We start from the raw sequence: 57671 nt of genomic DNA on the forward strand, positions 1-57671 counted from the left end.
GGAAGAGATTTCTCTGAAGGGTCAGGCAGCAGTTGACATAAAAAATCAGCAGCGGGAGACCCCCCGCTGCTGATTTTTGCAAATATAAGATTTATTTAGTGAGTGCTTCTGCTGATAGCGGGTAGCTTTGGACAAGCTTCCATTTACCGTCCGCCGACTTTTTCAGCGTAGTGACCATGGTGGTGCGGTTGTCCTGGAATTGTGGTCCTTTAAGCTTCTTGGTCGTCTGCACTGAATATATGGCGGCTTCATTACCTGTATAGTCGATAATCTTCGAGGATTCAATCACGGTTTGAAGATCGTAAGCCTGGAAAACCTGGCCGGCCATTACTTTGTTCTGCTCGTACGCGGGGGAGGACTCGTCAATGGTAGACTGCACACCCTCAAGATCCTCTTTGTTGGTGAAGTCTATATTTGCGGCAAATACAGCTTTGATCGCTGCCTCATCCGTCTGCGGCACAGTAACGGCTGCATTCAGAACCCCTTCCGGAAGGCTATATTTCATAGCTTGAACCTGCACATTGCTGATTTTCCAGCCGGAATCCTTGGAACTGCGGGTTAGGGAATAGACATTCTCGGACTGACTGTTCGGCATGAACGGCCCGCTGACTTTTTCAGAGGACTCAATGGTATGTACAGTCACTTCATTTGTTTTTACATCGATAATGTTCATCTGATCTACCGTATTTTTGAGCTCGTAGGTTGCGTATTGTTCCTTGAGCTGCGGGCCAATCTGAGCCAGAGGGGATTTGGAATCAATGAGGCTCATGAATCCGTCATAGTTCTCTTCATTAGAATAGGATACAAACTTTTTGAAGAAATCAGCAATCTCAGCAGTGTCCACAGAGCTCTGGAGGCTGGTGATCTCAACGGTTCTGGTAGTAGCATTCCAGACCACGTTGTTGCCTGTGGCTTCACTTACAAACCGGACGGGTACATAAGTGACGTTATTAACCATTTTAGGAGCAGTCTGCAGCGGTTTGATGATCCCGTTAATGCTCGCATTTTTGCTGCCGATCTGCAGCTTGATGGTCAGGCCTTCCTTGGTAGCGGTTATCGTGCTTGTCTTGGCATCAAATACCAGTTTCAAGCCCAGCTTCTCGAAAATTGGCCGCATGGGAACGAGGATGGAGTGCCCGTCATTCAGGGGGGCATTGGTCGTCGTCAGGTTAAGCTTTTGCTGGTCAATCTGGACTGAGATGGGTTTCTCTGCTGCCGATGCGGACAAGCTGATAGCGCTGGATAAGGTGAGTACAGCAATAAATCCGGGTAGTATTTTCATTTGCGGAAAATCTCCTTTTTAAATAGTAGTTTTGGTTGGAAAATGTCTGCCACCTGATATTATAACCGAGAAATACATCTTGGGTATATATCCCATTTTGGATATGGCCTGCCAGAAAATTAGGGAGTAGCCGCCGTACGATAAAAAAATTATTGCTGCTCTACTGCATATATGCTACTATAGCTGTAAATTAAAGGATTAACAGCGGAAGCACCGTTCAATGACCGTATCTCACGGTTATTGGCGGTGCTTTTTTTGTTGTCTCAATTACAAGAAAGGAGAGTGGCTTCATGGCGGCGAGAATTGTACTGGCCGTGCGCGAGAGTCAATACATTGAACCGTTGCTGCATTATATCCATCACAGTGATTACGGTGAGCTGTTGCGGGTATCAGCGTTCAGCAGGCCGGAAACCTTTATGGAATTTATGAAAAGCGAAGAGACGGTGGATGCGGTCGTCGGAGATCCCTTCTTCATTGAGGCCTGGCTGGTGGAAGGGAAGAATACGGTTCCGTGGGCAGTCCTTAGTGAGGATGGCCGGACATTAGGCAAGAGTGCTAATCTGGCTGGCGGCGTGGTCATTGCGAAATACCAGTCGCTTCCCGCACTTCTCGAATCCATACTCCAGCTGTGTGATGTGGTGCGATCGAGGCCATCCTCCGCGGATAGAGAACAGACCCTCATACTCGGAGTGGTCTCGGCGACGGGCAGCAGCGGCAAAACAACTCTTGCACTCAATATGTCCAAACAGCTTACGGATTTAGGGTTGTCTGTCTTCTATTTGAATCTGGAAAGTGTGGACAGCAGCGGATTATTTGTGCCGATGCCGGCGGGGAACACACCCGGACTTGAACGGTTGCTCTATGAGCTCAAGGCAGGCCGGGGGGAAGGGGGCAAGGACAGCGCAGGGAATATTGAGCTGGGAAGATATGTAGCCAGGTATGACCGCCTGCGCTGTGATGCATTCAGACCTGTAGAGAACTTCAAAGAAATGCTCCAGATGACCCGGCAGGATACGCTGGATTTATTGGAACTGCTGGATGCAGCCGGAAGCTATGACATCGTGATTGTTGATGCCGGCAGTATTGAAGAGGAACGGACTCTGGCTGTATTGCAGCGGTGCGGGATCCTGCTATGGATGCTCAGAAACGATGAGGCAAGCATGTACAAAACCCTAAGGTGGCTGGAGCATGGCAGCCATCCGCATTCCGGCTGGCCGCCGGATATTCAGGAGAGGAGCCGGTTTGTACTCAACTTTGCTACGGATTCAGTGCAGAACACGCCAGTTCCTGAAGAAATTAAGCTGGATGCTCTGCTTCCTTATATCCCGTCCTGGGGCTTACGGCATCATGTTGAGCTCAGCCTCAGTTCTCCGCAGTTTATGGCTGGCGTTCAGCAGCTCTGCGAAGGAATCATAGAGCCGGTATTACCTCTCGTATTTACAGGTAATCTGCATGAATGAAGAGCTGTTCAGGAAGCTCAGGCGTGACATCCGCGCAGGACTTGATGTTACATCGGCTGCAGGCAACCATGAGCTCAGCGCATATATAGAACGAACCATTCTGGAAATGCAGAGCCTGCGGTATTTAACCGCCCAGGAGAAGCATGAGCTGGTGAAGAAGCTGTTCGATTCCTTCCGGGGGCTGGATGTGCTGCAGCCGCTGGTTGATAATCCGGCGATCACTGAGATTATGATCAACAGCCATGATGAGATTTTTGTGGAGGAGGAAGGTCAGATCCGGCGTCTGCCGCTGGCCTTCGAGTCTAGAAGCAGACTGGAGGATATTATCCAGTCGGTGGTATCCGGGGTGAACCGGGTAGTCAATGATTCCTCGCCGATCGTGGATGCACGGCTGCGGGATGGCTCACGCGTCAATGTTGTGCTGCCGCCGGTAGCGCTGAAGGGGCCGGCCATGACCATCCGCAAATTTCCCGAATCGCCGATGACAATGGGCGAACTGGTACAGCGCGGTGCGCTAAGCGGAGAGGCGGCGGAGTTTCTGCAAATTCTGGTTGCTGCCGGATACAACATTTTTATCAGCGGCGGTACTGGCTCCGGCAAGACTACATTTTTAAACGCCCTTTCCCAGTTCATTCCGCCGCAGGAACGGGTCATTACGATCGAGGACTCCGCCGAGCTGCAAATTGTCACCGTGCCTAACCTTGTCTCCCTGGAGACGAGGAACGCCAATACGGAGGGACGCGGGGAGATTACAATTCGTGATCTGATCCGCTCATCCCTGCGGATGCGGCCGAACCGCATCGTGGTCGGTGAGGTCCGGGGAGCCGAATGCTTGGATATGCTGCAGGCGATGAACACCGGCCATGCGGGAAGCTTGTCCACAGGGCACTCGAACAGCGCGCGGGATATGGTCAGCCGCCTGGAGACGATGGTGCTTAGCGCAGCTAATCTCCCTGTAGCCGTAGTCCGGCAGCAGATCGGCTCGGCGATCGATATCTTCGTACATCTCTCCAGGCTGCGGGACCGTTCACGAAGAGTGCTGGAAATTTGCGAGGTCATTGGAATACAAGATGGGGAGGTGGTGCTGAACCCATTGTATGAGTTCCGGGAGACAGGGGAAAGTGACGGAAGGGTAGACGGCGCCCTTGTTGCCTGCGGCAATCCTCTGCAGCATTCCGGCAAGCTGAAGATGGCCGGAGTGAGTAACTATCCCCTGGCGCAATTTGAGTCTGGGATTTCGAAGGGGGTACTGATATGAAGCAATCACATAGGATGCCAGTCCGCTTACCGGTTCGGCGAAGCAGATTCGGTGTTGTAAGCGAGAATGGAGTGAATGAAAAGGAAAAGCAAAGGAGGCCTCAACTGCCGGACTATACGGTGTACATATTGTCCCCCGGATTAAAAATGCTGGCGGTGCTGGCAGGCGGGCTGCTGCTTTTTGGCCTCGGCTATCTGTTCTATCACCAGGTGCTGCTCTCCTTGCTGCTGGTTCCGGGAGGAGCCTATGCGCCGCGGATCCTGCGTGATTATCTTAGAGACCGGCGGCGCTCGGCGCTCAATCTGCAGTTTAAGAAGACCTTGTTTTCACTCTCTTCTTCGCTTTCCGCCGGACGTTCGGTCGAGAATGCTTTTCGTGAAGCAGTTGCGGATCTGCAAATGCTCGATCCAGAGGGAAGCAGCGATATGCTCTCAGAGCTGACGATTATCTGCGCCCGGATGGAATATAACCAGCCGGTGGAGGAGGCGTTGCATGACTTCAGCCTGCGGGCCGGGATGGAGGATGTCGAGCGGTTTGCCGATGTGTTCTCCGTCTGCAAGCGCACTGGCGGCGATCTGGTCGAAGTGGTGCGCCGCACGTCCACGATTATTGGGGAGAAGCTTGATATCCAGCAGGATATTGCCGTCAGTATTGCCCAGAAGAAATTCGAGGCCAAAGCGCTGCTGGCCGCTCCGTTAATGATGGTTCTATTTATGAGCCTGACCGCAGGCGACTATATGGAGCCGATGTATACAGGTGCTGGAATGGCCATTTCGACCTTAGCGCTGGCTGGTTTGTTTCTGTGTTATCTCTGGACTTCCAAGATCATGAATATTCCGCTGTAAGGAGGCGAGGTAATGCTGCAGTGGTTGTGCGGCGGGGCCGCGATAGCTTTGGGACTGTGCTGGATGCTTCTGCGGCTGAAATGCGGCCGCCGGTATGCCGTGCTGCGCAGCCTGCCGATGGAGGGACTGCGGCTGCGTGGAATTGGAGAACCCTTTCTGCTGCTGATCGAGCGATGGAGAATTGGCAGTCATCTGCCTTCGGTCATGTTCAGAATCCAGCGGTCGCTGCAGCAGAGCTATGGCATGCGCTACAGCTCAGAGCGGACATTAATCTTTATGGCAGAAATGTTCAGCTACAGTTGGCTGTTTATGCTTGGGGGCAGCCTGCTGACCGCCTTCAGCGGTGAGCAGGCCGGAATCATAATCGGCGCGGTCCTGGCGCTGATATTACCGGTTGCGCTGGTTAGTGATCTGCATAAGAAAGTACGGCTGCGTGAACAGAATATTATGCTGGAACTGCCAGAGCTGCTGAACAGCATTGTACTGCTGGTTGGCGCCGGAGAGACTGTGCAGCGGGCGATTATCCGCTGTGTTGAGAGCCGCAAGGGCAACTATAGTCATCCGCTTTATAAAGAATTATTTATTATGACTACGGAATGGGAAGGCGGCTATTCATTCCAGCAGGCTTTCGAGAATTTCAGCAAACGCTGCGCGGTACAGGAGGTGTCACTGTTTACAACGACGGTGCTGCTGAATTACCGCAGAGGCGGTGCAGACTTTGTTCTATCGCTGCGGGATCTTTCCCGGATGTTATGGGAGAAACGGAAGGCGGTCAGCCGGACGCGCGGGGAACAGGCTTCCTCGAAGCTGGTTTTCCCGATGGTGTTAATTTTTTTGATTGTAATTGTGCTGGTGGGAACACCGGCGATCATGATGCTGAAAATGTAGGAGGATGAGGATAATGATGACGACGTTAGCGGAGGCTGCAAAAGGCTTGTGGAAGGATGAAGAGGGGCTGGGCACGCTGGAGATGATTATGATTATTGCGGTTTTGATTGCGGTGGTTCTGGTGTTCCGCACAGAAATTGTGAAGGTGGTCAAGGATTTGATTAGTACAGCCGGAAGTAAGAGCCAGGAAGTTTTTGATTGATGAACCTGAAGAATGACGAAGGCAGCTTCACCATTGAAGCGTCTATGCTGCTGCCAATCATCATGGGGATTACGATGCTGCTGTTGTTTTTTTGCCTGTATACCTACCAAAGGACTATGCTGCTGCAGGTAGCCTCTGTTACGGCAGAACGGGCGGCTTTCAATTGGGATAACAGTCATAAAGGTGCGGAGGGGGCCTTCGCGATTGGGTATTACGATTCGTTGTATTGGCGCATTGGAGAGGATGGATTGCTCACCTCACTTTTTGGCGCAGAAGCCGGTGATGGCGGAGTTCAGCTGACCCTGCCTGCTGCGGGAGGCTCTGGGACATTGCCAGTTGTCAAACTTCAGCAATCGGCAGCGAAGGTTCCGGCTAATATAACTGGTGAACTGGCCTACACCTACAGTCTGACTAGCCGCAAAGTAAGTGCAGAGTTGAAGCGCGTGCTTCATCTGCCGGTGCTGGATGAAATCCTCGAGGATAACGCTGAACCGGAAGTGCAGGTGCAATCGGTTGTTGCAGATCCTGTGGAGTTTATCCGCACCGTGGACCTGATGCGTTATTATGGAGCGAAGTTCAAGGGAAAGGGACAGGACAGCGGTTCCGGGACAAGCATGGAGAAGCAGGACGCAGGCAAGATGCTGACTAAGCTGAAAAAGTAGGCAGCTAGATAAAGTAGGAGATTTTGAGTCTTAAGGAGCGATGGCTCAGGATAACACGCCAGGGGAGGAGGCTTGGTTGAGGATGCTAAAGGCTTTGACTACCGGTCAGCGAAAAGGGCAGACATCCAGACGGAACAACCGGACCGAAGGCTCAGTCTCGATTTTTCTGATCATGGTGCTGGCATTTGTATTTCTGTTCACAGCTGTATTGATTGATTACGCAAGGATTGCCGCGGCGAATGTACAGCAGGAGCGTCTGGCAAGGGCAGCGGTCCGCTCGGTGATGTCCTCATATGATATCAGCCTGCGGGAGAATTACGGCTTGTTCACCTTCGGGGGCGATGACGGAGATCAGCTGCTGTCCGGTGTGCTGAATGATAATTTATACGAGAGCGGTCGGGGGGATGCCTTTAATCTGCTGCCTGTCAAGCTGGATACTTCTTCCTTAACCTGGAGCCGCCCCATTGGGAGCTACGATATCTTCCGCAGGCAGATTGCCGAGGAGATGAAATATAAGGCACCGGTTGACTTCACGCTGGAGCTGGCCGGAAAGTTCAGGCCGCTGTCGGCGGCGATGGGGGAAGCTTCACGTTCAACGAAAGTGCTCGGTAAGCTGCAGCCTTTATATGATGCGCGCGAAGCAGCACTGGATCTCATGATGAAGCGGCGGCGGCAGGCAGCGGAGAGCGGGAGAGTACTGCAGCAGATGATTATGAATCCTCCTCAGGAAAATGTGAACACTCTTTCTCTTGGGAATATTGCATCTGCGGCTGACATTGTGGCCATGTACAGAGATTATGTCGGAAAATACTATGCTGACCTATACCGTGACCGGGAAACGCAGTCTGAAAAGTATCAGCAGGCTCTTGCCCGCTATATAGAGCAAGCTGCCGCTCTGATTTCAGATCTCCCTGGCACTTTGTCCGCTTACAAGCTGGAGCATAACTCTCTGATGGCTGAGGCGAAAGAGGCGCTTAAGCAGGCCGGAGAACTAAATGAGCAAATGAGAAGTGTGCTGGAGCAATCCAGAAACAGCGGGGCTGAGAGCGGTGAAGCTTCGGCAAGTGGATGGGATATTCCAGGCAGCAGCAGTACTGAACTGAGTGCCGAGCCGCTGGCAAAGCTGCGTGAGCAGGAAGACGCGCTGATTCTTACGCCTGCCGAAATCAGCGGGATGGAACAAAACTTGCATGCACAGGAGTTAGCTTCGCAGGCGGTAGAACCGCCGGTTTCCGTCCTGCCGGCCGTGCTGTCCGAAGTCTCCGGGCTGTATGCTGATTTTACCCAAATGAGTACTGCCGTAATAGACGCTTCACATGCCAGCAGTAATTATCTGAACAATTACGGAGATAACGGGGCCGTTATTACAGCCGAAGCAGCCCGGATCGAAGCGCATCGGACCTCGGATGGTGAGCGTAAGCAGCTGGAACGGCAGGTCAAAACCAAGCTTGGAGATGCCATGGAGCTGCTGGAGCAGATACGTGGTCTGGGAGATAGCGCGGAGGCAGCTATGGGGCGGTACGGCACACTCAGGCAATATTATGAGGAGAATATTAAGCTTAATCAGGCGCAGGATCAGGAGACAACAGGGGAATCCGGTAGCGGTACGGATATTTATTCTGCGGGCAGCTCAGCAATGGGGAAGGTGGATGGTCTATATGCCTCCATAGGCAGCATTATGGAGGGCGCGCGGGATAGGTTATTCCAAACAGAATACTCAGCGCTATATTTTCCGTACTTTGATCTTTCTTTGCTGGCACCGGCAGTCTCTGGCCCTGCCGGTGATACAGCCTCTGTGCTGGCAGATCAGCTAGATCCGCATGCCCAGGAGCTGGAGTACATTTTATACGGCTTTCATAATCCGGCAGGAAATGTGGCGGCAGCCTTTGGGGAGATCTTTGCACTCAGGCTGGCTATCCGGACGATGGAGGGTTTTATCGAAAGTGCCCGGCTCAGCAATCCGCTGGCCATTCTGGCTGCGGCACTGCTGTACGGAGTGGAGCAGGCGGTTCAAGATATGCTGCTCCTATGCAAGACTGGAGAGGTTCCGTTGTCCAAATACTTGCCTGCAAAGCTGAATTACCGCGATTACTTGCGCCTGTTTATGCTGCTGCACGGGACGGGGAATGTACAGCTGTCCCGGATGCTGGCCCTGATCAGGCTTGATACAGGAATCAACCCGGCGGAAAGGTTCACTTACGCTTCAGCAGAGATCCGTATGGGCCTGCGGCTGTGGTTTTTGCCGGGTGTGGTGAAGCTGCTGGATTACAGCTCGGCTCTGCCCGGTGATGTGGAAGATAAAGTGTACTACCGGGCAGTGCAGGCTGATTTTTCTTATTAGCAGGAGGTTGGCAGAATGAAGCACTGGTACCAGCAGAGACGATGCAAGCACCAGGATGAAGGCAGTATGGTTGTTGAAGCGGCTATGGTCCTCCCTATGTTTCTTCTGTTCGTCTTATTCCTGATCTTTATCGTTCAGATGACGTTGTATTCGACGGCTCTGCAGAGCACCGCCTCCGACACGGTCAAGATGATCTCAACCCATATCTATCCTGCGGCTTTGGCCGCGCAGAAGTGGGGGGAGCAGGGTAGCGGTACAGCTGATCCGGCAGGTGCCGGCAGCAATAGCGGGAAGGCAGGCGGAGCAGCGGATGGAACAACTGCAGGAGCAGCTGCCGGTTCAACACTGTCTTCCGGCAAGTGGGGTATTCCCCGTCTGTCACTTACGGAATGGAGCGACAGCTATGCAGCTGATCTGCCGGCACCTGTTGATGAGTGGGTCAGATCTGCCGTGCAGCGCGCAGAGGGGCCGCTGCAGGAGCTTCAGGCTGAGGCGTCGCAGTCTGTGCTTGACCTTGCACTTAAGCCTCTGGTCAAGCCGTATCTGGCTACAGATTGGCTGGAATATGACCGGCTTCATGTCTCCAATGTCACCGTTCCGGAGCTGAAGAACGGCACACGCCCCTACTTCGGACTTGTCGTCAGCTACGAGCTGCCGATGAAAGTGCCTTTTTTGAATCGGAGTATCGTTCTTGAAGCCAGCGCGGTAGAACGGCTCTGGATAGGGAATACCGATGCTGCAGGGCAGAGCGGGAATGCCGGAGAGGGCGGGGAGCATGGCTCGATCGTAATACTGGACAAGCCGAATCCCGGAGTTGCCAATCATCAAGGCAGGATCCGGGTCAAGGTTCCGCCGGGAGCATCGGCTAACTTGTCCATTTTCTATAAGAGCGGCCAGAGTACGGCGAAATATTTGGGCTGGAAGCAGGCAGACGAAGCCGGATATATCGAATGGGAGTGGAAAATCGGGGTAAATACGACGCCGGGTTCCTGGCCCTTTGTAATCACTCTGGACGATGGGACCAGCCTGGAAGCAACTTTTACAGTAGTGAAATGATACAGCGGAAGAAGGCGAATTGCAGATGGCGGAGTGGGCTTTTTGGGGCTGCCTGTTCTTTCTGGGGGCGGCATTCATCACGGATTTGCGGCGGATGCGGATACCGAACTGGATCTCCGTGCTTGCTTTGATGACAGGGCTATGTTCAAGGGGATTCATTTACGGCTGGCATGGATTGCTGTTTGCACTTTGTGGTGCATCCGCGGGTTTTGCCGTCCTGCTGCTCATGTATTTCATGGGAGCGGTGGGTGCTGGGGATGTGAAGCTTTTTGCTGGAATTGGGGCCTGGCTGGGGGTATGGTTCTCACTGCAGGTAATTATGTATTCCGTTTTGTTCGGCGCAGTGATCGGTTGGATCATTTTGCTGGCCCGAAGAGAGACAGGCAGGCGCATGCGCAACGTTATCAGCAGGACCGCCGGATTTCTGCTGCTGCGTAATCCCGCATTATTAAGAAGCGGAAAGGACAGCGAGATGCTAAGGTTTCCTTTTATGCTGGCTGTTCTTCCGGGATATTTATGCGCCTATGTCTACCTTTAGATTAGGAGGTGATGCTTGTTGTTCGGACTAAAGCGTGATTTTATACAACAGGATGGTATATCGATGCAGTTGGGGAGCCCTGACGGATTGTCGGCTGCAGAGCTTAACATGGTTCAGGCCAGGATGCTGATGAATACGGTTATTCCCCATCATCTGCGTTTGCTGCTAAGGGAGGTTGATCTGCAGGTTACCCTGGAATATGCTGTCTCCCGCCGTAAAATGCTCAGTCATCTGCTGAAAAGTGAAAGACTGGGTATGGCCGATTTCTTTGGACTGCTGCTGCAGATTACCCGGGGGATTGAAGAGGGCAGGCTGTATATGCTGCGGGCGGAGCAGTACGCACTGCATGAGGACTATATTTTTGTAGATGGGTCACTAAGCAGCGGCAAGGTATATCTAACTTACATACCCTTGCAGTCTGAAAGGCTGCAGGCACCACCTGGAGAGAGCATGAAGTCTCTGATCATGGTGCTTATGGCATCGGTCACAGAGCTTTCCGGAAGCGGGGTCCAAAGACTGCTGCAGTACTGCGGCAGTGAGGATTTCACCATGGCAGGACTCAAAGCGCTTCTGGCAGAGCTGCTGGCTGACGGAATTCCTGTGAGTAGACCCTCCGGAAATACAGATTCTGCTCCGCCGGCTGCAGAGACAATGATAAATCATAACCCACAGGTGATTGCAGCGGTGGAACCAGCTGTGCCGCAGAGATGGTCGTTCACTCAGCCGCAGGTGGACGCAACCATGGCTGGGCAGATTGAAGCTCCATGGAGCAATTCTTTGCCTAAACTCAGATTAAAGGAAGACTCGGACTCGCTTGGTCCTGCAGATACCGTGAATGACGGGAACTTACCTTCCTCCAATAGAACTTATGCTGCATTAGGCGCTGTTTTGGTAGATGCGTTGTTGTGGAAGTTTCTTTATTTGGATCATGCGCTCATGATCTGGTTAATTGTTTGCCTTACAGCGACCTTAATACTGGGAATTCTGTGCTGGATGGTATGGAGTGAAAGATTGACGTTCGGGCGGAATAAGGTGGAGGCTGATAACGAGGAAGAACCTGAGCCGGAAGAGGGAAGGTTAGATAAACACAGGCAGAGCCGCAAGCCGAAGAAGGAGCTGGAGTGGGATTTTGGCAGAAATCCGCAAGTGCCTGTTCGTCCCCTGGCTCCATTCAGGACCGGACGGGAGCCGGCTGCACCGGTTTACCCGGATATTGAGGATATGCGGCACAGGACGGCAGCGGAGGGCAAACATCAACCTGCTCCGGAAGCGGCAACAGCGCTGCTGACGCGAAGCGATGCTCCAGGTAAGGAATGGGAGAAGGCAGAGCGGGCACACGCAGCTCCTTATCTTGAACGAATCCAGACAGATGAAGGCGATATCCGTGAGAGGATTGAACTGAACCGTGCCAGCTTTATTATCGGCCGCTCCCCGGAGGTTGCCCAATATGTAGAGAAGTCCGAGGGAGCCTCAAGGGTGCATGCCGAGATATCAAGGGGCCCGGCAGGGTATATCCTGAAGGATCTGGATTCGAGAAACGGAACGCTGTATCAGGGAGCTCCGATGATCCCCTACAAAGAATATCCGCTGACTGAAGGGAGTGTGTTTACAATCGTAAAAGGCTGTTACACCTTCCGTTCAGCCTGAGAACAGGCCGGGGAGAACGGGCATGCCTCACTCTGATTTAAGCTGCTCCAGTGCTGGCTGCAAGGTTGGATAAGTGAAGGTGAAGCCATGATTCACCGCTTTGGCCGGAAGCACCCGCTGGCCCTCCAGCAGGATTTCCGAGAGTTCACCGACAGCTGCCTTTAATAACACGGCAGGAACCGGAAACCAATGCGGACGATGATATACTTTGCCGATCATTTTGCCGAACTGCCCGTTAGTTACGGGATTAGGGGCCGTGGCATTGACCGGGCCTGTAATTTCCGGGGTGCGGATACAGAAATCGATCAGACGGGCGATATCCTCAAGGTGGATCCAGGAGAGCCATTGCTTCCCGTTGCCGATCCTGCCGCCGAAACCAAGGGAATAGGGTAGCTTCATTTTGGGGAAAGCTCCGCTTTCGTTACCCAGAACTACACCAGTACGCAGTTTGATCAGCCGTACCCCCTGATAAGCTTCATCCGCAGCGGCTTCCCAGGTCTTTACGACTTCTGAAGGAAAGTCCATGACCCGGGCTGGTGAATCTTCGTCAAAGGTATCATTCAGTGATGTACCGTAAATGGCGACAGCAGAGGCTTGGAGGATAACGGGCGGTTTATGCACGAGGGCATGAAGCAGTTTACCGGCGGCGCTAACGGTTTCAAGCCGGGACTGCATAATTGCTTTCTTCCCGCTTGGACTCCAGCGCTGGCTGAGTGAGGCTCCGGCAAGATTAACTAGAGCATCCGCCTTTTCAGCAATTTCGGGAGTGACAGCAAGGTCATCCCAAGTTGTGTAGCTGAGGGCCGGATGAGCCGGTTTACTCTTCGGCGGTTTTCGTCCGACTACAATGATTTGATGTCCGGCAGCAAGCCAGTATTCCGTGAGCTCACGGCCGATGAATCCGCTGCCGCCGCAGATGATATATTTCATGAATGAATCCTCCCGTCAGGATACGTCTTACTTGATAAGGTGCCGGTAGGGAGTGTAGTCGATGCCGTTCTTCTCAAGAAAGGTAACGAGAAACCGGTTGTCCCTTCGCGGAGTGGCAACGATGTAGCCCTTGATGCAGTGCTCACGGGTCACGGCCGGAGCATCGCTTTCTACAGCGATCTTACCGATCTCGGCAGCGATCGAATGTTTGGCGATATCGCGGAATGGCCCTGGAACCGGTTGCACCAGCTGATCCAGAAACGCCTTCATTTCATCGCTCCATAGCGGACGGCTGCGTTCGACCCAATAGTTCTGCCAGTCAAGCTTGGATTTGCCGTCAGCTTTGGGCAGCACCTTCAGGAATTTGCGGAACATAAAGAAGCCGCCGATGCACATGCAGCCCAGCAGTAGAAAGGTCCAAAATGCGATAGAGTTCATAAACCAATTGCTTGGTGTCGACGATAATAAACTGAAATCAGACATGTATACACCGCCTTTGACAATGATGATTGTCACAAATCTTCATCTTACCTAAAGTATAGCGTATTTCTAAAGTTTTGCGAAGCCAAAGCACTGCACAGGAGCTTGCCTAGATTTATTTTCCCGATCACGGTAGAATAAGGGTTAATTCGTGAAGGAAAGAGGGAATAAAGGCATGCTGAAAATAGGTTCACATGTGTCCTGCGCGGACAAGGGGCTCTTAAGCGCGGCTAATGAAGCAAATGAGTATGGTTCCAGCTCGTTCATGATATATACGGGAGCGCCGCAAAATACACGCCGTAAGCCGATTGAAGCGATGTATCCTGCCGAAGGGAAACTGGCAATGAAGGCTAACGGCGTTGAAGAGATCGTCGTGCACGCTCCATATATTATTAATCTGGGCTCTTATAAGGACAACACATATCAGCTTGCTGTTGACTTCCTGCAGGAGGAGATCCGTCGTACTCATGAGCTTGAGGTCAAGCATATTGTACTTCATCCGGGAGCTTACACAGACAAGGACGCGGAATACGGAATCCAGCGGATTGCTGACGGTCTGAACGAGGTGCTTGGCGGTACAAACGAGACAGAAGTGCATATTGCCCTGGAGACGATGGCAGGGAAAGGGACAGAAATCGGCCGCAGCTTCGAGGAGATTGCCTCCATTATTGACAAGGTCGTACATAATGAGCGGCTGTCCATCTGTCTGGATACCTGTCACATCCATGATGCGGGTTACGATATTGTGGGTGATCTGGACGGCGTCCTGCGTCAGTTTGACGAGATTATCGGTCTCAAGCGGCTGGGTGTTGTCCATATCAATGACAGCAAAAATCCGCGCGGAGCAGGCAAGGACCGCCATACTCCCATTGGTTCAGGCTGGATAGGCTTCGAGACGATCAACAAGGTTGTCCACCACGAAGCGCTTTCAGGTCTGCCGTTTATTCTGGAGACGCCATGGATCGGGAAGGATGCGAAAAAGCTGCGCCCGATGTACGAGATCGAAATCGCCCTGCTGCGCGGTAATGTGGCTGAACGGTTCGGAGCAGATTTTCTGCAGGAAGTGGAAGAGCTGCATTCTTTCTTTGCCAAGCAGGAGATGGATTCCCGTCAGTATGTACTTGATGTATGGGATCTGCTCAAAAATGATGCCAAGGCCAAAAAGGCTGATCCGCGTGAGCCGCTGGAACGGCTTTACGATAATGTTGCTGCAGCCGGACTCTTTCCGCAGCTTAGCGAGGAAGCCGTCAATCAGCGCTTAATCGCCTGGCTGGCAGGTAAACAGGTGCTCGTGAACGCTTAAACTAGACATACGTTAGATTGCGCAAGTAGATGAGAGGATGGACAGCGGACTATGGAATTACATGTGAAAAGAGATCATTCTACAGGCGGACAATATCCGAACCGGGCACGCATGCTCATTTCTTGTCCTGACGGGCCGGGAATCGTAGCGGCCGTGTCGCATTTTTTATACCAGCAAGGTGCCAACATCGTGCAGTCTGACCAATATACCATGGATCCGGACGGCGGTATGTTTTTCATGAGAGTGGAGTTTGATCTGCCCAAGCTTGATGAGCGGCTGGATGAGGTGCGCTCCATCTTCGGGGGTGTCGCCGAGCGTTTTAAGATGGACTGGCAGATTTTCAATGTGAGCTATAAGAAGAAGCTTGCGATCTTTGTATCCAAAGAGGATCACTGTCTGGTCGAACTGCTCTGGCAATGGCAGGCCGGTGATCTGGATGCGGATATTGCTCTTGTAGTCAGCAACCACACAGATATGCAGGCCTATGTTGAATCCTTTGGCATACCGTTCCACCATATTCCGGTTACAGCGGATACGAAGGCGGAAGCGGAGCAGCGCCAGCTGGAGGTCATTGGAGACAATATTGATGTGATCATTCTGGCCCGGTACATGCAGATTATCTCCCCTTCGTTCATCGAGCATTACCGGCACCGGATTATCAATATCCACCACTCGTTCCTGCCAGCATTCGTAGGCGGTAAACCTTACGCCCAGGCGTATCAGCGCGGAGTGAAGATTATCGGAGCTACCGCCCACTATGTCACGGAAGAGCTGGATGGCGGTCCAATCATTGAGCAGGACGTGCAGCGGGTCAGCCACAGCGACGATGTGAGCGAGCTGAAACGAATCGGACGTACCATCGAGCGGGTAGTATTGGCCCGTGCTGTGAAATGGCATATCGAGGACAGAATTCTGGTACACCACAATAAGACAGTAGTATTCAATTAACTGTAATTCCCACACATTACAATCTAATATTTTTGTTTGTTTAATTAGGTGAAAAAGCATTTTACCGGCATTTTGGCTACGTCTGCCAAAGTGCCTTTTTTCGTGGGCAAAAACCGGTTTTCAAAGGAGGTAAGAGGCTTGGCTTCACAACGAGGAACTCTGTTAAAACGTAATTATTTCTTTGCCTTTCTAATCTTGCTTGCCGGTTTCGGTGGGCTGCTCGGCTACGATCTATATTTCAAGCCTTATGTGTTGTCGCAGACGGTAGTCAAGATTAAGGTGGCTGACGGCGGCTTTTTACCCAAAAACTATGAACTGAAGCAAAGTGATCTTTACCTCGACTCGGTTCAGACGAAAGATGTCCCATCAGGCGTAATCACAGAAATTACCCAGGTGGAGCACAAGATTACCAATGTGAATCTGATGGATGGCAGCATTCTGACGGCATCGCTGGTAGATGTCAGTGATCTGGAGCCGCAGCAGGATGAGGGGATATTTCCGATCCCCAAGGAAGCCATCTATGCCATCAACGGTTCGCTGCGCAGCAGGGATAAGGTGGATATTTACCTGGTTGAGGGCGATTCACCGAATAAAGAACGGAGTGGCGGCACAACAGCTGAGACAGGCGCTCCGGGAGCGGTAACAGGGGGATCTGAACCGATAAGACCTGCCCGAAAGGTGTTCCTGAGCGGTGTCACCGTAAACTATGTGCGTTCAGAGGATAACAATGATGTACTGGACTCGGAGAATGGCAATACCAATAACCGTGTCACTTCAACCGGCAAGGTTGCGGCACCGGAATTGAAGCTGAAGAAAAGCGATGGTGAGCTGCTCGGGCAATATCTGGAGCAGGGCAAGAAGCTGTGGATTGTACGCGTTGAATAGAAGGGAGGGAGCGGCCTTGAAAATATTCAGTCTGGGCATGGATCAACTGACGATTAATGAGATTAAGCTGGCCGGTTTTACAGTTGTAACGCAAAATGTACTGCCTGAACCCGCCCATGCCGAAGGGCACCTGCTGATGGTTACAAGCGAACAGGTGCCGGTTAGTGCCTTAAGTGAGCTGAGCCGGAAGTTTCCGCGCTCCACGATCCTGTATGTATATCTGCAAAAAGGAGTACGCGGCTACCAGGCTATTCATATGCTGTGCGAAAGCCTCGGGATATGCTTTATTCCGCCGCGCTCCACATCCTCGGCAATGATCGAAAAGCTGCGGTACATCATAGAGGAGGAGCATGAGGAACGCGGAAATCTGGTCGGTTTTTTCGGCTCGGGTCCAGGGATCGGCTGCACTAGTGTAGCTAAGCTGTTCGCCAGACGGATTGCTGCAGCAGGTCTAAGGGTGATTTTGCTGGGAATGGATCTGTATGATCCCGGATATGACCGTAAACCAGCTATAAGCTTGGATAGACTGCGTCCCAGGATTACAGGGAAGATGCTCCATGGCGAGGATTTTGAAGGGCTAGTCAAGCAGGACGGATATTCCTATTTACCTGGCAATTTCGATTTCCTAAGTGTCCACGATTATCAGGAGGAGGAGATTGAATATCTGCTGGCGGAAGCAGGTGCGAACGCAGACGTGGTTGTTGCTGATTTTGGCTCCATTCCTGAGAGTTCTGCATGGTACGTGGGTATGCAGAAATCAGCACTGCGTATGATGGTCACGCACCCCAGGCATGAATACCGGCTTCAAGCGCTACTGGAGCTGACCGGGCATATGGATCTGCATCCTCAGGATTTCCAGTGGATCATTAACCGCAGCAATGTGGACGAAATGACCTCACCCAAAAGTCTGGCGCTGCGCTTGGGCAGTGAGATTCTGCTCGAGCTGCCATACTACCAGCCGCTTACTGACAGTATGCCCCTTGGCAAAAAAGAACTCCAGCATGTAGATGACAAGGTTCACGCACTGTTAGTGTCGCTGGGTCTTGCGCTGGAAGTGCGGAAGAAGGGGATTTTCCAATGATCGAATACCGTGAAGAAATCTGGCAGGAACAGCCGCGGGAGAAGGGGCAATATTCTAAACGGGAACCGCTATGGCCACCCAATGAGCTTAGGGATAATACGTTTCCTATTCCGGCAGCCCGCCGTCCTTTCTCCCTGAAACAGAGTGTTTTGCGTACCAGTAAGCCAGGGAAAGAGGATTTTTACGGCTTCCTGCACAAGATGAAAAGCGACATGAACGCCGGGCTGGAGCGGGAAGATGACGGTTATTTTGAACTGAATGCCAAGGCGCTGATTGGCGATCCGCAGGCGGTCAGCTTTTTTATGAACGAAATTGAAAAGTATTTGCGCAAAACACCATTTACCGGCGTGGTACCTGAGGCATACCGGACTGCAGCAGAGGCGCTATTTCATGAATGGAAAGGTTTTGGCCCGGCTTACCGCTGGTTCACAGACCGTGCGTACAGCGAATCTACCGGACTGCAGATGATCGGACGGCAAATCTTTTACAACCATCGCGGCAGGTTTGTCGCCTATCCCTATGACATGCCCTCGCTGGACCGGGTGGAGCAGCTGAAACGTTCCCTCCTCAAAAGCGACCCTAACAAAAAACTGAACAAGGACAACCCTTCGGTAGAGTTCAAAATGGATGATCCGCTGTGGCCCGGAAGGTTCATCCGGCTTGCCATCTGGGTGTCGCCCAGGGTGTGGGAAGGATTTACGACGATTTCGATGCGGCGCCAGGTGGTGGAGTTTCTTGATCTGGAGGATCAGGCCGGTACAGAGTGTATTCCTGCGGAGGCCATAGAGCTGATCCGTGCACTGTCCGGAACGTTCCGCAATACGATCATTGCCGGCGCAGTCGGTTCAGGCAAAACCACCTTCGCCAATACGATTGTCGGTGAGCAGCTTCTGGGTTCTGCCTCCTGCATGGGGGTAGTGATGATTGAGAAGCATCCAGAGTCGATTCTGCCGTACCAGATCAAGGGGCACCGGATTATTCCGATACAGGCGGCCAATGAAGAGCTGATGGAGGTCGGGGTGGAGTCGCTGCGCCACGATCCGAACATCCTTTATATGACGGAAATGCGCTACAACGAGTGGGAGTTCTATCTATGGAGCGGCGAGAAAGGCTACGACGGGATCACCGGAACTTTTCATACTGTTGACTCGGAGGATATTCCTTATCAGGGGGCTTTTGCAGTGTCCACGAGGATTGGTGGCAGCCTAAAGGGGCATCTGATCTCAGCATTGAAGTCCTGCGAGCTGGTCTTTATTCTTGAAAGCGTACCGGACGGGAAAAAGCGGCTGGCGCGGATTTCCGAGGTGTTCTATGACGAAGAGCTCAACTCGGTATTCGCAAATGATCTGATACGCTGGGAGGAGGAGCAGTCGGCCTGGAGCTATAATGACAAGCTGACGGAGAAGCTGATGACGAAGATGCGGAAGAAAAATGCGCGTGCCATGCGTGTGCTGATGCAGGAACTGGGACACCTGGCTGCGATGAAGCCTATGGAGCACCCGCTGAAGGAGAGCCTTAAATCCAGGATTGTACTCAACGAATGAGGAGGCATGGAGCGTGGACTTTATCTTATATCTGATTCGCTTTGCTCTTCATTTGCTGGTCGCCTGGGGGCTATGGCAGATGGTGAAGCCGCTGGTTGAACGTCACTTGAGGCAGCTTGGGCTGAATATAGATCAGCATATGAAGCTTAGAAGGAGCCTTCTCCGCAAAAGAATCAGCAAGGTTAAAAAAAGGCTGTGGCTGTACAGGCATTTAGACGACCTGCTCTATTTTGCCCACCGGAGGTATGAGCCGGGCATCAGTGTTATGCGTTTTGTCATGCGTACGGCTTTTCTGTTTATAGCAGTGTTTCTGTCTACCTTGCTTACATTGCGTGAGCTGCCGGGACATATGAGCTTTAACAATCCGTTTCTGGAGGGGATCAGCTTTGGGGAACGGCAGCCGGTTCATGAGGTTTGGCGGCTTCCGCTGTTTGTGGCAGTGATTGCGGGGAGCATTCCTTATCTACGGATGAGATACAACTATGCGCAGAGAAAGGTGCGCGGCAGCTACGATCTGCTTGACGTGATCAAGATTGCGACCAAATTCACACATTTATCGGCGGATTCTATTTTGGCCAGAACGGCAGATTTATTGACTGAGGAGAATGTCTTGAAGACGCCCTTGAGGCTGCTGAGTGCAGCATTTGCCAATTACTGCAATGAATTTGAGCTTAATGAACAGGCAGCTAGATTCTCGGATGCGATAGGCACGACTTTTGCCGTAGAGTTTGTGTCTGATCTGCTGTACTGCGAGAAGGAAGGGACACGTTATCTGAAAAGCTCGCTCATGATGCTCAACCGTTCCATGGAACAGCAGCGCGACACTATTCTGACGGTAAAAGCAGGCAGCAGGGATGCGATCAGTCTGGGCCTGTACGGAAATCTGGTAGTGCTGGTTTCTTCAGTCGGGACGTTTATGTATATGCTGAAGCCGGATGTCTACTTTAAGCTGCAGTTTCAGACTACCGTAGGTCTTACCTTTCTGATGGTTATCATCTCCGGGCTGTTTATTTCTTTCATTATCAGTACGATACTCGCCAGACCCAAACTGGACTACCACTAGAGGTGATGAATGATGGATCGGTTATTGCTTTTGATTGCGGTGTGCGGAGTGGTCTATCTTGCATTGCTGGTTTTTGTGAGCAGCAGCACTAAGCAGGAGCGTTATGCTCTTAGGCTTGGAGTAAAGTGGAAAGCACTTGGGGAAAAAGTGCACAACGAACGGCTGCAGCAGCTGCTGCAATCCGCCGGCCTTTCCATATCCGCAGGCAAAATCACACTTTTTCGCTATTCAGCAGCATTAATTTATGTAGCAGTTCAGGCGGCGGGCGATTTCATTCGTGGGGTGCCTTTTTCCATGATGGATTTGCTGATCGCTATGCTTATTGTAATAATTAGCAGTCCTAAACGGTATTTGCCGTTTGGCTGGCTGCTGTCCTGGCTGCATCAGAAGACACTGATTCAAAAAGACGGCGAGCTCATCTCCTTCATCCGGCTATATGAAAACAACCGGCTGCGTAAGCGCGGGTATGTACAGTTTGGCTCTTTTTGTGCAGGAACAGCCAGCCATTTTCATTATATCCGCCAGGATTTGTATGAGCTCTCCGAGCGGGCGGTGGATGAAGGCACGGAGCGGGCAATCGAATGGTTTTGCGGGAATTTTCCGGCCGGTCATGTCTTTATTAACGATATCCGTTCGATTTTGCTGGCAACCGAAGGGATGGATGACGACACCGAAGCGGCCAATTATTTGCGGGAGCAGGGCAAGATTATCACCAAAATCTCCAGCGACCAATATCTGAAGAAGTGGTCCTTCATCGGCGATATCTCGACCATCATTAACGTAATCCCGTCCATCGCCACCTTTCTGATGATTGTTTCGCTGGCCATGCAGTACATCATGCTGATTAAAGGGAACTTTAATGGGGTTGGGATGTTTCAGTGAATTACAGCAGTAGGGATTTTGTGAATGCTGCAAAAAAATGAAGTGTTAAGATTTTTGTTATATTCAAGCATCGATTAAAAATATAAAATTAAAAGGGAGATATTAACAATGAAAAAAGACGCTATTTCTACGGGTTTGTTTATCGCTATCGGATTCCTCTGTGTTGCTATTGTCATCGCCATCCTGATTCCTGTAGTACGTGATGTGATCAATGATGCAGATGACAACAGACCAGATATTCCAGGTGTAAGTGTAACTATGATCCAGCCCACAGAGCTCGGTCAAACCCCGGCAGTACAAGCTTCTACCAGTCCTATGGTCTAAGCGGTATGAAAAAAGACTCGATCTCTATCGCTATGTTTTTGGCTATCGGGTTTGTGATTGCCGGGATTTTTATCGGGGCGGCCACAAATATCATTGGCGGAAGTCAGGATGACATTATCGCGCATACCAAGCAAGTAGAGCAGTACTAAGGAGGAGTTTGGGTGAAGGAAACCGTCCTCCGGGCATTATTTATGTGGCTTGTTTTGTTCATTATTCTGCAGCCCATCTTTACGTATATCGATTATTTACTTGATTTGCAGGTCAAAGCCAACACATCCTACATTACGCAAAAGGCCGCTACAGAAGGGATTGTGACAGCTTCGATGAAAAGTGAGGTGATTGCTAACCTGAAGGCGGTGGGTTTTCCTGAAGCTTCTATTGTAATCTCAAGCAGTACGGAAACCGTGCAGGAGCGTAAGCAGCGGATTGATGTATACATCACCGCGCCCCGGTTAAATCTGTTTCCCTATAATTTCTCCGGTATGTCTCAGCCGACAAGTTATTACGGACACGGTTCAATAATGAGCGAGTATCTCGATTAATTGAGGGATGATCTAAACTATGGATTATGTTATCAAACTCGCTTTTGTCCTCCTGATCTTTGTCTACTCCTGGTTTTTTCAAATTCAAAATCAGGAGTGGGACATGCTGCGCAGCATGTTAAAGGATGCCAATAACATTGCTGTCCATGATGCATCGCAGGAACTAAACGAAAGCGCAAGAGCGCAAGGCAGGCTTATCATCGATCCCGCTGAAGCATACGCCACCTTCCTGGAGTCACTTCAGCGTAATCTGGGACTTGACGACGGTCTGTCCCCCCTGGAGGGGAGCAGGCTGCAAACCCGGGTGAAGATTGTGAAGTTCGATATCGTAGACGATTCCACCGGCGTAACTTTTCCGCTCCTCTATGAGGATAGTACATACGGCATCACCAAATACATACAAGGTCCTTCCGTCATTGCAGTGATTGAGACGCAGCATCCCGTCCTGATCTCGCGTGCAAAGGTCCAAGAGGCTATTATCGTACCGGCAGTTCAGGAGTACAAGCTGAATGATTAATTTATAATTTTTTCGGTTGGAAGGTACCAAGCAAAGTGATCTTAAATATCCGCTCATAAACAATCTATAACACTATTAAGGGGAGAAACAATAATGAATAAAATGATTCTTAGAGTATCTGTTGCTGCAATGCTAGTTGGACAGCTTTTAACACTAGGTGGTATTACTCAAAAAAATCATGTTGCAGCAGCAGCGGCTACTACAAAAACACCTGCAATGACCGACAACTTTTTTAAGTATGGTATGGAAAAAACGCAAGATTTGCCGGCTACGATCGATGCCGATGGACTTTCTTACACTCTGCACAAGGTAATGATATATGATGTTAACTCGAAAGATGCGCAAACTATTTGGAAAACATATAAGTTTCTTCCCCTCAATTTGTATCCAAAAGCGAAGTATTTGATATGGACGAAAATTACTATAACTAATAAAACTTCCCGGACTATTCGAAGAGATATGCAAGATCTTAGTCAAAAGTGGAGAGTGTCTGTAGACCATGCTTTGAATAATGGCGAAGGATATTTCCTATCTCCAGGAGATCCGAATTATCCAATCAATAGCAAAGAAGCCTTAGGTAATTTTGTAATTAAACCAAATCAATCAATTACCTCTTACGAAGCCTACTACGTAAAGGTCAAGCCAAGATATTTTTTTGTTACGCTTATAAATCAAAGTAATTTGAAGACTCTTTATCTTGTGGATCCGGACGGTGTAGGGAAATGAGGAGATTAGGATCACTTCTGCTCACTGGTATTCTCATTGTATCCAGTCTGTTTTCGCAGACTGGATCAGCTTCTGGATCAGGAAATCAAACAGGAGCAATTTCTGTTCCTGTTTCTACAGGACTTGTTGGTGATGATAACAGTGCAAAAGCATTTACACTTGATTTACCGTCAGGTGTAAATGCATCATCCATAAACCTAAGTAGTCTAAAGTATAATGGCACGAACGCTGTGAATTCGTTACAGATCAGTAATGGTAAGATTTCACTTAACTTAAAAGGTGTTTCAGCGAGCAAAACAATTCAAGTAAAAGGGCTACTTAGTGGGCAAGACAAATTTTATACACAGATCGGCAATAGCATTTGGCGTTATGCCGATGGTCGCACATGGCAAATTAATGATTACAGCCCTAGTACCGATACCATGACTAAAAAGGATCTACCAGCACCAGATTCCACCTATCCATCAGAAAGAGTCCCAAAAGTTACAGTAAATGCTGCATCTAATCAGACCACAGTGGGTCGTTTTTGGAAAACGTTAGATATGGTACCCGTTGCAGAAAAATATGTCGATCAAAACACTATTGGTATTACAATTTCTGATGTAGATGCTTGGATAACAAATGCGTACCCAAGGGGGAATAAAATTATTATTGCCTATCAAATCCCCATCTCAGCGGATGATAAAGGTGGATGGGACAATGTAACCGGCACGGCCAATCCTCCTGTAGTCTATCCAGCAATGGGAAGATTTTATAAGGCTGGCGTTTATTATTACTATACTGCAACTGCCAATATTCCAACATATTCCTATAATGGTACTGTAACCTTCGACTATTCTTTACCCACCGAGCCCATTCTCATTGGAGAAGTGAATCTCATCAAACCAAATCCTAACCCGACTGAAGCAACAGGAAGCGATATACCTGTAGTAATTTCATTAAAAGGGACCTTGGAAGCCTATACGGACACTTCCAATATTCAGGAATGGGTATTCTACGCGAAGGAGTCGAATAATGACGCCTCGCTGTTAGTGAAGAAAGACTATGTAAAAAAACTAAGCAGTACACAAGAATTCACATTCTACATTAAAAAGGAAAAGGCCGCTGCTACAACCTTTAAACAGGAGTATGCCCTAACGGTAACTGTTCGTTTTACCAAACCGATTATTACTCCCGATGGACCCATAAGCAGCTTAACGCAATCACTGACCTCAAGCGCCAGTACATATAATGGACCCAAGCCATCGAGTGGGCCAAATCCCACGCCGCTGCCTTCAACTGGTAAACCACCGGAAGCCAGAATAACTATGCCGGACCAGGTTGTAGCCGGTGAGAAGTTTATCGTATCCGGAGCAGATTCCTTTGATCCGGATGGAACGATCGTGAAATATACCTGGCAGCATCCTAATGTGGAGGATGCTTTATACGGCAAATCGAGTGACACCGGGTATGGTTTGGATTCCATTAACACGACCCAAACCATCACACTCACTGTGGTGGATAATGACGGTCTTACAGCAACGACATCTCGCGATATTAAGGTTGTGGCCCCAGCGCCGGCTGCTAAGTTACAAGTCCTTGGGACGTTAAAAGAAAATCGTAAAATAACACTGCACAATGCCAGTAAGAATGCTGCAGATGATTTTCCGATGATTCCAGGCAAAACAAAGTTTACGATTTCTGCAGTTTCCGGAGGGACAAATGCAGATATAAAGTACAGTGGAAGCCTGACTGGGACGGATAATGCAGACATATTGATTAAAGTCGCAGGACAGTATAAAGCCACTTTGTATGTAGAAAATACTGCGGGCTATTCGGCAACGAAATCGATCAACTTCAACGTCCAGCCCGACCAAGCCCCTGCCCCCTATATCTCCATGCCGAATACTGTTTACCGGGACCCAACAAACGGGAACAAGGCAAGTGTAACCGTAGATGACCTCTCCATATCTCCGGACTATGATTATTTAGCAAAGCGAGTGTGGGAGTATAGATATGATTCAGATAACGATGGGAACTATGCTGAAGAAGCATGGGTGCTCCTGGATAACGGTAATCTGGATCGGATTAATTTCTATCCAACTGAAGTGGGGCGTTACGAAATTCGTATAACAACGAAAGAAGAGTTTGGTCAACCGACAATAGATCAATTTGTCACAGTAAATGATCGTAAATCGGCGGATACAGCGACCCAGAATGTGGCTGAACGAGTCGTTACAGTACTGAATCGTCCTCCATTATCGGACTGGTCATGGTAGAAGAGGGAGAATCACATGAAATTTAACCGTTTAGTCTCCAAGATTTCTAAATATAGCCGGGTTATTAAACTCACTAAAATTACCTTATGCTTTGTGTTATTGTTCACCCTTATACCTGTTTTAAAGCAAGATGAAGCTTCTGCATTAGATACAACATATGTAAACTATATGGACGTGGAAGTTCCTGCTTTCAGTGGAACTATTACAATGCCAGATGATTGGCGGGCACCGGTCTTTAATTCGTGGACAGCGCGGACTGATGATCCGTATTGGGCTTATTATGTAAAATCAACAGTGACTGCCTATAGAAGCAGCTTCAAGGTTACCAACATAAAATGGAACCGCGTGACAAGAGTACTAACCTATAACTTGTCAGACATTAATTATTGGATGACGGTTGACAGAGGGCCAGGAAAAGATCCGCTTTATTGGAATAATAAGAGTATATATTCTTCGCCATACGTGGATGTTCAAGGTTGGGTTAAGGGCGATTTTCAAGAGTCGCTCGAGAATGGTGGAAATACTAATTTAACAAGAGAGATGTTTGCGCCTTATTACTATACAAAGGAGTTTACCGGGTCAGCGCCAGGACTTATTTATAAGACTAATTTTGCTAAAGGTGATGATTATTATCATCCTGCTCCAGTACAAGATCATTTAGATCTTTCCATACCAGCGGCTAGTTATAGTTTGGATTATTCCCAACCTGCAATTGCCGGTTGGGGCCGCTTATTGGTCAGTGATCCGAAAATGATCCGCCATGTCTTTCTTTTTACTGATAATTTATATAATGGACGTTATAGTGAATGGCCATTGATTGACTTTGCAGACGCAAAGCTAGAAGTAAACTCCCCTCCAACCTTAAATCTGATGACACAAAACGGAGCTACCATTCTTAACGAAAGCGGGCAGGACATATTTAATGTTACCGGCTACGTACAAGATCCGGATAACGAAACATTAGATGTAATCGTTGAAATCCCTAATGTGTATTACCGGAAAATAAAAGTATATAACTCCTATACTTCGCAGCAGTTTACCATTCCTATAGATGCTATCGACGATTCCCTGCAGCCTGGGAGTTATACGGGGACCGTTACGGTTGTAGATAGGCATAACTATAAAGCAAGCGGTCAGTTTAACTTCAACGTTAAAAACAAACTGAAGAACAAAAACTATTATCTGATTAATTCACCATTTGAAATAGGCAGTACTTACTCAGACTATGAATCCGATCCGCAGTACAGTGTCCGATTCCGATACGATCAAGATTCTAGCTTTTTTGATAATCCGATGGGCACGATTTATGATTCAGGACTATGGAGAGGAACAATGTATACCTCATTGCCGTACTCCGGGTTATATAACGCAATTGTGCAGGTTCGGGACAATCCGAAAAATGACCGTTTCGATGAATTCCGGCTTTGGAGCGGAGATAATCAGTCCAGCCTTATATTTTTGATTCATCGGAAGCCAACCGCTCTCTTCTCGGCAAGGCTAATCGGGAACACAATTCAAGTGACAGACAACTCATTTGACATTGACCACACCACTGCATCCAATAAGGGGTTAATCGAACATCAGTGGCAATGGCGAAAGGTAGGGGATGAAGTCTGGACTGACGGGCAGCTGAGTTCCCGGCTGACAAATGACGCATACGAAATACGTTTACGGGTAAGAGATATGGATGGAGCTCTTGGATTAGGGGTTTGGAGCGACTGGGCTTCACAAGTAGTAGGTACGGGTTCAAACCTGCCTCCAGTTGCCAACTTTATTATTGATCCAATTAATGTAAGCTATCGTAAAAGCACAACAATAACAGATAAATCGTATGATCCGGATAACGATTACCTGGATACGTATGAGTGGATTATCCGAAAAAATGGAGGCCAGGTATACTACAATTACGGTTCCTATGTTACCCCTCCCAGCTTAACGAATTACGGTGTCGGCAGTTACGAGGTGATTTTGCGGGTTAGAGATAACCGGGGGGCCTGGTCCAATTATTATTCTCAATGGGTTACAGTTATCAATAATAAGCCAAATGCACAATTTACGATGCCAACTCAGGTATATCGTGATGATGTGGTGACGATGGAAAATACAACCCCTGATCCGGATGCGGATGGTGACGCACTCTCCTACACCTGGTATGGACGTAAGGGCAATAGCAGCTATATCTATAGCGGCAGCAATCGTAACCAAAATGTAGCCATCCGGAATCTGATTAGTGGGCTCGGAATCACGGACAAAGAGGCGATCTCACAGGACTGGGAAATGCGGTTGAATGTATCGGACGGAAGCCAGGAAGCATATGCCACGCGGGTGTTTGAAATTTTGAATCACGTTCCTACAACAGATATTTCGGGGCCGGCCGCTGCTACTCAGTACACCACCCAAACTTACACATCTGGAGCAACAGATCTGGATAGTGCGGATATCAGCAGTTTGCAGTATTACTGGCGGGTGATCGACAGCGAGGGTCAGGCCACCCTATTGCGCAATAATAAATCAGTTAGCGTGACATTCTACCATACCGGAGTTTACACCATTGAGCACTGGGCCGTAGATCAGATAGGTGCAAAATCTATTATTGCCAGTCTGAAGGTGACAATAAACGAGAACTTAGCTCCGGCTATGACCTTGACTGCTCCTGCAGGTACGTCAGCAAGTCCAACAATTATCGATGCAAGCATAGCTGGTGATCCGTTAATCAAATGGACATATGTGGATCCGGAGAATGATCCTCAAGAGCAGTACAGGCTCGAATTTTATACAAAAGAAAGCATTCTTGCTAAAACTATTGAGAATTCAGATAGTACCGGAGCATTGCGGCAATATCAAATTCCCAACGGTAACTTTGAAAGATTTAAATTATTTACAATCTTGGGCCGGGTATATTCCATGAACTCCTGGTCCGAAGTTTCCAACGAGAAAACCTTCATCATCGACAACCCCCCGCAGCCGGGATTTACGCTCATGACCGATACTGGCCGCAACGCTGCCCAAGTACCGATCTACCGCACAGATAGCCTTACGGTTCAGGGCACCGCAACAGATGCGGATACAGCCAAAGGCGATAGCATCAGCTATAAATACTACTTGAAGCCTTCCGGCGGAACAGAAGAGCTCGCCAGCTCACAGAGTGCTTTTACCAAGCAGTTTAGCACTAACGGAATTTTCACCCTGCGGCAGGTTGTGACGGACTCACTGGGGCTGTCGAGAGAGCTGGTACAGAATATCAGCGTAGCAAACCGCATCCCGATTTCAAACATTACTTATCCATCCAGCACCAGCCAGAGCGCTCCTACAGTGGTCAGTACATTGACTCCCGTAATCAAATGGGATTATCAGGATGACGACGGAGATGCGCAGCAGCGGTATAAAGTGAGGGTTATTAATTTAACTACAGGGGCTGTTACTGTTCAGTCAGGAGAGCAGACTTCAAGTGTGCAGCAGTGGCAGATTCCAGCGGGTGCATTAGTGGAGAACCAGAAATATGCAGTTGAAGCTGAGGTGTATGACGGTTTTAGCTGGAGCAGCGTATCGGCGCGGAAATATTTTATGGTCAATTTATTGACGGTACAGGGCATGGTGCGGCATACGGCGGAATGGAACATAAACCGTCAGGCTTACAATATGAACAAGAGCGGTACGGCGGAGAATCCGCGGGGTTATCATGTCTTTTGGGCGGGGGAGCGTTTTGTGCTCCAGGCGAACACAACAGGACTTCCAGATTCGGTTGAAGTGACCATGGCCGGAGGTTATAGAGCCATGCTGCATCCAACAGACGCCAACAAAACCCAATGGACTGGTGAGCTGTATGATCCCGGTTTTGAGAAGCTGCCGGATGGTCCGGTTACATTTACTTTTACGGCAAGGAATGAATGGAATACCAAGACGGATACTGTGACGGTATCGATCCTGGGAGATTGGAGTGAATATTTTCAGAGCCACAGGATAAAATAATCACTTCCGAGCCAGTAGAGCGTGTCTGCAACGGGCGGAGGGCTGATCGCTAGACGATCCCCTCGGTCCGTTCTTCGCTTACCCGGAGCATTCGGGCCCCCAGGGCGGAGGTTGAAAATGCGGGCGTTTTGGGTGAGGGTATGTAGGAGCTGCCTCTTGTGAGGTACATGTAGTAGGATAACTTGCCGCTGAAAATTTTATGGGCGCATAGGGATTCTGCGAAGTCTTCCGGTGTCACGAAACAGGAGGGCTTGGCAACCGGCTGGAACGCGGCCTCTTCAAATACTGAGGCGACAAAATGGGAGCAGAAATAAGCATCCTCCCGGTCGAATTTGACGTTCAGCAGCACTCCGATCAGACCCAGCAGATGATATTTATAGCGTTCCTGGTTCTCCATCATGCCTTGCACATGGTTGTACATGGCTTCGTATTCTTCTTCACTGACGTTCAGCTGGTAGATAGCGCAGTCTGCAGTGCTGTAGAAGGGGTGAATGAAGTTTTCGCGGATAAGGCCGGCAACGAACGGATTATGCACTTTTTTGCGTCCAAAGCTGTATACTTCGTCCAGTCTGCTGTCAAAGGCGATCGAAGCATGGTTCAGCTCAGCTTTTGTGAACCATTTAATAATTCCGCTAAAGGCGGTCCCCGTTCCGGTTAGTACAATATAGATATGTTTGCTCTTACCCATACTATAAAATCCTTTCTGCTGGAAGTATTGGATAATCCGGTAAATTTCTTAATGAAGTACCTCCATCTTACTGTATAATCCTGCTTTGGAAAACAAACTTTAGTCTTGACCTGAAACTAGACTTAAGGCTAAGTAAATGCAAATAAATACGCTCTACTTGACTCCGGCCAGTGCATAGATTGGATTCAAGCGGCAAAATATAAGCTGTTCAAACATCATCTTTACAAAAACAATTGGAAATGCTTCCACATTAGTGATACAATAATAGTCAAAATGACATTCTTGATTCCAAGGAGGATTATCTTAATGACTGAACAGGCAAAGGAACAAGCGATCCATAAGGAAGAAAATTCGACGGTGGATAACCTGGCGATCACAACCATCCGTACTTTGGCTATCGATGCAATTGAAAAAGCCAATTCCGGTCACCCAGGTATGCCGATGGGCTCCGCACCAATGGGTTACCAACTATTTGCCAAAACAATGAATCACAACCCGGATCATCCGACTTGGGTTAACCGTGACCGTTTTGTATTGTCCGCCGGACATGGCTCAATGCTGCTGTACAGCTTGCTGCACCTGAGCGGCTACGATCTGCCGATGGAAGAATTGAAGCAATTCCGCCAATGGGGCAGCTTGACTCCAGGCCATCCTGAATTCGGTCACACCGCAGGTGTTGATGCTACCACTGGCCCGCTGGGACAAGGTATCGGTATGGCTGTAGGTATGGCAATGGCTGAAGCTCAGCTGGGCGCTACTTATAATAAAGAGAACTATAATGTAATTGACCACTATACGTACGCAATCTGCGGCGACGGCGACTTGATGGAAGGGATCTCCTCCGAGTCTGCTTCCCTGGCAGGTCACCTCAAGCTGGGCAAACTGATTGTAATGTACGATTCAAATGATATCTCGCTCGACGGTAAGCTGAACCTGGCGTTCTCCGAGAATGTTGCGAAGCGTTTTGAAGCTTACGGCTGGCAGGTTCTGCGCGTAGAAGACGGCAACGATCTTCCGGCATTGGGCCAAGCTATCGCTGAAGCACAAGCAGACAGCAGCAAACCAACCCTGATTGAAGTGAAGACGGTTATCGGATACGGCAGCCCGAACAAGCAAGGTAAAGGCGGCCATGGCGGTACTCACGGCTCCCCGCTGGGTGCTGACGAAGCGAAGCTGACTAAAGACTTCTACAAATGGGTATACGAAGAAGATTTCTATGTACCTGACGAAGTCCGCGCGCGTTTTGCTGAAGTGAAGGATAAAGGCATCGCCGCCAATAAAGCATGGGATGAGAAATTCGCAGCTTACAAACAAGCCTATCCAGAGCTGGCTGCACAGCTCGAAACAGCAATCAGCGGTGAGCTTCCAGCAGGCTGGGATGCTAATCTTCCATTCTACAAAGCAGAAGACAAAGCAGTATCCACACGCGTGGCTTCCGGTAGTGCTCTAAACGGCCTGACTGCCGGCGTTCCACAGCTGGTGGGCGGTTCCGCTGACCTTGAAAGCTCTACAATGACTCACTTGAATGGTCTGACCCAATTTACTCCGAGTTCCTACGACGGCCGCAACATCTATTTCGGTGTACGCGAGTTCGGTATGGCTGCAGCAATGAACGGGATTGCCCTGCACAGCGGTCTCAAAGTATTCGGCGGTACCTTCTTCGTATTCACCGATTACCTGCGTCCTGCTGTCCGTCTGGCTTCGATCATGAAGCTGCCGGTAACCTATGTTCTTACTCATGACAGTATCGCTGTCGGCGAAGACGGCCCTACCCATGAGCCTATCGAACAATTGGCTTCCCTGCGCATTATCCCGGGTCTGACTGTTATTCGTCCGGCTGATGCCAACGAAACTTCTGCGGCTTGGGCTTATGCTGTAGAGAACACTGCTAACCCTGTGGCCCTGGTGCTTACCCGCCAGAACCTGCCGATTCTTCCAGGTACTGTTGAAGGCGTGCGCGATAACATCAAACGAGGTGGATATGTTGTCTCCGATTCCAAGAACGGTACTCCGCAGGCACAGATCATTGCTACCGGTTCTGAAGTGCAGCTGGCTGTAAAAGCCCAAGCAGCACTGGCTGAAGAAGGTATTGATGTACGTGTCATCAGCTTGCCGAGCTGGGATCTGTTCGAGAAACAGGACAAAGCTTACCGCGATTCAGTTATCCTGCCTGAAGTTAAAGCCCGTCTGGCGATCGAAATGGCGCAGACCTTCGGCTGGGAACGTTACACAGGCGACCAAGGCGACATTCTCGGTATCACTACATTCGGTGCATCCGCGCCTGGTGACACTGTAATCAAAGAATACGGCTTTACTGTAGAAAATGTAGTCAGCCGCGTAAAAGCACTGCTATAATAGACGGAATAAGGACAAGGGGGAGAATAAGCACATGAGTCAGTTTACCAACGCGACAATTCAAAAAGCAGCCAATGTTTATTACGATGGAAAAGTTACCAGCCGTACAGTTATTTTGGAGGATGGTACGAAGGTGACGCTCGGCATCATGCTGCCTGGTGTGTACGAATTCGGCACGGATGGACCGGAGACGATGGAGATCTTATCCGGCGATCTGAAAGTGCTGCTTCCCGGCACAGATATCTGGAGAGAAATCAAGGGAGCCGAAACGTTCCACGTTCCCGGCAACTCCAAATTTGCGCTGGAAGTATTCGCCTTAACTGATTATTGCTGTTCTTACCCGAATTTGTAATTAAATGGTCTAATGAAGGAAGCTCCGCTTAACTGCGGGGCTTCTTTTTTTGTAGTTGCAGCGGCTAAAGCTTGCCTGATAGATGAAAATTTGCTATCCTATATAGGAACTAATGTTCTCATACATACATGGGCTTAACAGAGATATAGAGTGCTGAATATTAGCAAAATAATATTGTGTTAGGAGGCTGATCCTTTGCTCTATTCGGATAACAACATAACTTTTAACTATGAAGAGGCAGGTACAGGCCAACCCATGCTGATCCTGCATGGCAATGGTCCAGACCACACAATGATGATGGGCTGTATGGAGCCGATCATGTCCCGCCAAGAAGGATACAGACGGATTTATGTCGATCTGCCTGGAATGGGCAAGACGCCGTCAGCAGATTGGATTACATCTTCAGATGATATGCTGCGGGCTGTGGAGATGATGATTGAAGCGCTAATACCGGGTGAACGGTTTCTTCTCGTAGGCCAGTCTTATGGCGGCTATCTGGCAAGGGGCCTTCATAGAAACTACGCTGATTTGATCGAAGGAGTCTTTCTGTTGTGTCCATGCGTGGTTGCTGAAATGGCGGACAGAGAATTACCATCACATCAGGTTATGTTTCGTGATGATCAATTACTTGTTGAATTGACAGAGGCAGAACGGGAAGAGTTCACTTCTATTACAGTTGTTCAGAGCCGGCCGGTCTGGGAACGGTATAACACCGAGATTATCAGTGGGCTGCAGCTTGCAGATGTTCAATTTATGCAGCGGATAAAAGAGAGCGGAGGGTATCCTTTCAGCTTCAATCTGGAGACCCTTGCACCCTTTACTAAGCCATCCCTAATTTTGACCGGAAGACAGGATTCAATGACAGGCTTCAAGGATGCGTGGAATCTGCTGGAAGCATATCCTCATGCTGCTTTTTCAGTGCTGGACCGTGCAGGACATAATCTTCATCTGGAACAGGAAGAGCTGCTTCGAGCTATGGTAATAGAGTGGCTAAACCGGGTGAAGGCTAAAACGATCGATAATTAATCGATAAATTATCGATCGGCGTTTTGAATCTGATATTAACCCTCAATGCTGATTCGTTCATACTCAATGATCGTTTCGCCGCTGTTCGTATCCTTGATTTCTCCCGTCTGGATAAATCCGTGCTTCTTATAGAAGTAATGGTTCCTGGCGGCCCATGAGGGAGTGTCCAGCGTCCATTTCTGAGCGGAGGGATAGGTCTGGAACAGGAAACGGAAGGCCTCATGTCCATAGCCATGGTTCTGATGCAGCGGATCAATAAAAATCCGGCCAAGATGGCATTCATCACCGGCTGAAGAAGGGAAGACAATCATTCCTCCGATGATCCCGCCGGCTGCAAGCAGCTTGTAATAATGGCCATTGTTCATCTGCTCGGCCTGCCAATCAGCAGAGTCATATCCTGGTGGTCCGTCCTCTTCTTTATTCTGATATTGTCTGGCATCGGCATCGAATGTCCGCTTCTGAACTTTGGCCAGCCTGACTGTATCCTGCAGATCAGCGAGTAATATAGTAAACACTTTATTCCTCCCTGGGATATTATGGATTATGTTCGGGTTATAGGATTCGCGAAAGATACGCCCTATACCTGCTTCTTCAGCTTATTAATGAACACTTTCTGTACCCTGGCTATTGACATCCGCTAGATATTGACGGGACAGGAACATTCTCATATACTTCCACTAAATGATAGAGAAGCTAGAATCCTCGAATCGATAGAGCTGGAGGCAGAGAATGGGAACATCACGGATTGGCAGGGAAGTACATAAGATTTTGCTAAGTTTTTGGAGTGGTATATTGCTAGTATTTCTACTAGGAGTGGCAGGGCCTGCAGAGGCAGCGGCTAATATTGTGAATCCTGACCAGGTTTATTCCTATACGATTATGCAGAGAGATATTGAACGGTTAGTGAAGGCGTACCCGGACCTGGTATCTATGGAGGCACTGGGGCAGAGTCCCTACGGGCGGCAGTTGTGGGCTGTAAAGCTGGGCAGAGGAGAATCCGTGCTGTTCCTTAACGGTTCACACCATGCCAGAGAGTGGATGACAACTACTGTGCTGATGAAAATGATTGATACATATGCCCAGGCCTATGCTAACAATACAGCCATTGCCGGTTACAACGTCCGCCAGCTTCTGGATGAAGTAAGCATCTGGCTGGTTCCGATGGTCAATCCGGATGGGGTTACCTTGGTCCAGCAAGGCACGGCCGGACTTCCGGCAGCACTGGCCCAGACGCTGCGCCGTTATAATGGCAATAGTACAAATTTTACCCGCTGGAAGGCGAATATGCAGGGGATTGACCTCAACCGCCAATATCCGGCTAACTGGAACACAATCAGGAATGCGGGCTCATATCCGTGGTATCAGAATTATAAAGGGCAACGGCCTGCACAAGCGCCGGAAGTACAGACCATGATGGATTTTACGTATAGAATAGATCCGGAGGTAACGATCTCTTATCACAGCTCCGGGGAAATCGTTTTTTGGCATTTCAATACACTGGGCAGCAATTTGTCCCGCGACCGGACGATGGCCCGGGCACTTGGCAGTCTGACCAGTTATTCGCTGGTAGCACCGGAGAACAACCCGTCGGGCGGCGGCTACAAGGACTGGTTCATTCAGGAGTTTGGCCGTCCCGGATTTACGGTTGAAATTGCAAGATATGCTGGTGAGACAGAGGTTCCGTTGAGCCAGTTTGCAAGCATCTGGAAGGATAACAGGGCGGTAGGGCTATATTCCGCGGGGCAGTCTTACTCCTTATGGCTGAAAAAGCAGAAGGTCCAGTATCTGCAGCAGTCTATGGATTTACTGGCCGGTACTGAGTTATATGCCTCGATAGGGGCTTCAGCCAGCGGCATCAATCTGCTGCCGCAAAGGCTTCATGTTATCGCCAAGAAGGGTGACTGGTATCAAGTGCAGGTGAGTGAAGGCGTGGGCTGGATTCATCCTGCTTCGGGGAAGCTGGCCGTGGTTGAGGAGATTATGGCAACTGCTGAATTGAAGTTGAGTTCTCAGGCATATAAATATCCGGATAGATACGCTCCTAAAGTTACGAATTTGGAACCGCAGGCTGTTCAGGTAACCGGCAGATGGGGAAACTGGCTACTTGCCTCCACTCCAAGCGGAAACTGGTGGATTGACGGACGAATGGCCGAGCTAACCTGGCCGGTTAAACCAACTGAGCAAGACACGTCAATCGGACCAGAGCAAGCCGCACCAAGTGAACCGGAGGTATCCGGACAGATCGAGCCAGAGCCTGTGAGCATGCCGTAATTATATAAATTCATATCATATCGATCCCGTAATAACCTGCATCAAAGAAAGGGGGGGTGTTCCAAGCCGTATAACGGCTTGCGGAACACCCCCTTTATAACTTCTATTCCTCGCTTGCACTGCCGCCGATCTTCCGGCCAATCCATTCTTCATAGGATTTGATTACTGCGGACAGGTCTTCGTCCCCATAACCATGATTGAAGCCGGCCTGGAACATGCTCTTGGCTACACCGAGCATCGGTGTGGGCACGCCTGTGGCATCGCTGAGTGAGGAAGCGAGCTTCAGATCCTTCAGCATAAGAGCCAGTGAAAACTGATTGCTGAAGTCATTGTCGATGATCTTGCGTCCCTTGAGCTCGGCTTGTTTGCTGCCTGCCGAACCGTTCTGGACAAGCTCCAGGAACTTGTCTGCCGGTACGCCGTTCTTCACGGCGATGGAGAAGCCTTCCGCGAGTGCGACGTTATGGATGCCGACCATAGAGTTGTGGGCCAGCTTCGCTACGGCACCGCTGCCGTTATCACCCATATGCAGCAGGAGGCGGCCCATGGTGTCGAAGATATCCCGGTGCGCTTCGATGACTTCTGCTTTGCCGCCAACCATAAATACAAGAGTACCTTCGATTGCAGCCGGTTTGCTGCCTGTTACCGGAGCATCAAGGAAGCTGCCGCCCCGTTCTTCCACCGCTGCAGCGATTTCTTTAACCAGTCCGGGGGAAATGGTGCTGGAATCGATGACCACGGCTCCCGGCTTAAGGGCAGCCAGTATGCCGTTCTCACTGTAGAACACCTCACGGATCGAATCATCGTTGCTGATCATGGTAATAATAACATCCTTGCCCTGTGCCGCAGCCTGTGGAGTAGCCGCCGCTTGTGCCCCTTCTTCTTCCAGCGGCTTGCATTTCGCAGCCGTGCGGTTATATACCGTAACCTGAAATCCGCTTTTCAGCAGATTGGAGGCCATAGGAGCACCCATTGTTCCGAGTCCGATAAATCCGATCTGTTTCATTCCATCTCCACCTTCACTCTTTAAGTTCACTACAGAGATTGAACCTTTCAGTTATTTGCGGGTTCATTTCCTCTAGCCGTGTTTTTCTACATTCTATCACGGCATTTAGGGTTGTTCCACAGGGCAGCATATCTTTGTATATACGGCAAGCGCTTCCATGAAACTCTCAAAAACATGGTCCAAAAGCCGTGGATGTGCCCTAAGACCTTGCCAGTCAAGGCAAATTAAAGTATCCTAGAGTATAAAGTTGTAACAAACGGTGTTAAATCTAAAGAGATAAACAGGAGGTTACCATAACCGATGTCCAAGAAGATTAATTTTGACTACAGCAAAGCCCTGTCCTTCTTCAACCAGCATGAAATTGACTATTTTGCCGCTCCGATTCAATTAGCCCACGAGCAATTGCATAACAAGACTGGAGTAGGCTCTGATTTCCTGGGCTGGATCGATCTCCCTAACGCTTATGACAAGGAGGAGTTCGCCCGTATTCAAGCGGCAGCCAAGAAGATCCAGAGTGATTCTGACGTGCTGATTGTTATCGGTATCGGCGGTTCTTATCTGGGGGCACGCGCTGCCATTGAGGCACTTACGCATTCCTTTTACAATAACCTTTCCAAAGATCAGCGCAAGACACCGGAAGTATATTTTGCCGGTAACAACATCAGCTCTACATACATCACGCACCTGCTTGATCTGGTGGAAGGCAAAGACTTCTCCGTGAACGTAATCTCCAAATCTGGTACAACAACTGAGCCGGCTATCGCTTTCCGCATTTTCCGCGCAGCACTGGAGAAGAAATATGGCAAGGAAGAAGCACGCAAACGCATTTACGCTACCACAGACAAGGAAAAAGGCGCTCTCAAGAAGCTGGCTAACGAAGAAGGCTACGAGTCGTTCATTATTCCTGACGATGTAGGCGGACGTTATTCCGTGCTGACACCGGTAGGACTTCTGCCGATCGCTGTTGCGGGAATCAACATTGAAGAAATGATGCAGGGGGCAGCAGCCGCAGCGGATGAGTTCAACAATCCGGATGTAGCTACGAACCAGGCTTATCAATATGCTGCAGTGCGCAACGCGCTGTACCGTAAAGGCAAAACTACAGAGATTCTCGTGAACTACGAGCCGTCCCTGCACTTTGTCTCCGAATGGTGGAAACAATTGTTCGGCGAAAGTGAAGGCAAGGATTACAAAGGTATCTATCCTTCTTCCGTTGACTTCTCTACGGATCTGCACTCCATGGGCCAGTTCATTCAAGAGGGCAACCGCAACATCTTCGAAACGGTGATCCAAGTGGAGCAAGTCCGTCATCACATTACGCTTGAGAGCGATGCTGACGATCTTGACGGCCTGAATTTCCTTTCCGGTCAAACCGTTGATTTTGTAAACAAGAAGGCATTCCAAGGAACACTGCTGGCGCACACAGACGGACAAGTGCCGAATCTGGTAGTCACCATTCCGGATCAGACTCCTTATACTTTTGGTTACCTGGTTTATTTCTTTGAAAAAGCCTGCGGTATCAGCGGATATCTGCTTGGCGTTAACCCGTTTGACCAACCGGGCGTAGAAGCATACAAGAAGAATATGTTCGCGCTGCTGGGCAAACCGGGCTACGAAAAAGAAAAAGCGGAGCTGGAAGCCAGACTTACTGAATAGCATTACGGCACACCACAGACCATTCATACAAATGCAGTAACTGGGAGCAGTCCGCAGGTAATTCTTACCGGGGCTGCTCCCAAACTATATCAAGTTATCATAGACAGGTAAGGACTGGAACAGGATGCTGGAACAATATCGGACGGTGCGTTCTCCCGGGTCCCGGGAAGTCGTAATCCGTAAGTCGCGGTTTATCGGCCATGTAATGCCGGTGGACAATGAAGAAGAAGCTGTGCAATTTATCGAGAACATCAAGAAACAGCATTGGAATGCCACACATAACTGCTCCGCTTATATGATTGGAGAACGAGACGAGATTCAAAGACAGTCAGACGACGGGGAACCGAGTGGAACGGCCGGTAAACCGATTTTGGAAGTAATCCGCAACCAACAAGTTAAAAATGTCGCAATTGTCGTTACCCGTTATTTCGGAGGTATCATGCTGGGAGCAGGCGGACTAATCCGGGCGTATACGGATGGTGCGGTTCTGGCCCTGGAGGCCGGAGAAGTCATCACCCGTGTGTTAAGGCGCGAAGTGTTCGTGCAGATCGACTATACCTGGCTCGGCAAGGTAGAGAATGAACTGCGGAGCAGAGCCATTAAGACCGGCGAAACTGCTTTTACCGATACAGTGACGCTGCTGTGTCTTCCGCGGAATGATGAAGGTGACGCCTTTATGGCATGGATAACAGATCTTACCCAGGGGCAAGCACTGGTTACAGAAGGGCGGCGGATTTACTACAGCGAAGGGGAATAGATTATGGCAAGAAGAGCAGTGGAGCGGGAGTTGTCGAGAGAAAGGATTCTGGAGGCGGCAAGGCATCTGTTTATTACCAAAGGCTACCGTGCGATTTCTATGCGCAGCATCGGTCAGCATTTGGGGTACAGCCATGGCTCACTCTATTATCATTTCAAAGAAAAAGCAGAGTTATTTTATGCGATTGTTGTTGAAGATTTCAATCACGTGGCAGCATTGCTTAGCGAGGCAATGAACAACCCTCCTGAACCGGGGATGACCCGGGTAGAACAGCTTGTGATGGAATTTATCCGTTTTGGACTGGATCATCCTTATCAGTATGAGATCATGTTTATGATCCGTGATGAAGAGCTTCTCGCGTATTGCCGGGCAGAACAGGGACGATGTTTTGAGTTATTCGCAGGCATTGTGCGCCGGCATATGAAGGAAGAAGGATATGTTTCCGAGGATTGGCAGAGTGTTCCGCTGACATTATTTTTATCTGCTCACGGATTTATTTCATATTATATTCAGGATAAGGTATCATTCGAGGACGTGAAGCAGGCGGCACTGACGCATATTAAGGTACTGAGCCGCAGTTTATAGAGTGCAATTTTTTTGGGGCTCTTCGCTTTAGAGCTGTGCATTGGTATAACTTTGCTTGGTGAAAGTGTTATAGAAGCTATATATTATATAGAAGCGGCTCCTTAGAATCGGACGGAGCCGCTTCTTTTTTCGAATAACAGGATAACCGGATCAGCCCTCGATAATTTTCACATAACACTCACGGTGTCTCGGCCCGTCGAATTCGCAGAAATAAATGCCCTGCCAGCGGCCCAGAAGCAGTCTGCCCTCATGAATAATGATGCTTTGGGATGGACCGGAGGTAATCGACTTCAGGTGCGAAGCGGTATTGCCTTCTGCATGACGGTATTTAGGATGCTCCCAGGGGTACACTTCGTCCAGTCTCATCAGAACATCATGCTTTACGTCCGGATCAGCATTTTCATTAATGGCAATTCCGGCTGTAGTATGCGGACAATAGACGACGGCAATTCCATTTTGCACACCGCTCTTTTTTACAAATGAGATGACTTCACGGGTAATATCGCGCAGCTCGTCACGCTTACTGGTCGATATTTCAATCGTATGTAGCATAACGCTATCCCCTCCTTATAGAATAAATATACTATAGTTTACCCCAAATTGAACAAAAGTAATTGACGGGCACCAGCGGCTTTGGTAAAGTAGTAATAATTATAAAACCAAGTATGTTAATAGGAATAATTATGGCGTAATGGCTACTATACCGACCGGATACCCGGAGGTGGGGGGACTTATAACTTGAATTCGCTGCTAAGACACAAGGGATGGACCTGGGGATTTCGCACAACTATATTGCTGTATTTTGTAGTACTGATCATTTTGCCGATTATGGGCGTCTACTACAATTCGTTTTCGCTGGGCTTCAGCAGCTTTGCCGAGAGCATAAGTGACCCTATTGCCTGGAAGTCGGTACTCCTCACGCTGAAATTGGCCGTTATCGCTACAGTCATAAATGTACTGCTCGGTACAATGATCGCCTGGGTGCTGATTCGCTACCGTTTTCCCGGTAAAGCTCTGCTGAACAGCCTGGTCGATCTGCCCTTTGCCCTGCCGACAGCAGTAGGGGGACTGATGATTCTGCTGCTGCTCGGCCCCGGCAGTCTGATAGGCGGGCTGGCGGAGAAGCTCGGCTTCGAGATTGTTTTTCATCAGCCGGCAATCGTGATAGCCATGATTTTCGTTACTTTTCCGTTTGTGATCCGCGCGGTGCAGCCGCTGCTGGAGGAGCTTGACCCTTCCGAGGAGGAAGCGGCTTATACGATGGGAGCCAAGAGCAGCCGGGTATTCCGGCAGGTCATTCTGCCCTCCATGGCTCCAGGGATGATTAGCGGAGGAATGCTTGCTTTTTCACGGGCGCTGGCCGAGTTCGGTGCTGTAGTGCTTGTAGCAGGCAATATTCCGGGACGGACACTCGTATCCTCCGTGTTTATTTTCGGTGAGGTAGAAAGTGATAATCCGGTTGGCGCCGCTGCGGTGTCTGTTATTCTATTGACCTTATCCTTTGTGATTCTCTGGCTGATTAATATGCTGCAGATGCGGGGGAGAAGATCATGAGAAGACTATGGATTGGACTCACTTATCTTGTGTTTTTCCTGCTGATTGCGGCTCCCCTGGGCAAGATGACCACGGAAGCCTTCAGCGAAGGCTTCGGCGGCTTCTGGGCATCCCTGTCCCGGCCGGAGGCGCTGCATGCGCTGATGATGACCGGGCTTGTTGTAACTGTGGTTACGCTGCTGAACACCTTGTTTGGAATTATGATGGCTCTTTATCTTGTACGTGCCAACTGGCTGAGCGCAAAGCTGAGAGGACTGCTGAACAGCATCGTCGATCTGCCATACGCTGTATCTCCGGTCATTGGCGGACTGATGATTGTGCTGCTGCTGGGACCGGATAGCGCTTTAGGCGCGGTATTCGAACAAATCGGAGTAAAGATTGTTTATGCTTTTCCGGGAATGGTCATTGCCACGCTGTTTGTCACCTTCCCGCTGATGGTGCGTGAGGTGATGCCGGTGCTGCAGGAGATCGGTTCACAGCAGGAGGAGGCCGCTTCGACGCTCGGGGCGTATGGCTGGACAACCTTTTGGAAGGTCACCTGGCCTTCGATCCGCTGGGCGGTCATCTACGGTGTAATTCTTACGGTTGCCCGCTCGCTGGGGGAATTTGGTGCGGTACTGGTCGTTTCCGGCAACATCATGAACAAAACCCAAACCGCTACTACACTGGTTTATCAGGATGTAGAGAATTTCAATGTGACTGCTGCGGGCGGTGTGGCGCTGGTACTGGCCGCGTTCTCCGCAGGGCTGCTGCTGTTAATGGAATGGAGTAAAAGAAGAAAGGGTGTGCACTAGAGATGCATGTAGAAGTTCGGGGACTGAATAAGCATTTTGGAGATTTTCACGCCGTTAAGGACATCAATTTCGGAATTACCAAAGGTCATCTGATTGGCTTGCTCGGGCCAAGCGGCGGCGGCAAAACCTCGATTCTGCGCATGCTGGCAGGACTGGAGACGCCGGATAGCGGTGAAATTATTTTTCATGGCAAAACGGTCAATACTCTTCCGCCCCAGGAGCGGGAAATCGGCTTTGTGTTCCAGAACTATGCGCTCTTTAAGCACATGACCGTGTATGAGAATATTGCCTTTGGGCTTAAGGTGAAAAAAGTAAACAAAAATACCATCCATGGCCGGGTGATGGAGCTTGTCGAGCTTACCGGGCTTAAAGGATTCGAGAAGCGATATCCGCATCAGCTCTCCGGGGGCCAGCGTCAGCGGGTGGCGTTTGCCCGGGCACTTGCACCTGAGCCGCAGCTGCTGCTGCTGGATGAACCTTTTGCAGCCATTGATGCGAAGATCCGCCAGGAGCTGCGTTCATGGCTTCGCGAGCTGATTGAACGTGTCGGCATCACCTCGATCTTCGTTACGCATGACCAGGATGAAGCGATCGAAGTCGCTGATGAGATTATGATCATTAATCAGGGGCGTCTGGAGCAAAAGGGGACCCCGTGGGATATTTATAAGGAGCCGAAGACGCCGTTCGTGGCTACCTTTATCGGAGAATCTACGCTGATTGAGAGCGCAAGTGAGCTGAAAGGCTTCAAAAATGCGGGTGGCGGTAAACCGACGAAGGCGCTGATCCGTCCGGAATATATCGAAGTAGGCCATCTGCATGAATTCAAAATGGCTTCGGCCACAGAGCAGGGCATTGTGAAGCACTTGCATTTCCGCGGCAGTGAATGGCTGGTGGAGGTTGAGGTGAACGGGCATAAGCTGGTGACGTACCGGTCTCTGGAGAAAGAGACACTTACACCGGGCCAGGAAATTTCGGTGCTTGTCCACCGTGCCTATCTGTTCAATGACGAGCGCAGCTGGATTCAGGAGAACGGGCTGAAGGAAGATCCGATGCCTGTGTTCATTTAAACAAAGGATGTGTGCCGGGATGAGGGTTCTCAAAAGGAGCAGACAACTGCACGGATGGCTGGCAGCCCTAATGCTGGCAATGCTCGCACTGGCTCTGGCCGGCTGCGGGAACGGTAAGGAAACGGCGGATAGTGCACCGGCTACGCAGCAAGGTGATCTGACACTTGTCGTCGGCGCCTATAGTGTGGTGAAGGATGCGATGAATGATATTCTGCCGCTGTTCGCAGCGGAGTGGAAGGCCAAGACGGGCCAGAAGATCGTATTCCAGGAGTCCTATGAAGCTTCGGGCACCCAAGCCCGGGCGATTGCCGGGGGATTCGAGGCGGATGTAACCCTGCTGGCCCTGGAAGGCGATGTCGGGAAGCTGGTGAAGGCCGGACTCGTAGCGGATACATGGAAAGAGCGCGGTGAGAACGGAATGGTGACCCGCTCGGTGGTAGCGCTTGGCACGCGGGAAGGCAACCCTAAGGGGATTCATGATTTTGCCGATCTGGCGAAGCCTGGTGTAAAGGTGCTCTACCCGAATCCGAAAACCTCCGGCGGAGCGCAGTGGGATATCAACGCGATCTACGGCGCCGGATTGAAGCTGTCAGAGGAGCAGACGGGGGTTAAGGACCCTGCTGCCGCCAAAGCTTTTCTGGAGAGCGTGCATGCCAATGTGGAATCGCTGGATAAGAGCGGGCGGGCTTCGATGGCGGCTTTTGAGTATGGCGTAGGCGATGTCATTGTCACTTACGAGAATGAGCTGCTGGCGCGGATTGCCCAGGGTGTGAAGTATGAGGTTATCATTCCGAAGGATACGATTCTGATCGAGAATCCGGCTGCGGTCGTGGATAAGTATGCCGATGAACATGGTACGCGCGAGGCTGCTGAGGCGCTGGTGGATTTCCTGACCACAGAGCAGGCGCAGGAGGTCTTCGCCAAATACGGCTTCCGTCCGGTAAACGAGCAGGTCTATGCGGAGAATGAGAGCCGTTATCCGGTCCCCTCCGGGCTGTTCGGGATTGATTATCTCGGCGGCTGGGCGGAGGTCAAGGAGACACTGTATTCCAAGCGGGGTGTCTGGTATCAGGTGCTGGCCGGAATCTAGCAGCAGGAGTACTCTGTGAGGCTGATGCAGAAGCGAAAGTATGTGTGCGAATAGGACCGTTCCTCCTTCCGGAGGGACGGTTTTTGCGCTGGTGCTAAGAGCAATGATGAGTTGAACTGTGATATGTACTATAATGGGGGTTACTTAAACTTACCGGATATAAAATTTGAACTTATAACAAAAGAAGAGGGGATGGAGTGGCAGAGGGGGATTTTGGAACTGTAGGAGCGATAGCGTTCGCCTACAAGCTTTCCTTGGAAAGCTCGCTTCGGAAGCATAAGCAGTCTACGGATTTCTTCCGCAAACTGCGGTGATAATCAAGAGAAATCTGTAGACAACAGCGGCCGGAAGCGCAAATATTCACCGCAGTCGCGACTGATCCCGTATTGTAAAAAAATAAGTTCAACTATAAGAACTGAAGGAGAGAGTGAAGATGGATACGCTGGTGTTTTTGGGGACAGGCGACGCCATGGGCGTACCCCGGGTGTACTGCAGCTGTGAGACCTGTATGGAAGCTAGAACGGACGGGCGGAATGCCCGCCTGCGCTCATCCGTGCTTATAGATAACGGCAGTGATTTTCTGGCGATTGACTGCGGGCCGGACTGGCGGCGGCAAATGGAGCTGCAGGGATTGCGTAGCATGCGCAGACTGCTGGTGACCCACGCCCACTTCGATCATATCGGGGGCCTGCCGGAATGGGCGGATGCCTGCCGCTGGATGGGTTATCGGGGTGAGCTGTATGCACCGGCCGAGGTGATTCCAGTAATTCTGCGGCAGTATCCGTGGCTTAGCGGCCATATCGAGATGATTCCCTGCGATGACGGAATTACGCTGGATGGCTGGCAGATCAGCACCTGGCGGGTGAACCATGGCAAAAACGGCTATTCCTATGCCTACCGGCTGGAAAAGCAGGGGTATACGTGGGTGTATTGCTCTGACTCCATCTCGCTGGGACCGGAAGAGACCAAACCGATGCTTGGGGCGGATCTGCTGGTGCTGGGCACAAGCTTTTATTACGAGGCGGCGGAGCTGTCTACTCGCTCTGTATACGATATGACGGAAGCAGCCGAGCTGTTGAAGCTCGTAAAGCCGCGCCGTACCGTGTATACCCATATGTCGCATGATGTGGATATCCGCAAAGACTACATTTTGCCGGAGGGAGTTACCCTGGCTGAGACGGGGATGAGAGTTGCGCTGGAGCTGGGAAATAGCTGAAGGTTTGTACATTACTCTGCGGTATTATCCAGAGAAACTTTTAATGGAAAACCTCCAGCTAATTCGTACGGTTTCGCCAGAAATCAGGATATAGGTGGAAAAACTCCATGTAACTCCATGGAAAATACCAGTTTTGTCCCTTTGGGAAGAGATTAGATGGAGAAAATCCCATTAGAGTCTGCCTATTACCTGTCGATAAGAAATTAGGTGGAGGAAATCCCACTGCTGTGTCTTTGTCACTCCAAGACAATGCTCTCCATGTAGCCCCCACGTACTGAGGGGGACAAAACTTATCAGACAGGCGGCCGTTCCTGGTGAATACCGGTGGTCAGCTGTATAAAAGTAGTTTTAAATAGACGCGGCATTCCTGCCGTAATAGCTGCACAATAAATAGGGACCCCACTCAGCGGCGCATACCGCAGGGCAGGGTCCCTATCTTTAATTCATCGTCATGCCGCCGGTGACATTGATCGCCTGGCCGGTCATATAAGCAGAAAGGGGGCTGGCGAGAAACAGCACAACATTAGCTACATCTACCACTTCAGCCGTCCGGCCAAGCGGCACCTGCGAGCGGTCCTCGGCCAGAATATCCTCCGGCTCCATTCCCCGCAAAGCGGCACCTTCGACACGTTCACGCCGTTTCATATCCGTCTCAACAATGCCCGGACAGACGGCATTCACCAGAATCTGTTCCTTAGCCAGCTCCAGTGCCATCACTTTGGTGAAGCCCAGCACAGCATGCTTGGAGGCAACATAATTGCCCATACAGCGGTAGCCGTTCTTGCCTGCCTGTGAGGCGATGTTGATGATTCGTCCTCCGCCGCCCTGCCGCAGCATCTGCCGCGCCCCGGCTTGAGAAACCAGATACACGCCTTTGGCGTTGATGTCCATCACCTTATCCCAATCGGCTTCCTTGATATCCACGGCAAAATCCATCGTTGACGTGCCGCTGTTATTCACCAGGAAGTCAATCCGGCCAAACGTCTCCACCGCACAGTCCATCAGCCGCGCAGCATCCCTGCTCACTGTCACATCCATCCGGATCTGCACCAGCCGCTCATGCACGCGCTCCAGCTCTGTTTTGCAGGCGATATCGCCGATGACGACATTTGCTCCAGCCTCAAGGAACAAATCGGCGATGCCTTTGCCTATGCCGGTAAGCCCCCCGGTGACCACCAGCGTTTTTCCAGTGAAATCAATACTTAGCATGGCTGCCCTTGTCCTCCCGGATTAGCTTCTGAACGGGTCATCACTAATGCCTGCTTCGAGCACGATTCTGGCGTATTCCTGGGCACTGAACAAAGAGTGGTCCTTATAGTTGCCGCATTCGAGGGCGGAAACTGCCGGAATATGCTCGGTTTCAAGCACTTTATTCAGCACCTTGGTGAGTGCGGCAGCGACATCGGCAGGGTTATGCTCATCCCAGATAATCAGATAGAATCCGGTTCTGCAGCCCATCGGAGAAATATCGATAATACCTTCGAGTTCATCGCGCAAATACGTGGCCAACAGATGCTCCAGCGTATGTACAGCGGCGGTAGGCAGGGCATCCACATTGGGCTGCAGCAGCCGCAGATCGTATTTCTGAATCGTGCTGCCTTTTTCATTTTTTTCTGTACCTGCAACCCGGACGTAAGGGGCTTTTACTTTGGTATGATCCAATTGGAAACTTTCAACTTTGGCCATGTTTTCTCTCCCTTTCGGTCTTTTTCATATCAACCTATCACAATGTCAAAAAGAAGTAAATAGTTAATCTGAGTATTCCACTCAACTTAGTTAAAATGTATTGACATGAATAATAATGCATTGTAACATATGAATCAATTAAATTCTGATGCATTTACTTGGTTTAAATTTGCGCCTGCCATGCACAGAAAAAGATACTCTAGGGGGAGAAATAACGATGAAGAAAAAATGGATTCATTCCTTGCTGCTGGTTACTGCTGTTGCTCTATTCACTGCGGGATGCGGCAACAATAACGAAGCTTCGGGTTCGGGCAGCGATTCCTCCGGACAAGAGAGCAAGACGCTGCGGATCAGCTTCAACCCGGGGCCATACAGTGACCAGTTCAAGAACGGTGTCGCACCTTATCTGGAGAAGAAAGGGTATACGATTACTTATAAAGAATTTACAGACGGCATTCAACCTAATGTGGCTGTAGCTAACGGGGAGATAGATGCGAATGTATTCCAGCACTCTCTGTATTTGAAATCTATTAATGAAAGAGAAAAAATCGATCTGGTGGGTGTAGTGCAAGTACCAACCCCGCCGATGGGCCTCTACTCCAAAAAGCATACCAGTCTGGATGAGGTAAGCGATGGTGATCAGATCAATCTGCCGAATGAGCCCGTAAATATGCTGCGCGCCCTTAACGTACTGAAAGATGTAGGCTGGATTACACTGAAGGATAATATTGACCCGCTGCAGACTTCATTAGCCGATATTACCTCAAATCCCCATAAACTGAAGTTCATTGCCACTGAGCCGGCCCAAGGCCCGCGTGCTCTGGAGGATGTAGACTACGCTGCTATACAGGGGAATTTTGCCGTATCGAACAATATTAAGCTGACTACAGCGCTACAGCTGGAAAATATGACGGATCCGTTCACGAATATTGTGGCGGTGGACAGCAAGAACAAGGATGCCCAGTTTGTCAAAGATATCATTGAAGGCTATCATTCTGCTGAATTCCAGGAGTATATCAAGTCGAAACCGGACTATGAAGGGTACAGATTACCTGACTACTTTAAGCAATAAATGATGCTAAACAGATAAGAGATTTCACACAATAAGAGATTCACTTTCCGGTCTGCCGTTCCCCTTATGCGGATTGTTCCGCAGCAAGTTTTGTTCGAGCCAAGCGATGCTGCATGGCCCGCAAAACGGCAAGGAGGAGCGGCAGATCATTGTCTATTCCAAAGAACCTGCAAAGAGGTGCAATGTACATGGACTTTAAGCCTTCCACTGTAGTCTCAGAGCTTCCCGGCAATTATTTCAATGCGATGAAGGCCAAGATCGCCTTATATCGCAGCAAGGGAATTGATGTCATCGATCTGGCCAGCGGCAATCCCGACCAGCCGACCCCGCAGCATATTATCAATGCGCTGAAAGAGGCGGTTGACAAGCCGGAGAATCAGGGCTACCCGCCCTTTTACGGCAAAACAGGCACCCTTGAAGCCATAGCCGCGTTCTATAAACGCGAATATAACGTTGAGCTTGACCCGGAGACAGAGATTGCAGTGTTCAACGGCTCGGGAATCGGCGTCACAGGAATTCCGCAGAGTCTGCTTAACCCCGGTGACATCCTGCTTACTGCAGATCCGGCTTATCCCGCCTACCATGCAGCGGCTGCACTGGCCCGGGCCCGGGTTCACACGATTCCCGTCTATGAACAGGAGGGGTTCCTTCCGGATTACAGCACAGTTCCCAAAGAGATTGCCCGAAAGGTCAAGCTGCTGATGCTGAACTATCCGAACAATCCGACTGGAGCGGTAGCCACGGAGGAATTCTTTGAAAGGACGCTTGCTTTTGCGGCGGCCTATGAATTTCCGGTGCTGAACGATTTCGCCTACGGCGCTTTCGGCTTTGACGGTCATAAGCCGCTCAGCCTGCTCCAGCAGCCGGGAGGCAAGGAATACGGCGTTGAAACCTACACGGCTTCCAAAACCTACAATATGGCCGGATGGCGCTTCGGCTTTGCCGCAGGCAATGCCTCCATTATTGCCGCGCTCAAGCATTATCACACCCAGGCCTACAGCACAGTATTCGGTGCGGTTCAGGATGCGGCGGTTGCCGCCTTGCTGGGCCCGCAGGAGGTTGTGCGGGAGTTAGGCAAGCTGTATGAGCGGCGTCGCGATGTGCTGGTCAGCCGGCTGCGGGGCATTGGCTGGGACGTTGCCGCTCCAAAGGGTACCTTCTTTGCCTGGTTTAAGGTGCCGGAAGGCTACACGGGTGAATCCTTTGCCGGGCGGCTGCTGGACGAAGCGCAGGTGGCTGTAGCCCAGGGGGGCGGTTTTGGTGCCCAAGGCAGCAGATATATCCGGCTCAGCCTGGTGAACAGTGAAGAGAAGCTGAACGAAGCTGTGGACCGGATTGCTGCGGCTGGTATTTTTAAGCGGGCGGTGTCTGCATGGGGTCAGGAGGCCAAAGACGCATGATTGAAATCAGAAATGTGCACAAAACCTTTACACGTAAAGGACAATCGATAGAAGCCTTAAGAGGGGTCAGCCTGAGTATCGCCAAAGGGGATATCTTCGGGGTCATCGGCTACAGCGGAGCGGGAAAAAGCACATTGATCCGTCTGGTCAATTATCTGGAACGTCCGACCAGCGGTGAAGTGTTCGTACAGGGCGAGCCGCTCTCCGGATACAGCCCGGCGGAGCTAAGGCAGGTGAAGAAAAAGATCGGGATGATCTTTCAGCACTTCAATCTGCTGGAATCGAAGACGGTGTTCGACAACATCGCCATCCCTCTTGTCCTGCTCAAGAGAAGCAAGCAGGAAATCCGTGAACGTGTGACCGAGCTGCTGGAGTTCACCGGGCTAAGTGATAAGGCAAACAGCTACCCTAAAGAGCTGTCCGGCGGGCAAAAGCAGCGGGTCGGTATCGCCCGGGCGCTGGCGAGCAACCCCTCCATCCTGCTCTGCGATGAAGCGACCTCGGCACTTGATCCGCAGACGACCAAATCCATTCTGGAGCTGCTGAAACGGATTAACGAAGCCTATAACATTACAATCATGATTATTACCCATGAGATGGCTGTCATCCAGCAAATCTGCAATAAAGTCGCTGTGATGGAGAAGGGGGAGATTATTGAGCAGGGCAATGTGCTTGATGTCTTTGGCAGCCCGCATCATCCCACCACGCAGAACTTCGTACAGACCGTTATTCATAACTCGGTGCCGCAGAGTGTGCTGCATACGCTGAAGACGGAGAACGGACGGAGGCTGTTTAAGCTCAAATTTGTCGGCGGGGCAGCCTCGGAGCCGATCATTAACAGCCTGATCCGCAGGTATGAGGTTAATGTGAATATTCTGTTCGCGAATATGACGGAAATCCAGCAGACCACACTGGGTAATATGATTCTGCAGATGCATGGTGAGAATACAGTGATTGACCAGGCGGCAGCTTTTATTGTGAGCCAAGGGGTAGAAATTACGGAGGTGGAGGCCTGAATGTTCGATACAGTTATTACTTCGGAGCAGCTGTTTCAAGCCCTGCGGGAAACCGTGGTGATGGTGGGCGTATCGCTCTTTTTTGGAGCGCTGCTGGGTATTCCAATTGGCATCGTGCTAGTGATTACACGTCCCGGCGGAATTCTGGAGAACCGGTTTATATACGCCGTGCTGAATCCGCTTATCAACATCATCCGCTCGCTGCCGTTTATTATTTTGCTGGTGGCCATCATCCCCTTTACCCGGCTTCTCGTGCATACCTCAATCGGTACCAGTGCAGCGATTGTGCCGTTAATCGTCTACGTAGCCCCGTATATCGGGCGGCTGGTGGAGAACTCTTTGCTTGAGGTCAGCCCTGGCATTCTGGAGGCTGCCGAGGCTATGGGGGCAACCACCTTTCAGGTCATTTGGCATTTTCTGCTGCCTGAGGCCTTTGGCTCACTCATTCTAACTATGACTACCGCAATGATCGGGCTGGTCGGAGCAACGGCGATGGCAGGAACGGTAGGCGGCGGAGGCATCGGCGATCTGGCGATCTCTTATGGCTACCAGCGTTTCGACACCTTTGTCATGATCGTGACGGTGGTTATTCTGATTATATTTGTCCAGGGCATCCAATCAGCCGGGAACCGTCTGGCCCGCAAAGCCCGCCGGGATTAGTACAGGGAACAGGGAGGGGATAGTAGAGCTATGGATCAGCCGATTATTGTCCGCGCCGCACCCCAGGAATTTATTTGCCGGCCGGGAAGCTGGGGCAGTCTGGAACAGCATCTGCAGAGACGGGGAATCAGCCGGGTGCTTGTGGTAAGAGGTGAACAGTCATGGATTGCGGCAGCGCCATTCTGGCCGGAGCTTACAGAGACGGAGGTTCATTATCACAGGTATGGCGGTGAATGTACTTATAGTGAACGTGATGCTATTTCCGCCTATGCTGCGGATCATCGGCTTCAGGCCGTAATCGGAGTCGGCGGCGGGAAAATTACCGATCTGGTAAAATCAGCGGCGGCTAAGCTGAATTTACCGGCGGTGATTCTTCCAACACTTGCTGCGACTTGTGCGGCCTGGTCTTCACTCAGCGTGATGTATGATGAGCATGGCGAATTCATCCGCTTTGATATTTTCCCGCGCAGCAATGCGCTTGTGCTGCTGGACCCGGTGGTCATTGCCGCTTCCCCGCCCGAGCTGCTGACTGCCGGAATAGGTGATACGCTGGCGAAATGGTATGAAGCGGATGTGATCATCAGAGTGCTGGACTCACCGCCGCTTGAAGTGGAGCTTGGCTGGTATGCGGCGCGCAAATGCCGCGAGAATCTGCTGAAGTACAGCGGGGAGGCGCTTGCTGCCATAAGAGCGGGCGAGCTGAACGATGCCTTGGTCCGGATTATTGAGACGAATATTATGGCCGGCGGTCTGGTCGGCGGGTTCGCTGAGGATTACGGGCGGACGGCGGGAGCCCATTCGATTCATGATGCCCTGACCGGCATTCCCGAGTCCCACCGGCTGCTGCATGGCAATAAGGTGGCTTACGGGGTGCTGGTCCAGCTGGCGCTCGAAAAGAACTGGACCGAGATTGCTGCACTGCTGCCCTTCTATGAGGAGATTGGCTTGCCGGCCAGTCTCGGTGATCTGGGGCTTGCGCATTTATCGCGCGGGGACCTGCTGAAGCTCGGCAGCCGGGCGACTGTACCGGAAGCGTCCATTCACCGGATGCCGGGTATCATTACCGCCGAAGCTGTAGCCGCTGCGGCCGAAGAGCTGGAGGCCTACATAAATAAGCGGAGATGCAAACCCGCACCAGCAGTAACCGGATGGGAAAGGGAACTTCAAGGTGAAGGAGCAAAGGCAACATGAGCATAGCAATTATAGGTGCAATGGAAGAAGAGGTAGCCTTGCTGCTGTCCAAGATGCGGGACGTGGCTGAACTGGAGGCGGGCGGCGGCAGGCTGTACAGCGGAAGTTTGAACGGGCGGGAGGTGGTGCTGCTTAAGTCGGGCATCGGCAAGGTCAACGCTGCGCTGACGACAACACTGCTGCTTGAGAGGTTCCACTGTAAATTAATTATCAATACCGGAGCAGCCGGCGGTCTGGGGGCGGGGCTGCAAGTCGGTGATGTAGTGATCGCCGAGGAGCTGGTCTATAGTGATGTGGATGCAACGGCATTCAGCTATGCTTACGGGCAGGTGCCGCAGATGCCCCAGCGATATCCGGTCTCAGCCGGACTACTTGAGCTGGCGGGAAAGGTTATTCAGCGGGGCGGACGGCAAGAGCAGGTTGTTGTTGGCCTGATTACGACGGCGGACTCGTTCATCAGTCAGCCGGAGCGGGTTGAAGAGATCCGTAGCAGGTTCCCGGAAGCCCTGGCTACGGATATGGAAGGTGCAGCGATCGCCCAGACGGCTTATCAGTTCGGTGTCCCGTTTCTGGCGGTCCGGGCAATCTCTGATATAGCCGGCGCCGAGGCTGCCGGGTTGTTCGAAGCCCACCTGGATCTCGCAGCGAAGAACTCGACAGAGGTGGTGCTGGAAATTCTATCGCTGTACGAAACGCAGGAAGCTGAATGAATCAACAATGAATCAAGAATGAATCAAGAATGAATAGAACAGCCCAGCCGTCATACAGGTAAGAGAGAGCTTAAAACATGCTCAGTCTCGACCCTGCAGGACGGTTTTTTGCTGTCTGTCCCCAGTCTCCGCCTTGGGAATGAGAAGGGTTTAGTTCCTGCGTCTCTATTCATCCCCTCTCTCCGTTCTGTAAACTAATAAGAGATATATCACTTCCAAGTAAAGGGTTTAACACTATAATTCGGGAAAAGGTGATTTGAACGAAGATAGGAGGATATGAAGATGACTCAACCTGTAATTCCAATTATGCTGGATATTCCAGAGAGTTTTGAAACACAGCGTCTGCTGATCCGGGCCGCGCGCTGGGGCGATGGAGCAGAGATGAATGAGGCTATCGCAGAGAGTCTGAATGAGCTGAAGCCGTGGATGATTTTTGCTCAAAGCCTGCAGACGCCCGAGGAAACCGAGCAATACGCACGGGAGTCGCGGCTCAAATATCTCGACCGGAGTAATATGCACATGAACATTTATAACAAGGCGGATGGAACCTTCATCGGCTGCAACGGCCTCCACCATATAGACTGGGATGTCCGTGCTTTTGAGCTTGGATACTGGATCAGAAGCTCCTGCGCGGGAAAGGGCTATATGACGGAAGCGGTGAATGCGATCACTGAGTTTACCATCCGGGAGCTGGAGGCTAACCGGATTGAGATCCGGTGCAGCGCACGGAATGCCAAAAGCGCGGCTGTGGCGGAGCGAACGGGGTATAAACTGGACGGCATTCTGCGGAACAGCATGCGCGGCTTTGACGGAGAGCTTCATGACAGCAAAGTATATGCGAAGGTGCGCGGAGCGGAATTTTAAAAAAGGGAGATGATCCGTTGAAGAAGAGTGTTTTCTCCAGATTAAGTACATACATGCTCAGACATAAGCTGATTTATACGGTATTGCTGCTGACTACCCTGGTCAGTATTCTCTATGATCTTACAACAGCCTGGTATCTGTCGAGAATTACCGATGCGGCGGTCCGCCTGGATGTGGACGCTTTTTCGGGGCTGATTGCTTTTGGTGTTCTCTTCTTGCTTGTAGGTTTACTCAACAATTATGCGGGTGCGTATTTCAAAACTAAGGTCTCAGCTAAAATCAGAAATGAGCTGCGACTGGAGATGATGGGGCACACGCTCCGTCTGCCGCAGTCCTATTTCGACCGCAATCATTCCGGCGATTTGCTGTCCCGGTTCACGAATGACAACCAATCGGTGGGTGAAGCCTGCGGAAGGGTAATGATCGATCTTATCCGCAATCCGCTGCTCGCGCTGGCAGCTTTTGCTTACTTGCTGTATATTAACTGGCTGCTCGCTTTGATCTGTTTTGCAATGGGGCCGCTGCTTTTTCTTACGGGTAAAGTATTCGGCAATGCGATGCGCATGAATAGTGTGAAGCTGCAGGAAAGCATGAGCCGGACGACGTCCTTTTTGAATGATATCCTCGGGAGCAGTGTGGTGTTCAAGTCCTTCTCCATCGAACGCAGACTGTTGAAGCAGTATCAGGGACACAGTGAGGATATTAATGCTACGGAACAAAAGCGCGGTAAAATCGAAGGGGCTACAGGTGCGTTAGCGTCTGTGCTGGGTAATGCGACCTTCCTTCTGGCTCTGATTATTGCCGGGTGGTTCGTGGCGAAGGGTAAGCTTGAGGTAGGCGCGATGATCGCATTTATTCAGCTGATGAACTATCTGATCATGCCGTTCTCGTCGCTTCCGGGCCTGGTGGCCTCCATGCAGCAGTCGCTGGGTGCGGCGGAGCGGATTTTTGAAGTCATCGATGAGCCTGCCGAGGTCAAAGTTCTGCCGGAGCCGCTGGTGAAGCAGCCTGACTTCGAACGTCTGGTGCTCTCCGGGGTTTCCTTTCATTATCCGGATGCCGGAAAAGCCAGCCTGAGCAAGATCAGCATGGATCTGCAGCAAGGCTCGCAAGTGGCTGTGGTCGGACCGAGCGGAGGCGGGAAATCCACGCTGTTCAAGCTGCTGCTCGGGTTCTATAGGCCGGATGAAGGTGCGATTGCAATTAACGGAACCGACATTACAGCTTTGAGTCTGGACCACCTGAGAAGCTATTTCGCCTATGTGCCGCAGGAATCGGGACTGTACACCGGAAGTATCCGCGATAATATCAGCAATGGCAGACCGGGTGCGCCGGAGGATGAGATTAAGGAGGCGCTGCGGCAGGCGAACGCCTATGACTTTGTGATGGAGCTGCCGGATGGCATGGATACAGATATCGGTGAGCATGGCTCCAGGCTGTCCGGGGGCCAGCGCCAGCGCCTGTCGATTGCCAGAGCGATGCTGAAAAATGCGCCGGTTCTGCTGCTGGATGAAGCCACGGCGGCGCTGGATAACGAATCAGAAAAAATGGTCCAGCAGGCCATCCGCAAGCTGATGAAGGATAAAACTACGATTGTTATCGCCCACCGCCTGTCGACCATTCAGAATGCTGATCTCATTCTGGTCATGGAGAACGGGGAGATTGTGGAACGCGGCAGCCATAATGAGCTGCTCGCAGCGGAAGGCCGGTATCATGATCTCTACCATTCACAACTAGAGCAGGAAGACGGGGCTGCAGAGGCAGAAGAACGGGACGGCGTATCGGCGAAGCCGGTGCAGGCAGAGGACGTTTTGCAGGACGCCAATGCGAAGGTGTTCACCGCTGCCGTAACCGGGCAGTAAGATAATGGCCGGCCATAAGCTTCTGGCCGCTGAATGAAGAAAGGGTGCGTTGCGCCAGGTTCGATGATGAACCGGCGGCAAAGCACCCTTTTTGCTATGCAGAGATGTAGATTATTCGGCTGTTTGCAGAATGAATTTATCAATGGCATACTTCACGCCGTCTTCGTTGTTGCTGAGGGTTACGAAATCGGCAATTTCCTTCAGTGCAGGAATGGCATTAGCCATGGCTACGCCCAGGCCGGCCGCTTCCAGCATCTCATGATCGTTCCAGGAATCGCCGACGGCGATCGTTTCGGACAGCTCGCAGCCGAAGTGCTGAGCCAGGAACTCAAGCGCAAGACCCTTGGTGCCTTCATGGTGCATGATTTCCAGGAAGTGCGGCTTTGATTTGGTGATGTGGACCGAGTCACCCAGCAGCTCGCGCAGAATCGGCGACAGCTCATCCAGGAACGCAGGATCATCGATAATGAGCATTTTTGGTGTTTTTTGCGGGACGAGCTTACCTTCCCAGTCCGGCTCGATGTAATATTGGGTTCTGTTCAGCTGGGAATATTCGATCAGCTTCTGATTCTCTTCGCGTGCGTACAGCTTGTCATCAATATAAGTCTGCAGGTGAAGGTCATGCTCCACGCAGTACTGGAACAGCTTGCGTACGGCGTCCTGCGGCACATAGCGCTCGTAGAGCACTTTTTCATCCATCAGATTCTTCACCAACGCACCCTGATAAGTAATGATCGGCACGTTCAGTCCGGTCTGGCGGGCAATGGCCTGGGCAGAGGCATAGGCGCGGCCGGTTGCAAGAGTGACCACAACGCCAGCAGCGACAGCCTGCTCCAGCGCAGTTTGGGTGGCAGGGGTGACTTCCTTGTCATCATTAATCAGGGTGTCATCAATATCGATTGCAATCAGTTTGTACATTCGGGTTCTCTCCTAAAGGTTATTGTACTATCTCGATTAAACTGGTGATTTTCTATTCCGGGATGGTTCGTGACTACAGAGAATGCCTGCTTATGCTTCCGAAACGAGCTTTCCAAGGAAAGCTTATAGGCGGCCGCTATCGCTCCTACAGTTCCAAACTTCTCTTTCGCCACTTTCCCCCTAATTCTTATCTTCCAGGTTCAATCTATAGTATAGATGTAATCATTAATCTGATGAAAGAAAA

56 protein-coding genes (2 of these 56 only partly in view) are annotated in these 57671 nt (G+C 50.5%); 45 read left to right on the forward strand and 11 right to left on the reverse strand.

Translation table 11 applies throughout. The features are described from left to right. A protein-coding gene (locus QU597_RS05775) for a thiol-disulfide oxidoreductase DCC family protein (protein WP_310831765.1) crosses the window boundary here: on the forward strand, nt 1–17 show its 3' end. It extends 403 nt beyond the left edge of the window; only the last 17 of its 420 coding nucleotides appear in the window; its start codon lies off the left edge, out of view; its stop codon occupies nt 15–17. A gap of 74 nt (nt 18–91) precedes the next feature. Here QU597_RS05775 and QU597_RS05780 read toward each other — a convergent pair whose 3' ends face one another. Beyond that, nucleotides 92–1282 carry a copper amine oxidase N-terminal domain-containing protein gene (locus QU597_RS05780; RefSeq protein ID WP_310831766.1) on the reverse strand — a complete coding sequence of 397 codons (1191 nt, stop codon included), beginning with the start codon at nt 1280–1282 and terminating at the stop codon, nt 92–94. Nucleotides 1283–1572: 290 nt separating this feature from the next. On the opposite strand from QU597_RS05780, the gene QU597_RS05785 reads away from it, so the two are divergent. The 10 genes from QU597_RS05785 to QU597_RS05830 all read left to right on the forward strand — a co-directional run bounded on the left by QU597_RS05785 (nt 1573) and on the right by QU597_RS05830 (nt 12179). Continuing rightward, complete coding sequence (locus QU597_RS05785; RefSeq protein ID WP_310831767.1) at nt 1573–2742, forward strand: hypothetical protein; 1170 nt, start codon at nt 1573–1575, stop codon at nt 2740–2742. Further along, a complete protein-coding gene (locus tag QU597_RS05790) occupies nt 2735–4000 on the forward strand; it encodes a TadA family conjugal transfer-associated ATPase (RefSeq protein WP_310831768.1) in 1266 nt (421 codons plus the stop codon). Before QU597_RS05785 ends, QU597_RS05790 begins: the two co-directional genes overlap by 8 nt. Beyond that, nucleotides 3997–4845 carry a type II secretion system F family protein gene (locus tag QU597_RS05795; protein ID WP_310831769.1) on the forward strand — a complete coding sequence of 283 codons (849 nt, stop codon included), beginning with the start codon at nt 3997–3999 and terminating at the stop codon, nt 4843–4845. The genes QU597_RS05790 and QU597_RS05795 overlap by 4 nt, the downstream gene beginning before the upstream one ends. 12 nt (nt 4846–4857) lie before the next feature. Then, nucleotides 4858–5733 carry a type II secretion system F family protein gene (locus QU597_RS05800; RefSeq protein ID WP_310831770.1) on the forward strand — a complete coding sequence of 292 codons (876 nt, stop codon included), beginning with the start codon at nt 4858–4860 and terminating at the stop codon, nt 5731–5733. Between the two features lie 13 nt (nt 5734–5746). Continuing rightward, nucleotides 5747–5935 carry a Flp1 family type IVb pilin gene (locus tag QU597_RS05805; RefSeq protein WP_310831771.1) on the forward strand — a complete coding sequence of 63 codons (189 nt, stop codon included), beginning with the start codon at nt 5747–5749 and terminating at the stop codon, nt 5933–5935. Beyond that, the gene (locus QU597_RS05810) at nt 5935–6597 is read left to right on the forward strand and encodes a TadE/TadG family type IV pilus assembly protein (RefSeq protein ID WP_310831772.1); all 663 of its coding nucleotides are present in this window, start codon (nt 5935–5937) and stop codon (nt 6595–6597) included. The genes QU597_RS05805 and QU597_RS05810 overlap by 1 nt, the downstream gene beginning before the upstream one ends. 82 nt (nt 6598–6679) lie before the next feature. After that, nucleotides 6680–8938 carry a hypothetical protein gene (locus tag QU597_RS05815; RefSeq protein ID WP_310831773.1) on the forward strand — a complete coding sequence of 753 codons (2259 nt, stop codon included), beginning with the start codon at nt 6680–6682 and terminating at the stop codon, nt 8936–8938. Nucleotides 8939–8953: 15 nt separating this feature from the next. After that, nucleotides 8954–9994: a TadE/TadG family type IV pilus assembly protein gene (locus QU597_RS05820; RefSeq protein WP_310831774.1), complete on the forward strand. Its 1041-nt coding sequence runs from the start codon at nt 8954–8956 to the stop codon at nt 9992–9994. A 25-nt stretch (nt 9995–10019) separates the two neighbouring features. Next, nucleotides 10020–10532 carry an A24 family peptidase gene (locus QU597_RS05825; RefSeq protein ID WP_310831775.1) on the forward strand — a complete coding sequence of 171 codons (513 nt, stop codon included), beginning with the start codon at nt 10020–10022 and terminating at the stop codon, nt 10530–10532. Between the two features lie 63 nt (nt 10533–10595). Continuing rightward, on the forward strand, nt 10596–12179 hold the full coding sequence (locus QU597_RS05830; RefSeq protein WP_310831776.1) for a DUF6382 and FHA domain-containing protein: 1584 nt from the start codon (nt 10596–10598) through the stop codon (nt 12177–12179). Nucleotides 12180–12206: 27 nt separating this feature from the next. Here the strand turns inward: QU597_RS05830 and QU597_RS05835 are convergent, their stop codons facing one another. Both QU597_RS05835 and QU597_RS05840 read right to left on the reverse strand, forming a co-directional pair. After that, on the reverse strand, nt 12207–13109 hold the full coding sequence (locus tag QU597_RS05835; protein WP_310831778.1) for a TIGR01777 family oxidoreductase: 903 nt from the start codon (nt 13107–13109) through the stop codon (nt 12207–12209). Nucleotides 13110–13136: 27 nt separating this feature from the next. Continuing rightward, a complete protein-coding gene (locus QU597_RS05840) occupies nt 13137–13592 on the reverse strand; it encodes a DUF2621 family protein (protein ID WP_310833241.1) in 456 nt (151 codons plus the stop codon). A 172-nt stretch (nt 13593–13764) separates the two neighbouring features. On the opposite strand from QU597_RS05840, the gene QU597_RS05845 reads away from it, so the two are divergent. The 14 genes from QU597_RS05845 (at nt 13765) to QU597_RS05910 (ending at nt 29631) form a co-directional block, all read left to right on the forward strand. Then, complete coding sequence (locus QU597_RS05845) at nt 13765–14892, forward strand: deoxyribonuclease IV (RefSeq protein ID WP_310831779.1); 1128 nt, start codon at nt 13765–13767, stop codon at nt 14890–14892. A gap of 51 nt (nt 14893–14943) precedes the next feature. Then, nucleotides 14944–15840 (forward strand): formyltetrahydrofolate deformylase, encoded by an 897-nt coding sequence (gene purU, locus QU597_RS05850; protein ID WP_310831780.1) that lies wholly within the window; start codon nt 14944–14946, stop codon nt 15838–15840. Between the two features lie 138 nt (nt 15841–15978). Continuing rightward, on the forward strand, nt 15979–16725 hold the full coding sequence (locus QU597_RS05855) for a CpaB family protein (protein ID WP_310831781.1): 747 nt from the start codon (nt 15979–15981) through the stop codon (nt 16723–16725). Between the two features lie 16 nt (nt 16726–16741). Then, nucleotides 16742–17806 (forward strand): P-loop NTPase family protein, encoded by a 1065-nt coding sequence (locus QU597_RS05860; protein WP_310831782.1) that lies wholly within the window; start codon nt 16742–16744, stop codon nt 17804–17806. Beyond that, nucleotides 17803–19350 (forward strand): ATPase, T2SS/T4P/T4SS family, encoded by a 1548-nt coding sequence (locus QU597_RS05865; RefSeq protein WP_310831783.1) that lies wholly within the window; start codon nt 17803–17805, stop codon nt 19348–19350. Before QU597_RS05860 ends, QU597_RS05865 begins: the two co-directional genes overlap by 4 nt. 13 nt (nt 19351–19363) lie before the next feature. Beyond that, nucleotides 19364–20413, forward strand: a complete 1050-nt coding sequence (locus QU597_RS05870) for a hypothetical protein (RefSeq protein WP_310831784.1) — start codon at nt 19364–19366, stop codon at nt 20411–20413. A gap of 9 nt (nt 20414–20422) precedes the next feature. Further along, nucleotides 20423–21295 carry a hypothetical protein gene (locus tag QU597_RS05875; RefSeq protein ID WP_310831785.1) on the forward strand — a complete coding sequence of 291 codons (873 nt, stop codon included), beginning with the start codon at nt 20423–20425 and terminating at the stop codon, nt 21293–21295. 108 nt (nt 21296–21403) lie between these two features. After that, on the forward strand, nt 21404–21619 hold the full coding sequence (locus tag QU597_RS05880; RefSeq protein WP_310831786.1) for a hypothetical protein: 216 nt from the start codon (nt 21404–21406) through the stop codon (nt 21617–21619). A gap of 5 nt (nt 21620–21624) precedes the next feature. Continuing rightward, entirely contained in the window at nt 21625–21768 is a 144-nt protein-coding gene (locus QU597_RS05885; RefSeq protein ID WP_159067672.1) for a hypothetical protein, read from the forward strand. 12 nt (nt 21769–21780) lie between these two features. Next, a complete protein-coding gene (locus tag QU597_RS05890; RefSeq protein WP_310831787.1) occupies nt 21781–22161 on the forward strand; it encodes a hypothetical protein in 381 nt (126 codons plus the stop codon). Between the two features lie 19 nt (nt 22162–22180). Next, a complete protein-coding gene (locus tag QU597_RS05895) occupies nt 22181–22678 on the forward strand; it encodes a hypothetical protein (protein WP_310831788.1) in 498 nt (165 codons plus the stop codon). A 93-nt stretch (nt 22679–22771) separates the two neighbouring features. After that, nucleotides 22772–23404 carry a hypothetical protein gene (locus QU597_RS05900; RefSeq protein ID WP_310831789.1) on the forward strand — a complete coding sequence of 211 codons (633 nt, stop codon included), beginning with the start codon at nt 22772–22774 and terminating at the stop codon, nt 23402–23404. Then, entirely contained in the window at nt 23401–25662 is a 2262-nt protein-coding gene (locus tag QU597_RS05905; RefSeq protein WP_310831790.1) for a hypothetical protein, read from the forward strand. The genes QU597_RS05900 and QU597_RS05905 overlap by 4 nt, the downstream gene beginning before the upstream one ends. A 15-nt stretch (nt 25663–25677) precedes the next feature. Beyond that, nucleotides 25678–29631 (forward strand): glycoside hydrolase family 78 protein, encoded by a 3954-nt coding sequence (locus tag QU597_RS05910; protein WP_310831791.1) that lies wholly within the window; start codon nt 25678–25680, stop codon nt 29629–29631. Nucleotides 29632–29680: 49 nt separating this feature from the next. On the opposite strand, the gene QU597_RS05915 is transcribed toward QU597_RS05910, so the two are convergent. Next, on the reverse strand, nt 29681–30319 hold the full coding sequence (locus tag QU597_RS05915) for a hypothetical protein (RefSeq protein ID WP_310831792.1): 639 nt from the start codon (nt 30317–30319) through the stop codon (nt 29681–29683). Between the two features lie 306 nt (nt 30320–30625). Between QU597_RS05915 and tkt the strand changes: the two genes are divergently transcribed. The 3 genes from tkt to QU597_RS05930 all read left to right on the forward strand — a co-directional run bounded on the left by tkt (nt 30626) and on the right by QU597_RS05930 (nt 34052). Further along, nucleotides 30626–32674, forward strand: coding sequence for a transketolase (tkt, locus tag QU597_RS05920; protein WP_310831793.1), 2049 nt, complete (start codon nt 30626–30628; stop codon nt 32672–32674). Nucleotides 32675–32708: 34 nt separating this feature from the next. Beyond that, entirely contained in the window at nt 32709–33026 is a 318-nt protein-coding gene (gene ppnP, locus QU597_RS05925) for a pyrimidine/purine nucleoside phosphorylase (protein ID WP_310831794.1), read from the forward strand. Between the two features lie 195 nt (nt 33027–33221). Then, entirely contained in the window at nt 33222–34052 is an 831-nt protein-coding gene (locus tag QU597_RS05930) for an alpha/beta fold hydrolase (protein WP_310831795.1), read from the forward strand. 35 nt (nt 34053–34087) lie between these two features. On the opposite strand, the gene QU597_RS05935 is transcribed toward QU597_RS05930, so the two are convergent. Next, nucleotides 34088–34567 carry a GNAT family N-acetyltransferase gene (locus tag QU597_RS05935; RefSeq protein WP_310831796.1) on the reverse strand — a complete coding sequence of 160 codons (480 nt, stop codon included), beginning with the start codon at nt 34565–34567 and terminating at the stop codon, nt 34088–34090. A gap of 277 nt (nt 34568–34844) precedes the next feature. Here QU597_RS05935 and QU597_RS05940 point away from each other — a divergent pair, with 277 nt between their 5' ends. Then, nucleotides 34845–36323, forward strand: coding sequence for a M14 family zinc carboxypeptidase (locus QU597_RS05940; RefSeq protein ID WP_310831797.1), 1479 nt, complete (start codon nt 34845–34847; stop codon nt 36321–36323). Between the two features lie 103 nt (nt 36324–36426). On the opposite strand, the gene QU597_RS05945 is transcribed toward QU597_RS05940, so the two are convergent. After that, on the reverse strand, nt 36427–37329 hold the full coding sequence (locus tag QU597_RS05945; protein WP_310831798.1) for an NAD(P)-dependent oxidoreductase: 903 nt from the start codon (nt 37327–37329) through the stop codon (nt 36427–36429). Nucleotides 37330–37629: 300 nt separating this feature from the next. Here QU597_RS05945 and QU597_RS05950 point away from each other — a divergent pair, with 300 nt between their 5' ends. From QU597_RS05950 to QU597_RS05960, 3 genes are all read left to right on the forward strand, one after another. After that, the gene (locus tag QU597_RS05950) at nt 37630–38985 is read left to right on the forward strand and encodes a glucose-6-phosphate isomerase (protein WP_206103533.1); all 1356 of its coding nucleotides are present in this window, start codon (nt 37630–37632) and stop codon (nt 38983–38985) included. A 124-nt stretch (nt 38986–39109) separates the two neighbouring features. Continuing rightward, the gene (locus tag QU597_RS05955) at nt 39110–39742 is read left to right on the forward strand and encodes a YigZ family protein (RefSeq protein WP_206103534.1); all 633 of its coding nucleotides are present in this window, start codon (nt 39110–39112) and stop codon (nt 39740–39742) included. Nucleotides 39743–39745: 3 nt separating this feature from the next. Further along, nucleotides 39746–40327 carry a TetR/AcrR family transcriptional regulator gene (locus tag QU597_RS05960; RefSeq protein ID WP_310831799.1) on the forward strand — a complete coding sequence of 194 codons (582 nt, stop codon included), beginning with the start codon at nt 39746–39748 and terminating at the stop codon, nt 40325–40327. Between the two features lie 150 nt (nt 40328–40477). Here QU597_RS05960 and QU597_RS05965 read toward each other — a convergent pair whose 3' ends face one another. Continuing rightward, the gene (locus tag QU597_RS05965; protein WP_206103535.1) at nt 40478–40879 is read right to left on the reverse strand and encodes a secondary thiamine-phosphate synthase enzyme YjbQ; all 402 of its coding nucleotides are present in this window, start codon (nt 40877–40879) and stop codon (nt 40478–40480) included. A gap of 186 nt (nt 40880–41065) precedes the next feature. On the opposite strand from QU597_RS05965, the gene cysT reads away from it, so the two are divergent. The 5 genes from cysT to QU597_RS05990 all read left to right on the forward strand — a co-directional run bounded on the left by cysT (nt 41066) and on the right by QU597_RS05990 (nt 46048). Continuing rightward, on the forward strand, nt 41066–41881 hold the full coding sequence (gene cysT / locus QU597_RS05970) for a sulfate ABC transporter permease subunit CysT (RefSeq protein WP_054939283.1): 816 nt from the start codon (nt 41066–41068) through the stop codon (nt 41879–41881). Then, complete coding sequence (locus tag QU597_RS05975) at nt 41878–42675, forward strand: sulfate ABC transporter permease (protein ID WP_206103536.1); 798 nt, start codon at nt 41878–41880, stop codon at nt 42673–42675. Before cysT ends, QU597_RS05975 begins: the two co-directional genes overlap by 4 nt. A 2-nt stretch (nt 42676–42677) precedes the next feature. Next, entirely contained in the window at nt 42678–43742 is a 1065-nt protein-coding gene (locus QU597_RS05980) for a sulfate/molybdate ABC transporter ATP-binding protein (protein WP_310831800.1), read from the forward strand. A gap of 19 nt (nt 43743–43761) precedes the next feature. Beyond that, nucleotides 43762–44832 carry a sulfate ABC transporter substrate-binding protein gene (locus QU597_RS05985; RefSeq protein WP_310831801.1) on the forward strand — a complete coding sequence of 357 codons (1071 nt, stop codon included), beginning with the start codon at nt 43762–43764 and terminating at the stop codon, nt 44830–44832. 433 nt (nt 44833–45265) lie between these two features. After that, nucleotides 45266–46048, forward strand: coding sequence for an MBL fold metallo-hydrolase (locus tag QU597_RS05990; RefSeq protein WP_310831802.1), 783 nt, complete (start codon nt 45266–45268; stop codon nt 46046–46048). Between the two features lie 438 nt (nt 46049–46486). Here QU597_RS05990 and QU597_RS05995 read toward each other — a convergent pair whose 3' ends face one another. Together QU597_RS05995 and QU597_RS06000 are read right to left on the reverse strand one after the other, a co-directional pair. Continuing rightward, complete coding sequence (locus tag QU597_RS05995; protein WP_310831803.1) at nt 46487–47257, reverse strand: SDR family NAD(P)-dependent oxidoreductase; 771 nt, start codon at nt 47255–47257, stop codon at nt 46487–46489. Between the two features lie 21 nt (nt 47258–47278). Next, a complete protein-coding gene (locus QU597_RS06000; protein ID WP_310831804.1) occupies nt 47279–47734 on the reverse strand; it encodes an S-ribosylhomocysteine lyase in 456 nt (151 codons plus the stop codon). A 217-nt stretch (nt 47735–47951) separates the two neighbouring features. Between QU597_RS06000 and QU597_RS06005 the strand changes: the two genes are divergently transcribed. The 8 genes from QU597_RS06005 to QU597_RS06040 all read left to right on the forward strand — a co-directional run bounded on the left by QU597_RS06005 (nt 47952) and on the right by QU597_RS06040 (nt 56509). Further along, nucleotides 47952–48806, forward strand: a complete 855-nt coding sequence (locus QU597_RS06005) for a MetQ/NlpA family ABC transporter substrate-binding protein (RefSeq protein ID WP_310831805.1) — start codon at nt 47952–47954, stop codon at nt 48804–48806. A 188-nt stretch (nt 48807–48994) separates the two neighbouring features. Next, nucleotides 48995–50206 (forward strand): aminotransferase class I/II-fold pyridoxal phosphate-dependent enzyme, encoded by a 1212-nt coding sequence (locus tag QU597_RS06010; protein WP_310833242.1) that lies wholly within the window; start codon nt 48995–48997, stop codon nt 50204–50206. Next, nucleotides 50203–51222: a methionine ABC transporter ATP-binding protein gene (locus QU597_RS06015; RefSeq protein ID WP_310831806.1), complete on the forward strand. Its 1020-nt coding sequence runs from the start codon at nt 50203–50205 to the stop codon at nt 51220–51222. The genes QU597_RS06010 and QU597_RS06015 overlap by 4 nt, the downstream gene beginning before the upstream one ends. Then, the gene (locus QU597_RS06020) at nt 51223–51882 is read left to right on the forward strand and encodes a methionine ABC transporter permease (RefSeq protein WP_310831807.1); all 660 of its coding nucleotides are present in this window, start codon (nt 51223–51225) and stop codon (nt 51880–51882) included. It abuts the gene before it with no gap. A gap of 30 nt (nt 51883–51912) precedes the next feature. Then, nucleotides 51913–53073 (forward strand): iron-containing alcohol dehydrogenase family protein, encoded by a 1161-nt coding sequence (locus tag QU597_RS06025; protein ID WP_310831808.1) that lies wholly within the window; start codon nt 51913–51915, stop codon nt 53071–53073. Next, the gene (locus QU597_RS06030) at nt 53070–53783 is read left to right on the forward strand and encodes a 5'-methylthioadenosine/adenosylhomocysteine nucleosidase (protein ID WP_310831809.1); all 714 of its coding nucleotides are present in this window, start codon (nt 53070–53072) and stop codon (nt 53781–53783) included. The genes QU597_RS06025 and QU597_RS06030 overlap by 4 nt, the downstream gene beginning before the upstream one ends. Before the next feature lie 282 nt (nt 53784–54065). Continuing rightward, nucleotides 54066–54647 (forward strand): GNAT family N-acetyltransferase, encoded by a 582-nt coding sequence (locus QU597_RS06035; protein ID WP_310831810.1) that lies wholly within the window; start codon nt 54066–54068, stop codon nt 54645–54647. A gap of 17 nt (nt 54648–54664) precedes the next feature. After that, on the forward strand, nt 54665–56509 hold the full coding sequence (locus tag QU597_RS06040) for an ABC transporter ATP-binding protein (RefSeq protein WP_310831811.1): 1845 nt from the start codon (nt 54665–54667) through the stop codon (nt 56507–56509). Between the two features lie 111 nt (nt 56510–56620). Here QU597_RS06040 and QU597_RS06045 read toward each other — a convergent pair whose 3' ends face one another. Continuing rightward, the gene (locus tag QU597_RS06045) at nt 56621–57427 is read right to left on the reverse strand and encodes a Cof-type HAD-IIB family hydrolase (protein WP_310831812.1); all 807 of its coding nucleotides are present in this window, start codon (nt 57425–57427) and stop codon (nt 56621–56623) included. A 225-nt stretch (nt 57428–57652) separates the two neighbouring features. Beyond that, nucleotides 57653–57671, reverse strand: the 3' portion of a protein-coding gene (locus tag QU597_RS06050) for a DMT family transporter (RefSeq protein ID WP_310831813.1). It continues 923 nt past the right edge of the window; only the last 19 of its 942 coding nucleotides appear in the window; its start codon lies off the right edge, out of view — the gene reads right to left on this strand; its stop codon occupies nt 57653–57655.

This window comes from Paenibacillus pedocola (assembly GCF_031599675.1).
Lineage (GTDB): Bacteria > Bacillota > Bacilli > Paenibacillales > Paenibacillaceae > Paenibacillus_AQ > Paenibacillus_AQ pedocola.

Excerpts from the sequence above, each read along its gene's own strand:
- QU597_RS05865 (WP_310831783.1), top strand. The coding sequence starts at position 17,803 with ATGATCGAATACCGTGAAGAAATCTGGCAGGAACAGCCGCGGGAGAAG.
- QU597_RS05990 (WP_310831802.1), top strand. The coding sequence starts at position 45,266 with ATGGATACGCTGGTGTTTTTGGGGACAGGCGACGCCATGGGCGTACCC.
- QU597_RS05985 (WP_310831801.1), top strand. The coding sequence starts at position 43,762 with ATGAGGGTTCTCAAAAGGAGCAGACAACTGCACGGATGGCTGGCAGCC.
- QU597_RS05790 (WP_310831768.1), top strand. The coding sequence starts at position 2,735 with ATGAATGAAGAGCTGTTCAGGAAGCTCAGGCGTGACATCCGCGCAGGA.
- QU597_RS05805 (WP_310831771.1), top strand. The coding sequence starts at position 5,747 with ATGATGACGACGTTAGCGGAGGCTGCAAAAGGCTTGTGGAAGGATGAA.
- QU597_RS05945 (WP_310831798.1), bottom strand. The coding sequence starts at position 37,329 with ATGAAACAGATCGGATTTATCGGACTCGGAACAATGGGTGCTCCTATG.
- QU597_RS05810 (WP_310831772.1), top strand. The coding sequence starts at position 5,935 with ATGAACCTGAAGAATGACGAAGGCAGCTTCACCATTGAAGCGTCTATG.
- QU597_RS06025 (WP_310831808.1), top strand. The coding sequence starts at position 51,913 with ATGGATCAGCCGATTATTGTCCGCGCCGCACCCCAGGAATTTATTTGC.
- tkt (WP_310831793.1), top strand. The coding sequence starts at position 30,626 with ATGACTGAACAGGCAAAGGAACAAGCGATCCATAAGGAAGAAAATTCG.
- ppnP (WP_310831794.1), top strand. The coding sequence starts at position 32,709 with ATGAGTCAGTTTACCAACGCGACAATTCAAAAAGCAGCCAATGTTTAT.
- QU597_RS05880 (WP_310831786.1), top strand. The coding sequence starts at position 21,404 with ATGAAAAAAGACGCTATTTCTACGGGTTTGTTTATCGCTATCGGATTC.
- QU597_RS05950 (WP_206103533.1), top strand. The coding sequence starts at position 37,630 with ATGTCCAAGAAGATTAATTTTGACTACAGCAAAGCCCTGTCCTTCTTC.
- QU597_RS05965 (WP_206103535.1), bottom strand. The coding sequence starts at position 40,879 with ATGCTACATACGATTGAAATATCGACCAGTAAGCGTGACGAGCTGCGC.
- QU597_RS05800 (WP_310831770.1), top strand. The coding sequence starts at position 4,858 with ATGCTGCAGTGGTTGTGCGGCGGGGCCGCGATAGCTTTGGGACTGTGC.
- QU597_RS05780 (WP_310831766.1), bottom strand. The coding sequence starts at position 1,282 with ATGAAAATACTACCCGGATTTATTGCTGTACTCACCTTATCCAGCGCT.
- QU597_RS06005 (WP_310831805.1), top strand. The coding sequence starts at position 47,952 with ATGAAGAAAAAATGGATTCATTCCTTGCTGCTGGTTACTGCTGTTGCT.
- QU597_RS06045 (WP_310831812.1), bottom strand. The coding sequence starts at position 57,427 with ATGTACAAACTGATTGCAATCGATATTGATGACACCCTGATTAATGAT.
- QU597_RS05895 (WP_310831788.1), top strand. The coding sequence starts at position 22,181 with ATGGATTATGTTATCAAACTCGCTTTTGTCCTCCTGATCTTTGTCTAC.
- QU597_RS05980 (WP_310831800.1), top strand. The coding sequence starts at position 42,678 with ATGCATGTAGAAGTTCGGGGACTGAATAAGCATTTTGGAGATTTTCAC.
- QU597_RS06020 (WP_310831807.1), top strand. The coding sequence starts at position 51,223 with ATGTTCGATACAGTTATTACTTCGGAGCAGCTGTTTCAAGCCCTGCGG.
- QU597_RS05905 (WP_310831790.1), top strand. The coding sequence starts at position 23,401 with ATGAGGAGATTAGGATCACTTCTGCTCACTGGTATTCTCATTGTATCC.
- QU597_RS05960 (WP_310831799.1), top strand. The coding sequence starts at position 39,746 with ATGGCAAGAAGAGCAGTGGAGCGGGAGTTGTCGAGAGAAAGGATTCTG.
- QU597_RS05885 (WP_159067672.1), top strand. The coding sequence starts at position 21,625 with ATGAAAAAAGACTCGATCTCTATCGCTATGTTTTTGGCTATCGGGTTT.
- QU597_RS05955 (WP_206103534.1), top strand. The coding sequence starts at position 39,110 with ATGCTGGAACAATATCGGACGGTGCGTTCTCCCGGGTCCCGGGAAGTC.
- QU597_RS06035 (WP_310831810.1), top strand. The coding sequence starts at position 54,066 with ATGACTCAACCTGTAATTCCAATTATGCTGGATATTCCAGAGAGTTTT.
- QU597_RS05910 (WP_310831791.1), top strand. The coding sequence starts at position 25,678 with ATGAAATTTAACCGTTTAGTCTCCAAGATTTCTAAATATAGCCGGGTT.
- QU597_RS05995 (WP_310831803.1), bottom strand. The coding sequence starts at position 47,257 with ATGCTAAGTATTGATTTCACTGGAAAAACGCTGGTGGTCACCGGGGGG.
- QU597_RS05820 (WP_310831774.1), top strand. The coding sequence starts at position 8,954 with ATGAAGCACTGGTACCAGCAGAGACGATGCAAGCACCAGGATGAAGGC.
- QU597_RS05975 (WP_206103536.1), top strand. The coding sequence starts at position 41,878 with ATGAGAAGACTATGGATTGGACTCACTTATCTTGTGTTTTTCCTGCTG.
- QU597_RS05825 (WP_310831775.1), top strand. The coding sequence starts at position 10,020 with ATGGCGGAGTGGGCTTTTTGGGGCTGCCTGTTCTTTCTGGGGGCGGCA.
- QU597_RS05795 (WP_310831769.1), top strand. The coding sequence starts at position 3,997 with ATGAAGCAATCACATAGGATGCCAGTCCGCTTACCGGTTCGGCGAAGC.
- QU597_RS06000 (WP_310831804.1), bottom strand. The coding sequence starts at position 47,734 with ATGGCCAAAGTTGAAAGTTTCCAATTGGATCATACCAAAGTAAAAGCC.
- QU597_RS05835 (WP_310831778.1), bottom strand. The coding sequence starts at position 13,109 with ATGAAATATATCATCTGCGGCGGCAGCGGATTCATCGGCCGTGAGCTC.
- QU597_RS05845 (WP_310831779.1), top strand. The coding sequence starts at position 13,765 with ATGCTGAAAATAGGTTCACATGTGTCCTGCGCGGACAAGGGGCTCTTA.
- QU597_RS05915 (WP_310831792.1), bottom strand. The coding sequence starts at position 30,319 with ATGGGTAAGAGCAAACATATCTATATTGTACTAACCGGAACGGGGACC.
- QU597_RS05900 (WP_310831789.1), top strand. The coding sequence starts at position 22,772 with ATGAATAAAATGATTCTTAGAGTATCTGTTGCTGCAATGCTAGTTGGA.
- QU597_RS05875 (WP_310831785.1), top strand. The coding sequence starts at position 20,423 with ATGATGGATCGGTTATTGCTTTTGATTGCGGTGTGCGGAGTGGTCTAT.
- QU597_RS06030 (WP_310831809.1), top strand. The coding sequence starts at position 53,070 with ATGAGCATAGCAATTATAGGTGCAATGGAAGAAGAGGTAGCCTTGCTG.
- QU597_RS05815 (WP_310831773.1), top strand. The coding sequence starts at position 6,680 with ATGCTAAAGGCTTTGACTACCGGTCAGCGAAAAGGGCAGACATCCAGA.
- QU597_RS06010 (WP_310833242.1), top strand. The coding sequence starts at position 48,995 with ATGGACTTTAAGCCTTCCACTGTAGTCTCAGAGCTTCCCGGCAATTAT.
- QU597_RS05840 (WP_310833241.1), bottom strand. The coding sequence starts at position 13,592 with ATGTCTGATTTCAGTTTATTATCGTCGACACCAAGCAATTGGTTTATG.
- purU (WP_310831780.1), top strand. The coding sequence starts at position 14,944 with ATGGAATTACATGTGAAAAGAGATCATTCTACAGGCGGACAATATCCG.
- QU597_RS05830 (WP_310831776.1), top strand. The coding sequence starts at position 10,596 with ATGCAGTTGGGGAGCCCTGACGGATTGTCGGCTGCAGAGCTTAACATG.
- QU597_RS06015 (WP_310831806.1), top strand. The coding sequence starts at position 50,203 with ATGATTGAAATCAGAAATGTGCACAAAACCTTTACACGTAAAGGACAA.
- QU597_RS05785 (WP_310831767.1), top strand. The coding sequence starts at position 1,573 with ATGGCGGCGAGAATTGTACTGGCCGTGCGCGAGAGTCAATACATTGAA.